General features: G+C 63.3%; 39 protein-coding genes (2 of these 39 cut by a window edge). 11 read left to right on the forward strand and 28 right to left on the reverse strand.

The features are described from left to right. The 23 genes from ACQ4W0_RS25565 to ACQ4W0_RS25675 all read right to left on the reverse strand — a co-directional run. Nucleotides 1–159 carry the 5' end (the start) of an STAS domain-containing protein gene (locus ACQ4W0_RS25565; protein ID WP_436579301.1) on the reverse strand. The gene continues 189 nt to the left of window position 1, outside the view, so 159 of the gene's 348 nt are visible here — the first part of the coding sequence; its start codon is at nucleotides 157–159; its stop codon lies off the left edge, out of view. A 52-nt stretch (nucleotides 160–211) separates the two neighbouring features. Beyond that, the gene (locus tag ACQ4W0_RS25570) at nucleotides 212–847 is read right to left on the reverse strand and encodes an MlaC/ttg2D family ABC transporter substrate-binding protein (protein WP_436579302.1); all 636 of its coding nucleotides are present in this window, start codon (nucleotides 845–847) and stop codon (nucleotides 212–214) included. A 72-nt stretch (nucleotides 848–919) separates the two neighbouring features. Beyond that, entirely contained in the window at nucleotides 920–1,804 is an 885-nt protein-coding gene (locus ACQ4W0_RS25575; RefSeq protein WP_436579303.1) for an MlaA family lipoprotein, read from the reverse strand. Continuing rightward, nucleotides 1,801–2,271 (reverse strand): outer membrane lipid asymmetry maintenance protein MlaD, encoded by a 471-nt coding sequence (gene mlaD, locus ACQ4W0_RS25580; protein WP_101483233.1) that lies wholly within the window; start codon nucleotides 2,269–2,271, stop codon nucleotides 1,801–1,803. Before mlaD ends, ACQ4W0_RS25575 begins: the two co-directional genes overlap by 4 nt. Before the next feature lie 80 nt (nucleotides 2,272–2,351). After that, nucleotides 2,352–3,137 carry a lipid asymmetry maintenance ABC transporter permease subunit MlaE gene (gene mlaE, locus ACQ4W0_RS25585; protein WP_101483234.1) on the reverse strand — a complete coding sequence of 262 codons (786 nt, stop codon included), beginning with the start codon at nucleotides 3,135–3,137 and terminating at the stop codon, nucleotides 2,352–2,354. Further along, on the reverse strand, nucleotides 3,134–3,943 hold the full coding sequence (locus ACQ4W0_RS25590; protein WP_436579304.1) for an ABC transporter ATP-binding protein: 810 nt from the start codon (nucleotides 3,941–3,943) through the stop codon (nucleotides 3,134–3,136). The genes mlaE and ACQ4W0_RS25590 overlap by 4 nt, the downstream gene beginning before the upstream one ends. 259 nt (nucleotides 3,944–4,202) lie before the next feature. Next, on the reverse strand, nucleotides 4,203–5,666 hold the full coding sequence (locus ACQ4W0_RS25595; protein WP_436579305.1) for a glutamate synthase subunit beta: 1,464 nt from the start codon (nucleotides 5,664–5,666) through the stop codon (nucleotides 4,203–4,205). A 69-nt stretch (nucleotides 5,667–5,735) separates the two neighbouring features. Continuing rightward, the gene (locus ACQ4W0_RS25600; RefSeq protein WP_436579306.1) at nucleotides 5,736–10,436 is read right to left on the reverse strand and encodes a glutamate synthase-related protein; all 4,701 of its coding nucleotides are present in this window, start codon (nucleotides 10,434–10,436) and stop codon (nucleotides 5,736–5,738) included. A 195-nt stretch (nucleotides 10,437–10,631) separates the two neighbouring features. Next, nucleotides 10,632–11,339 (reverse strand): transposase, encoded by a 708-nt coding sequence (locus ACQ4W0_RS25605; protein ID WP_436579307.1) that lies wholly within the window; start codon nucleotides 11,337–11,339, stop codon nucleotides 10,632–10,634. 154 nt (nucleotides 11,340–11,493) lie between these two features. Further along, the gene (locus ACQ4W0_RS25610; protein WP_436579308.1) at nucleotides 11,494–12,174 is read right to left on the reverse strand and encodes a response regulator transcription factor; all 681 of its coding nucleotides are present in this window, start codon (nucleotides 12,172–12,174) and stop codon (nucleotides 11,494–11,496) included. Between the two features lie 83 nt (nucleotides 12,175–12,257). Next, a complete protein-coding gene (locus tag ACQ4W0_RS25615; RefSeq protein ID WP_436579309.1) occupies nucleotides 12,258–13,448 on the reverse strand; it encodes a PAS domain-containing sensor histidine kinase in 1,191 nt (396 codons plus the stop codon). A gap of 50 nt (nucleotides 13,449–13,498) precedes the next feature. Next, nucleotides 13,499–16,603, reverse strand: coding sequence for a DEAD/DEAH box helicase (locus ACQ4W0_RS25620; protein WP_436579310.1), 3,105 nt, complete (start codon nucleotides 16,601–16,603; stop codon nucleotides 13,499–13,501). A gap of 209 nt (nucleotides 16,604–16,812) precedes the next feature. Then, the gene (locus tag ACQ4W0_RS25625) at nucleotides 16,813–17,304 is read right to left on the reverse strand and encodes a YbjN domain-containing protein (protein WP_436579311.1); all 492 of its coding nucleotides are present in this window, start codon (nucleotides 17,302–17,304) and stop codon (nucleotides 16,813–16,815) included. Nucleotides 17,305–17,334: 30 nt separating this feature from the next. Then, the gene (locus ACQ4W0_RS25630; RefSeq protein ID WP_436579312.1) at nucleotides 17,335–18,033 is read right to left on the reverse strand and encodes a hypothetical protein; all 699 of its coding nucleotides are present in this window, start codon (nucleotides 18,031–18,033) and stop codon (nucleotides 17,335–17,337) included. A 6-nt stretch (nucleotides 18,034–18,039) separates the two neighbouring features. Continuing rightward, nucleotides 18,040–19,749 (reverse strand): putative porin, encoded by a 1,710-nt coding sequence (locus ACQ4W0_RS25635; protein WP_436579313.1) that lies wholly within the window; start codon nucleotides 19,747–19,749, stop codon nucleotides 18,040–18,042. 66 nt (nucleotides 19,750–19,815) lie between these two features. Beyond that, a complete protein-coding gene (locus tag ACQ4W0_RS25640) occupies nucleotides 19,816–20,532 on the reverse strand; it encodes an energy transducer TonB family protein (protein WP_436579314.1) in 717 nt (238 codons plus the stop codon). 10 nt (nucleotides 20,533–20,542) lie between these two features. Then, nucleotides 20,543–20,953 (reverse strand): ExbD/TolR family protein, encoded by a 411-nt coding sequence (locus ACQ4W0_RS25645; protein WP_436475989.1) that lies wholly within the window; start codon nucleotides 20,951–20,953, stop codon nucleotides 20,543–20,545. Between the two features lie 13 nt (nucleotides 20,954–20,966). Continuing rightward, nucleotides 20,967–22,748, reverse strand: coding sequence for a DUF2341 domain-containing protein (locus ACQ4W0_RS25650; RefSeq protein WP_436579315.1), 1,782 nt, complete (start codon nucleotides 22,746–22,748; stop codon nucleotides 20,967–20,969). 56 nt (nucleotides 22,749–22,804) lie between these two features. Further along, nucleotides 22,805–24,436: a ShlB/FhaC/HecB family hemolysin secretion/activation protein gene (locus ACQ4W0_RS25655; RefSeq protein WP_436579316.1), complete on the reverse strand. Its 1,632-nt coding sequence runs from the start codon at nucleotides 24,434–24,436 to the stop codon at nucleotides 22,805–22,807. A gap of 153 nt (nucleotides 24,437–24,589) precedes the next feature. After that, nucleotides 24,590–38,251 (reverse strand): filamentous hemagglutinin family protein, encoded by a 13,662-nt coding sequence (locus ACQ4W0_RS25660; RefSeq protein WP_436579317.1) that lies wholly within the window; start codon nucleotides 38,249–38,251, stop codon nucleotides 24,590–24,592. Nucleotides 38,252–38,437: 186 nt separating this feature from the next. Beyond that, the gene (locus ACQ4W0_RS25665; protein WP_436579318.1) at nucleotides 38,438–39,385 is read right to left on the reverse strand and encodes a FecR family protein; all 948 of its coding nucleotides are present in this window, start codon (nucleotides 39,383–39,385) and stop codon (nucleotides 38,438–38,440) included. After that, complete coding sequence (locus ACQ4W0_RS25670; protein ID WP_436579319.1) at nucleotides 39,378–39,974, reverse strand: RNA polymerase sigma factor; 597 nt, start codon at nucleotides 39,972–39,974, stop codon at nucleotides 39,378–39,380. Before ACQ4W0_RS25670 ends, ACQ4W0_RS25665 begins: the two co-directional genes overlap by 8 nt. Continuing rightward, a complete protein-coding gene (locus ACQ4W0_RS25675) occupies nucleotides 39,938–40,603 on the reverse strand; it encodes a secretin and TonB N-terminal domain-containing protein (RefSeq protein ID WP_436579320.1) in 666 nt (221 codons plus the stop codon). Before ACQ4W0_RS25675 ends, ACQ4W0_RS25670 begins: the two co-directional genes overlap by 37 nt. Before the next feature lie 257 nt (nucleotides 40,604–40,860). On the opposite strand from ACQ4W0_RS25675, the gene ACQ4W0_RS25680 reads away from it, so the two are divergent. The 5 genes from ACQ4W0_RS25680 (at nucleotide 40,861) to ACQ4W0_RS25700 (ending at nucleotide 45,183) form a co-directional block, all read left to right on the forward strand. Then, nucleotides 40,861–41,226, forward strand: a complete 366-nt coding sequence (locus ACQ4W0_RS25680) for a hypothetical protein (protein WP_436579321.1) — start codon at nucleotides 40,861–40,863, stop codon at nucleotides 41,224–41,226. Nucleotides 41,227–41,320: 94 nt separating this feature from the next. Continuing rightward, nucleotides 41,321–43,669 carry a Tex family protein gene (locus tag ACQ4W0_RS25685; protein ID WP_436579322.1) on the forward strand — a complete coding sequence of 783 codons (2,349 nt, stop codon included), beginning with the start codon at nucleotides 41,321–41,323 and terminating at the stop codon, nucleotides 43,667–43,669. Between the two features lie 18 nt (nucleotides 43,670–43,687). After that, nucleotides 43,688–44,191 (forward strand): GNAT family N-acetyltransferase, encoded by a 504-nt coding sequence (locus ACQ4W0_RS25690; protein ID WP_436579323.1) that lies wholly within the window; start codon nucleotides 43,688–43,690, stop codon nucleotides 44,189–44,191. A gap of 73 nt (nucleotides 44,192–44,264) precedes the next feature. After that, complete coding sequence (gene grxD / locus ACQ4W0_RS25695) at nucleotides 44,265–44,576, forward strand: Grx4 family monothiol glutaredoxin (RefSeq protein WP_116742780.1); 312 nt, start codon at nucleotides 44,265–44,267, stop codon at nucleotides 44,574–44,576. Next, nucleotides 44,569–45,183 carry a UbiX family flavin prenyltransferase gene (locus tag ACQ4W0_RS25700; protein WP_436579324.1) on the forward strand — a complete coding sequence of 205 codons (615 nt, stop codon included), beginning with the start codon at nucleotides 44,569–44,571 and terminating at the stop codon, nucleotides 45,181–45,183. Before grxD ends, ACQ4W0_RS25700 begins: the two co-directional genes overlap by 8 nt. Before the next feature lie 155 nt (nucleotides 45,184–45,338). On the opposite strand, the gene ACQ4W0_RS25705 is transcribed toward ACQ4W0_RS25700, so the two are convergent. Together ACQ4W0_RS25705 and ACQ4W0_RS25710 are read right to left on the reverse strand one after the other, a co-directional pair. Next, complete coding sequence (locus ACQ4W0_RS25705) at nucleotides 45,339–45,665, reverse strand: hypothetical protein (protein ID WP_436579344.1); 327 nt, start codon at nucleotides 45,663–45,665, stop codon at nucleotides 45,339–45,341. Nucleotides 45,666–45,754: 89 nt separating this feature from the next. Next, nucleotides 45,755–46,162 carry a hypothetical protein gene (locus ACQ4W0_RS25710; RefSeq protein ID WP_034753756.1) on the reverse strand — a complete coding sequence of 136 codons (408 nt, stop codon included), beginning with the start codon at nucleotides 46,160–46,162 and terminating at the stop codon, nucleotides 45,755–45,757. A gap of 712 nt (nucleotides 46,163–46,874) precedes the next feature. Here ACQ4W0_RS25710 and ACQ4W0_RS25715 point away from each other — a divergent pair. The 6 genes from ACQ4W0_RS25715 to ACQ4W0_RS25740 all read left to right on the forward strand — a co-directional run bounded on the left by ACQ4W0_RS25715 (nucleotide 46,875) and on the right by ACQ4W0_RS25740 (nucleotide 53,558). Beyond that, nucleotides 46,875–47,279: a MerR family transcriptional regulator gene (locus tag ACQ4W0_RS25715; RefSeq protein ID WP_436579341.1), complete on the forward strand. Its 405-nt coding sequence runs from the start codon at nucleotides 46,875–46,877 to the stop codon at nucleotides 47,277–47,279. Nucleotides 47,280–47,416: 137 nt separating this feature from the next. Further along, complete coding sequence (locus ACQ4W0_RS25720; RefSeq protein WP_436579325.1) at nucleotides 47,417–48,601, forward strand: isovaleryl-CoA dehydrogenase; 1,185 nt, start codon at nucleotides 47,417–47,419, stop codon at nucleotides 48,599–48,601. Nucleotides 48,602–48,654: 53 nt separating this feature from the next. Continuing rightward, the gene (gene aceK, locus ACQ4W0_RS25725; protein WP_436579326.1) at nucleotides 48,655–50,457 is read left to right on the forward strand and encodes a bifunctional isocitrate dehydrogenase kinase/phosphatase; all 1,803 of its coding nucleotides are present in this window, start codon (nucleotides 48,655–48,657) and stop codon (nucleotides 50,455–50,457) included. Further along, nucleotides 50,450–51,646, forward strand: coding sequence for an acetyl-CoA C-acyltransferase (locus ACQ4W0_RS25730; protein ID WP_436579327.1), 1,197 nt, complete (start codon nucleotides 50,450–50,452; stop codon nucleotides 51,644–51,646). Before aceK ends, ACQ4W0_RS25730 begins: the two co-directional genes overlap by 8 nt. Nucleotides 51,647–51,722: 76 nt before the next feature. Continuing rightward, nucleotides 51,723–52,391: an SDR family oxidoreductase gene (locus ACQ4W0_RS25735; RefSeq protein WP_436579328.1), complete on the forward strand. Its 669-nt coding sequence runs from the start codon at nucleotides 51,723–51,725 to the stop codon at nucleotides 52,389–52,391. Between the two features lie 39 nt (nucleotides 52,392–52,430). Further along, on the forward strand, nucleotides 52,431–53,558 hold the full coding sequence (locus tag ACQ4W0_RS25740; protein WP_436579329.1) for an acyl-CoA dehydrogenase family protein: 1,128 nt from the start codon (nucleotides 52,431–52,433) through the stop codon (nucleotides 53,556–53,558). 389 nt (nucleotides 53,559–53,947) lie between these two features. Here the strand turns inward: ACQ4W0_RS25740 and ACQ4W0_RS25745 are convergent, their stop codons facing one another. From ACQ4W0_RS25745 to ACQ4W0_RS25755, 3 genes are all read right to left on the reverse strand, one after another. Next, nucleotides 53,948–54,841, reverse strand: coding sequence for a YihY/virulence factor BrkB family protein (locus ACQ4W0_RS25745; RefSeq protein WP_436579330.1), 894 nt, complete (start codon nucleotides 54,839–54,841; stop codon nucleotides 53,948–53,950). Nucleotides 54,842–54,927: 86 nt separating this feature from the next. Beyond that, nucleotides 54,928–56,007: a S66 peptidase family protein gene (locus ACQ4W0_RS25750; protein WP_436579331.1), complete on the reverse strand. Its 1,080-nt coding sequence runs from the start codon at nucleotides 56,005–56,007 to the stop codon at nucleotides 54,928–54,930. Between the two features lie 89 nt (nucleotides 56,008–56,096). Further along, nucleotides 56,097–57,671 carry the 3' portion of a TonB-dependent receptor gene (locus ACQ4W0_RS25755; RefSeq protein ID WP_436579332.1) on the reverse strand. The gene runs 1,179 nt beyond the window's last position, so the window shows 1,575 of its 2,754 coding nt (coding positions 1,180–2,754); its start codon lies beyond the right edge, outside the window — the gene reads right to left on this strand; it ends in the stop codon at nucleotides 56,097–56,099.

Consider the following 57,671-nt stretch of genomic DNA (forward strand, 5'->3'; position numbering starts at 1 on the left):
CATGACGGAAACGGCGGCCGAATCGACGGCCTTGACGTTGCGCAAGTCGAACTTGGTCTGACCCGAGCGGATGGCGTCCAGACCTTGCTCCAATGCCACAGTGGCATTGTGCACGGTCAGGGAAGTCAGGGACTGCAAAGTGTCGAGAGAGTCGGGCATGGCGTCGGGCTGCGCTGGTCTGGAGCTGGTTCAGGAGCTATATGATAGCCGATTATTTGGCTTTGACAGCAGGACGGCTGGCCAGGGCCTTGTTTTTTGCCTGCAAGGTCTTGATCAGGCCATCGATGCCGCCCTTGCTGATCTCGCTGGCGAAGCTGCTTTTATACGTTTCCACCAACCACGCGCCCAGCACGTTGATGTCATAGATCTTCCAGCCGGACGGGGTTTTCGCCACGCGGTAGTTCAGGGGCACGGGTTCGCCGCGCGCCACGTTGACCTGCGAGCGCACTTCCACTTCCGTATCGGCCGGATCGGCGCGCATCGGCTTGAATTCCACAGTTTCGTTCTTGATCTGCGACAGGGCGCCCGAATACGTGTAGATCAGCAAGGTGCGAAATTCCGCGGACAGCTGCCTTTGCTGGTCCGGCGTGGCGTCGCGCCAGAAGCGGCCGGCGGCCAGGGCCGTCATGCGCTGGAAATCCACGTACGGCAAGACCTTGCTTTCCACCAATTCGGTGACACGCTTGATATCGCCAGCCTGGATGGCCTTGTCGTTCTTGGCCGTGTCGATCACGTCCTGGCTGATGCGCTTGACCAATACGTCCGGCGCTTCCATAGCGGGGGCGGCCTGGGCGGCGGTGGCAAAGGCGATGGTCGCCATCGCCAGCAGTTGTTTCATCAATTTCATGGTTCTACCTTTCATGGTGTTGCTATGCACCGGCTGGCGTTGATCGCAGCCGTGGTGTTTCTGTACCCCAGTTTACTCCTGGCGCTTGGTCTCGGCTGCAACGGCATTGCTACCAGATGTTACGAGGTCCGCGGGCGCCACCACAGCGGCGGCGGCCGTGGCCGCAGGCGCTACACTGTCCGCGGGCGGTTTTGCCTCGTACTCCGGCTCATAATCGCTGGTGTCGTTTTTTGGCACTTTTCGGTCGCGGCGGTCCGTATCGCCATCAAAAACCTTGCTTTCGCGCGCCTGCAGGAAGCCGTCGCGGATGAATTCATAGCGGTCCAGCGCGGCCGCTTCCATCAGGTTCGTCGCGTCGAGCAGCGCGGCGCGCTTGTCGACTACGCGCGTCACCGTGCCGATATTGCGCACCGAGACAGGGTCCTTGTAGCGCCATGGGTCGCCCGTGATATCGAGCGGCAGGGCCACCGTGTCGCGCACGGTCGATGGGCCCAGCAGCGGCAGCATCACGTACGGACCGGGCTGGACGCCATACCAGCCCAGGGTCTGGCCAAAGTCTTCGTTATGCTTCGGAATACCCGCCTGCGAGGCGATGTCGATCAGGCCGAAGAGTCCGAAAGTCGAGTTCATGCTGACGCGCACGACGTCCTGCAAGCCCGCTTCACCCTTGCCTTGCAGCAAGTTGTTCACGGCGCTCCACACATCGGACAAGTTGCCGAAGAAGTTGCCCACGCCCGTTTGCACGAACGACGGCGTGACCGTCTTGTAGGCCGTGGCGACCGGTTTCAGGGCCACCTGGTCGACGGTGTCGTTGAACTTGAACATGGCGCGGTTATACCCCTCGAGCGGGTCGCGCGGATTGCTGCCGGTGGCGCAAGCGCTTACGCTGGCGGCGATGGCCAGGGCCAGGCCGATACGCGCCAGGCTGCCTTGGGGTTGCTTGATCGACTCGCTCATTTGCTGTCCTTTCCTTCCGCTGCCTTGCTGTAGATGAACTGATTGATCAGGTCTTCCAGCACTGTGGCCGATTGAGTACGGGCGATCTTGTCGCCCTCTGCCAGGTTCGCCAGATCGCCGCCTGCTTCCAGGCCGATATATTGCTCACCCAGCAAACCGGCCGTCAAAATCTTGGCCGAGCTGTCTTTCGGAAATTTGTAACCATCTTCGATGTCGAGTTTCACCAGCGCCTGGTAAGTCTTGTCGTCAAACCGGATCTCCGCCACGCGCCCCACCACCACGCCAGCGCCCTTGACGGGCGCCTGCGGCTTGAGACCGCCAATATTGTCGAACTTGGCGCTAATGGTATACGTCTTGCTGAAAGACAGCGAGCTCATATTGCCGGCCTTGAGCGCCAAAAACATCAATGCCGCCACACCCAGCAAGACGAACAAGCCGACCCAGACATCCATAGATTTACGTTGCATAAACAATCCTAAATTATTTTTACTTGCTGCCGCCTGCGCAACATCCTGCCCAGGCCCGCTGTTTGTTCGCTGATCGGCAATTACTTGCTAAACATCAACGCCGTCATCATGAAATCGAGCCACCACACCATCAACGACGAAATCACCACCGTGCGCGTGGTCGCGCCGGAGACGTCTTCCGGCGTCGGCTGTGCCTGGTAACCCTGGAACAGCGCGATGAACGTCACCGCAATGCCGAAGACCATGCTTTTGACATAGGTACCGTTGGCGATATCTTTCCAGACATTCACACCGCCCTGCATCTGCGACCAGAACGAGCCTTCATCGACGCCGATCAGCACCACGCCCACCAGGTAGCTGCCGATGACGCCGACGGCCGTGAAGATGCCGCCCAGAATCGGCATGGCGATCACGCCGGCCCAGAAACGGGGCGCCAGCACGCGCTGGATCGGATTCACGGCCATCATTTCCATGGCCGACAACTGCTCGCCCGCCTTCATCAGGCCGATTTCCGCCGTCAGCGAGGTGCCGGCGCGGCCCGCGAACAGCAGCGCCGTGACGACCGGACCCAGTTCACGCATCAAGGACAGCGCCACCAACTGCCCCAGCGACTGCGTCGCGCCAAAGGTGCTCAGTGTGTAATAGCCTTGCAATCCCAACACCATGCCGACGAACAGGCCAGACACGGCGATAATCAGCACCGACCGGCTGCCGATGTAAAACAATTGCTCGATGAGCAAGTGTGGACGACGCCACAAGCCACCTGAGGAGGCGATAATGAGAAAGAAGGAACGTACGGCAAAGCCAAGGTCTTGTACTGAATTACGCAACCATGCACCGATTGCCGCCAGGAAACGCGCGATCATCGGCCCGCTCCTGCATGCAGGCCAAGGTCGTCGGCCAGCGACTTGCCCGGATAGTGGAACGGCACGGGGCCATCGGCCTCGGCATTGACGAACTGCTTGACGTACGGATGCGTCGACGCGGCCATCTCGGCCGGCGTGCCGTGCGCCACGATCTTGCCCGATGACAGAAAATAGACATAATCAGCGATGGCGAAACACTCCTTCACGTCGTGCGATACCAGGATAGACGTGGAACCCAGCGCATCGTTCAGATTGCGGATCAAATTGGCCGTCACGCCCATGGAAATCGGGTCCAGGCCGGCGAACGGCTCGTCGTACATGATCAGTTCGGGGTCGAGCGCGATGGCACGCGCCAGCGCGACGCGCCGGCCCATGCCGCCCGAGATCTCGGCCGGCTTCAATTGCGCCGCGTTGCGCAGTCCCACTGCGTGCAGCTTCATCAGCACCAGGGTGCGGATCAGCTCTTCATTCAGGTCCGTGTGTTCGCGCAGGGGAAACGCCACGTTTTCGAACGCCGTCAAGTCTGTAAACAAGGCGCCGTGCTGGAACAGCATGCCCATCTTGCGGCGCAACTGATATAACTCGTCGGTCTTGAGCGTATGCACGATCTGGCCGTCGATATTCACGGAGCCAGAACTGGGGCGCAATTGCCCGCCGATCAGGCGCAATACGGTCGTCTTGCCACTGCCGGAGCCACCCATGACGGCCACAACTTTTCCACGTGGGAAATCCATTTGAAGGCCCGATAAAATCGAACGTTCTCCATAGGCAAAGTGTAAATCACGGATCTCAACAAGATTTGGCACGACGAAGCTCACTATTTTAATGGCGTATTGTAGTGCAGAAACGCCAACCTCTGCTGAGACACCCCTAGAGACAGCCCCGTAAAGGGGAAGAATACAACACTAATGAATTGAAAGTCAGATATTGTAGTGGAAATTTGACCTGCGCATCGCGTCCCCATCCGATAGCGTTCACGGCTGTCGACTTGATCAGTAAAAATGACAAAGGCCACGTCGCAATCCGCGTCGTGACCCTGTCAAAAAACGAACAATTGCTCGTTAATTAGCGTGGCAGCAGCGATGCCCCCATCAGGAACTCATCGACGGCGCGCGCGCACTGGCGCCCTTCGCGGATCGCCCAGACCACCAGCGACTGGCCACGGCGCATGTCGCCGGCCGCAAACACCTTGGCCACCGAAGTCTGGTAGCAACCCTGGCCCTCCGTGCTGGCCTTGACGTTGCCGCGTGCATCCGTATCGACGCCAAACGCTTCCAGCACTTGTTGCACAGGGGAAACAAAACCCATGGCCAGGAAGACCAGGTCGGCCTTCATCTCGAATTCCGAGTTCGGCACTTCGCTCATCTTGCCGTCTTTCCATTCCACGCGGCAGGCGATCAGCTTTTCCACTTTGCCGCCCTTGCCTTCGAAACGCTTGGTCGCCACGGCCCAGTCGCGTTCGCAGCCTTCCTCGTGCGAGGACGAGGTGCGCAGCTTGGTCGGCCAGTACGGCCAGACCAGCGGCTTGTTTTCCTGTTCCGGCGGCTGCGGCATCAGTTCGAACTGGGCCACCGAGGCGGCGCCATGGCGGTTCGAGGTACCCACGCAGTCGGACCCCGTGTCGCCGCCGCCGATCACCACCACGTGCTTGCCCGTCGCCTTGATCTGGTCCTTGAGCTTGTCGCCCGCGTTGACCTTGTTTTGCAGCGGCAGGAAATCCATGGCGAAATGCACGCCTTTCAGCTCGCGGCCCGGCACGGGCAAGTCGCGCGGCTGCTCGGCGCCGCCGGCCATGATGACGGCGTCAAATTCTTTTTCCAGGTCTTCCGGGAAAATGGTTTCCTTGGCCCAGTTGTTGACGTGGGCAGGGAAATCCTTGCCGACCAGCACGCTGGTGCGGAAGACCACGCCTTCGGCTTGCATCTGTTTCACGCGCAAGTCGATGTGCGACTTTTCCATCTTGAAGTCAGGGATGCCATAACGCAACAAACCACCGACCCGGTCGCTCTTTTCAAACACGGTGACGGCATGGCCGGCGCGCGCCAGTTGCTGCGCCGCCGCCAGGCCGGCAGGGCCGGAGCCGACGATGGCCACTTTCTTGCCCGTGCTGAAAGGGGCCGGCTGCGGCGTGACCCAGCCGTGCTCCCAGCCCATGTCGATGATTTTATGTTCGATCGACTTGATGCCGACCGGATCTTCATGGATACCCAGGGTGCAGGCCGATTCGCACGGTGCCGGGCAGATGCGGCCCGTAAATTCCGGGAAGTTGTTGGTCGAATGCAAGATGTCGAGCGCTTCGCGGTAAGCGCCGCGGTACACCAGGTCATTCCAGTCGGGAATGATGTTATTCACGGGACAACCCGTGGTGCAGAAGGGAATGCCGCAATCCATGCAGCGCGCGCCCTGCACGGTGGCTTGCGCATCCGACAGGTGCAGCACGAATTCCTTGTAGTTCTTCAGGCGCGCGGCAGGCTCCAGATAGTGTTCGTCCTGGCGCTTGAATTCCATGAAGCCGGTAATTTTACCCACGATTATTCCTTTGTATTTTTAGCTGGCGGGAGCGGCGCGGCCGCTCCCTTCACATTCATCTCGGCTGGCTCAGGCGGCGACGGCTTGTACTTCCATGGCGGCATCGGCAGCCATCTCAATCAGTGCGCGCTTGTATTCGTTCGGGAAGACTTTCACGAACTTGCCGCGCGCCGCAGCCCAGTCATCGAGCAAGACGCGGGCGCGCGTGCTGCCCGTGTGCTTGAAGTGTCGCTCGATCAGGCGCTTGAGGATGACCTCGTCGGCTTCCGGCACGCCTTCGCGGTGCTGCGTATGCCAGGCATCGCGGTCGAGATGCTGTTCCACTGCGGACACGACCTTGTCCAGGCTGACCATGGCCGTGTTGCACCTGCTGGCAAAGTCGCCAGCCGGGTCATACACATAGGCGATGCCGCCCGACATGCCGGCCGCAAAGTTGCGTCCCGTGGCGCCCAGCACCACCACCGTACCGCCCGTCATGTATTCACAGCCATGGTCGCCCAGGCCCTCGACCACCGTGGTGGCGCCCGAGTTGCGCACGGCAAAGCGTTCACCGGCCACGCCATTGAAGAAGGCTTCGCCGGCAATCGCGCCGTACAGCACCGTGTTGCCGATGATGATGTTGTCCACCGCCCAGCCGCGGAATTCCGTATTCGGCCGCACGATGATGCGCCCGCCCGACAAGCCCTTGCCCACGTAATCATTGCCCTCGCCCACCAGGTCGATGGTGATGCCATGCGCCAGGAAGGCACAGGCCGACTGGCCCGCCGTGCCTTGCAATTGAATGTGGATGGTGTCGTCCGGCAAGCCGGCGTGGCCATATTTCTTCGCCACTTCGCCGGACAGCATGGTGCCCACCGTTCGGTTCAGGTTGCGCACGGGCGAAATGAAGGAGACGCGCTCGCCCTTTTCCAGCGCCGCGCGCGCTTGCGCGATCAGCTTGTGATCCAGTGCTTTCTCCAGCGCATGGTCCTGGAACTCCACGTGGCGGCAGGCTAGTCCATCCGGCGTTTCCGGCTTGTAGAAGATGGCCGAGAAGTCCAGGCCTTGCGCCTTCCAGTGCGAAATCGCCTTGGATTTGTCCAGCAAGTCGACGCGGCCGATCAGTTCGTCGTAGGTGCGGATGCCCAGCTGCGCCATCAATTGACGGGCTTCCTCGGCAACGAAGAAGAAGTAATTGACAACGTATTCCGGTTTGCCGGAGAACTTGGCGCGCAGCACGGGGTCTTGCGTAGCCACGCCCACGGGGCAGGTGTTCAGATGGCATTTGCGCATCATGATGCAGCCTTCGACCACCAGCGGCGCCGTGGCGAAACCGATTTCGTCGGCGCCCAACAGGGCGGCGATGACCACGTCGCGGCCCGTCTTCATCTGGCCATCGGCCTGTACGCGGATGCGGCTGCGCAAGCCATTCAAGACCAGCGTTTGTTGGGTTTCTGCGAGACCCAGCTCCCACGGCGTACCCGCATGTTTCACGGATGACAATGGCGAGGCGCCCGTGCCGCCATCGTGGCCAGCGACGACCACGTGGTCGGCCTTGGCCTTGGTGACGCCGGCGGCCACCGTGCCGATGCCTACTTCCGACACCAGTTTCACGGAGATCGAGGCACGCGGATTGGCGTTCTTCAAGTCATGGATCAGCTGCGCCAGATCTTCGATCGAATAGATATCGTGGTGCGGCGGCGGCGAAATCAAGCCCACGCCCGGCACGGAGAAGCGCAGGCTGGCGATGTATTCGGAGACCTTATGGCCCGGCAACTGGCCGCCTTCGCCCGGTTTCGCACCCTGCGCCATCTTGATCTGGATCTGGTCGGCCGAATTGAGGTAGGCGGCCGTCACGCCGAAACGTCCCGACGCCACCTGCTTGATGCGCGAGCGCATGGAATCGCCTTCCTGCAAGGCAATATCGACGACGATCTGCTCGGCGCCCACGATGGAAGCCATGGTGTCGCCCTGGCGGATCGGAATGCCCTTCAATTCCTGCGTGTAGCGGTTCGGATCTTCACCGCCCTCGCCCGTGTTCGACTTGCCGCCGATGCGGTTCATGGCGACCGCCAGGGTGGCGTGCGCTTCCGTGCTGATGGAACCGAGCGACATGGCGCCCGTGGCGAAACGCTTGACGATTTCCTTGGCCGGTTCCACTTCGTCGAGCGGGATCGCCTTGGTCGGGTCGAGCTTGAATTCGAACAGGCCGCGCAGGGTCAGGTGGCGACGGCTCTGGTCATTGATGATTTGCGCGTACTCCTTATAGCTGGAGAAATTGTTGCTGCGCGTGGAGTGTTGCAATTTCGCAATCGCATCCGGCGTCCACATATGGTCTTCGCCGCGCACGCGGAACGCATATTCGCCGCCCGCGTCGAGCTTGTCGGCCAGCACGGGATCGTTGCCGAAGGCCAGCGCATGCAGGCGCAGTGCTTCTTCCGCCACTTCAAACACGCCGATGCCTTCCACGTTCGAAGCCGTGCCCTTGAAGTATTTGTCCACCAGCGACTTGTTCAGGCCGATGGCTTCGAAGATTTGCGCGCCGCAGTACGACATATACGTCGAAATGCCCATCTTCGACATGACTTTCATCAAGCCTTTGCCCACGGCCTTGGTGTAGTTGTAGATGGCCTTGTCGGCTGACAAATCGCCGGGCAAGCCATGCGCCATCTCGGCCAGGGTTTCCATGGCGAGGTAGGGATGGACGGCTTCCGCGCCATAGCCCGCGAGCAGGGCAAAATGGTGCGTTTCGCGAGCCGAGCCCGTTTCCACGACGAGGCCCGTGGACGCGCGCAAGCCCTTGCTCACCAGGTGCTGATGCACGGTCGAGGTGGCCAGCAGCGCGGGGATCGCCACCTGGTCGGCGCAGATGGCGCGGTCCGAGACGATCAAGATGTTGTGGCCGGATTTGACGGCATCGACGGCTTCCGCGCACAGCGAGGCCAGGCAGGCTTCCACGCCTTCCTTGCCCCAGGCCAGCGGGTAGCAGATGTCCAGTTCGTACGACTTGAACTTGCCACCCGTGTGGGCGCTGATGTTGCGCAGACGGGCCATGTCGTCAAAGCCCAGCACGGGTTGCGCCACTTCCAGGCGCATCGGCGGGTTGACGTTGTTGGTATCGAGCAAGTTCGGTTTCGGGCCGATGAAGGACACCAGCGACATCACCATCGCTTCGCGGATCGGGTCGATCGGCGGGTTCGTCACTTGCGCAAACAGCTGCTTGAAGTAGTTATACAGCGGCTTCAATTTGTTCGACATGACGGCCAGCGGCGAGTCATTGCCCATCGAGCCCGTTGCCTCTTCGCCGGCCACGGCCATCGGCGCCATGAGGAATTTCAAGTCTTCCTGCGTGTAGCCGAACGCCTGCTGGCGGTCCAGCAGCGATGGCTGCTCTTTTTCGCCCTGCGCGCGGTCTTGCTTGGCTTGTCCTTCGGCCATCTTGATCTCGTCGAGCTTGATGCGCACCGAGTTGATCCACGCTTTATACGGCTTGGCGTTGGCGTAGGTGTTTTTGAGTTCCTGGTCGTCGATGATGCGGCCCGCTTCCAGGTCGATCAGGAACATCTTGCCAGGCTGCAAGCGCCATTTCTGGATGATTTTCGACTCGGGAATCGGCAGCACGCCCGATTCCGACGCCATCACCACCAGGTCGTCGTCCGTGACGATGTAGCGGGCCGGACGCAAACCGTTGCGGTCCAGGGTGCCGCCGATGTGGCGGCCATCCGTAAACGCCATGGCGGCGGGGCCGTCCCACGGTTCCATCATGGCCGCGTGATACTCATAGAAGGCGCGGCGGTTGTCATCCATGGTCGTGTGGTTTTCCCACGCTTCCGGAATCATCATCATCATCGCCTGGGCGATCGGGTAGCCGGCCATCAACAGCAATTCCAGCGCATTGTCGAAGCACGCCGTGTCGGACTGGCCTTCGTAGATCAGCGGAAAGAGTTTCTGCAGGTCGTCGCCCAGCACGGCCGACTTCATCACGCCTTCGCGCGCGCGCATCCAGTTGAAGTTGCCTTTGACGGTGTTGATCTCGCCATTGTGCGCGATCAAGCGGTAGGGGTGGGCCAGCGGCCATTCGGGGAAGGTATTCGTCGAGAAACGCTGGTGCACCAGGGCCAGGGCCGAGATGCAGCGCGCGTCCTGCAAGTCCTTGTAGTACACGCCCACCTGGTCGGCCAGCAGCAAGCCCTTGTAGACGATGGTGCGCGCCGACATCGACGGCACGAAGAATTCCTTGCCGTGCAGCAGCTTCAAGGCCTGGATGGCGTGGCCCGACGATTTGCGGATCACATACAGTTTGCGCTCGAGCGCGTCGGTGACCATGATATCCGGTCCGCGGCCGATGAAGATCTGGCGGATGACCGGTTCCTTGGCGCGCACGGTGGGCGACATCGGCATGTCCGTATCGATGGGCACGTTGCGCCAGCCCAGCACGACCTGGCCTTCGATGCGCACGGCGCGTTCGATTTCCTGCTCGCAAGCGATGCGCGACGCATGTTCCTTCGGCAGGAAGACCATGCCCACGCCGTATTCGCCAGGTGGCGGCAATTCCACGCCCTGCTTGGCCATTTCTTCGCGATAGTACTGATCGGGAATCTGGATCAGGATGCCGGCGCCATCGCCCATCAGCGCATCGGCGCCCACGGCACCCCGGTGATCGAGGTTTTTCAGAATCAGCAAACCCTGTTCGACGATCGAATGGGTCTTGTTGCCCTTGATATGGGCGACGAAACCGACGCCGCAGGCATCGTGTTCATTGGCTGGGTCGTACAGGCCTTGCGCTTTCATGGGCTTCTCCGCTGCATATGACTATCGAAAAACTAGAGTAGTGCAACGCAACAAAAAACTCAACCACAACAATTAGGGTCGGAGTCGAATTTAATTAGTTTGCGCTTCCCTCAAAATTTAATAGGGACATAGTAAAGAGAATCTCAATAAAACATCAGGAAGTGCTGGATTTTTTGTTTTAACTGCGCATGCGTGTCAATTGATGCCTGGCTCGGCCACGATTTTACGAGGACGGCCCCGCTTGGCCGGCAGCACTTGCCGCTGCATTTTCAGTTCCAGCGCCTGCTTGAACGGCTCGGAACCCAGCGGCCAGCCCTTGAGTACAGCCTGTTCCACGGTTTTCACCTGGCTGCTGCCCAGGCCGTGCTCGAACAGGCGCAGATAGGCCGCCTCGCGGTCGAACGGCGTGTTGCCCAGCGCCCAGTACAGGGCATGGTCAGTGATCACGGGATCGGGTCGCACACCGGCATGGTGGGCATAACTGGACCATGCATGGTCCAATGCCTGGCCCACCAAGCCCGTTTGCACGGGTACGCACTCCAGATAGCGGCAGCAAGTAAGAAAGAAATTGTCGGGATCGATGACGGAGGTTTTGTAGCGTCCCTTCCACAAAGCGCCTTCACGGGCGTATTTTTGATTGAAATACGGCACGTAATAGCGCCCCAGCCACTGCATCAGCTGTCCCAGGCCCCTTGCATCGCTTGGGGTGGCGAGTAAATGTAATTGATCTGGCAACAAAACGTAGGCGTGAATGGCCACCTTGAACATTTTCGCGCCCGTTTTCAGCCAGGACAAAAATTGCGCATAGTCAGCCGCCTCCAGGAACACGGGCTGGCGGTTGCTGCCGCGCTGGATCACATAATGGGGCAATGCTGGAATGATGAGGCGGGGCAAACGGGCCATGGCAGAGTCAGTAAGATAGGCTAAGGCCTTGATTTTACACACTTGCACGTACAAGACACGACTCTGACCCTGTTTTATTGAAAATACAGGGAAAAACGATTGACTCTGTCCCTTTTATGTAGCCACCCCGCTTGCGGGTGGCTGGCATCACGTATCAGGACAGATTAAAACTGGCCGACAGACTGTAGCCCTCGCCATACGCGCTGCGCAGCGGCAAGTCCTGGCCCAGGCCCGTCTTGGCTTTCTTGCGCAGCCGGTACACGAGCATGTCGACGCGGCGGCCCGCATCGGGATCTTCACCGCCCATGCCGGCCACGATGACGTCGCGCGGCACGGGGCGGGTATTGATGGTCAACAGGTGCAGAAAGTTGAATTCTTTTTCCGTCAGGCCAATGACGGCGCCCATCAGCTCAAGTTGGCGAGCGCTTACTTTCAAGGTCCACTTGCCCGGTTCCGGCACGGGATCTTGCGGCCCGACGCGGCGGTCGAGCGCCTCGATGTGGGCGGCCAGTTCGGGGAATTTGATCGGCTTGGTCAGGTAATGGTCGGCGCCCAGGCGCAAGCCCAGAATGCGGCTGTCGAAAGCGACACGCCCCGTCAACACCAGCACGCCGATTTGCGGATACAACTGGCGCATGCGGGGGATGACGTTGAAGCCGTCCTCATCGGGCAAGCCCAGGTCCAGCACGACCACGCCGACATTGCCATGACTCAACGCCGTCCACATCCCGCCAGCGGAGCTGGTGATATGGACTTCGTGTTCGAGCTCAACGAGAAACTCCGCCATGTCTTCTGCGTAGTCCAGATTGTCTTCGACGATCAATATTTTCGTCATTGCTACGCCATTCTTCCGTTAGTGAGCTACCGTGGGCAAACCATGCCATTCACTTCTGCACCATGATGGACGGCACAATAGGTTTACGTCAAGGAATTATCACGGTTGCCTTTAGCGGAAGCAAGGCTTTTCCTTGCCTGGACAGGAAGCGGCAGCCAAATGCGGAAAATGGCCCCGCCTTCGGGCAGATTATGCCCCTGCAAACTCCCCCCGTGCACCTCGACGACGGCGCGTGCCATGTACAGGCCCAGGCCCGCACCGGGATGCGTCGCATAGCTTCCACGGCTTCCTTTTTCAAACAATTGCGCCAGTTCTTCTTCCCGCAAGCCGGGCCCCGCATCGCGCACGCACAACGCCACGCCGCCCTCGGGCACCAGCTTGCCCGACAGGATGATGGCACTGCCCGGCGGACTGAACTTGACCGCGTTATCGAGCAGGATTTTCAGGCACAAGGCCATGCCCGGCACGTCGCAGCGCAGCCTGGCCGGCAAGTCCTCGTCGAGTTCCAGCTGCACGCAGTGGCTGGCCGGCACGGTGGCGGCTGCCTGCTGCAGCAAGGCCAGCGGCGCGATGCCGTCAGCAGCCCGCTCGCGGCCGATGGCCGCCATGCGTTCAGGTGAGAGATAGTCGTCGATCATGGACAACAAACGGTCAACGGCCGTCTGGATTTTCACGTAGCGCTTGCGCGTGGCCTCGTCGGCATCTTTCGATGTCGAGACGAGGCGCTGGATGGCGCCATCGATGGTCGCCAGCGGCGTGCGGAATTCATGCGACAACATCGAGGCGAAGCGCTTCTGCTCCTTTTCCCGCTCCGCTTCCTGCGCTTGGGCCTCGCTGACGTCGCGCACCGTGCCCACCAGCGTCATGCTGCGCCCCGCTGCGGCGGGCACGATGGTCGAGCTGATTTCCAGCGCCAACGGATGCCCGTCGGCATGCGGCAGTTCCACTTCGCGCAACAGGGTCAAACGGCCGGCATCGCCATCGCGCCAGCGCTGCAGCCGGGCCGGAACGTCCGCCGCCAGGCGCGCCGCGTGCGCGCGCAAGGCGGGCAAGTCATGGCCCGTCAGGCGCTGCGCTGCAGGGCTGATGTAGAGCAATTCGAGGGTAGCGGCGTCGAGCAGGAAGGCCGTGTCGCGGCCGTGTTCGACGAGCAGGCGGAACTGCGTTTCGCCCGCCCGCGCGCGCAGCAGGGCGCGGCGCAACTGGACGAGACGCAGCGCCATGAGGATGACGCCGGCAAGCAGCAAGAGAAGGAAAGGCAGGAAGGGCAGCATGCTTTATACCTGGCAAGAAAGAATCGCCAAGTATAGGGCCAGCGGCCCCCTTAATCTTCCAGTGGAGCGAAAATCTGCTGCAAGTCTTCTTGCGTGAGCGCCATCTTCTGCGCTTCGCCTTCGGCCAGGATCGATTGCGCCAATTCCGATTTCTTTTGCTGCAGAAGCTGGATTTTTTCTTCCAAGGTGCCCTTGGCGATCAGCTTGTACACGAACACGGGTTTGTCCTGGCCGATGCGCCAGGCGCGGTCCGTGGCCTGGTTTTCTGCCGCCGGATTCCACCACGGATCGTAGTGGATCACCGTGTCGGCCGCCGTCAGGTTCAAGCCCACGCCACCCGCCTTCAGGCTGATCAGGAAGATGGGCACGGCCCCCTGCTGGAAGGCCGCCACTTGCGCGCCCCGGTCCTTCGTTTCGCCCGTCAGCAAGGCGTAGGGAATGTCGCGCGATTCCAGCTCTTCCTCGATCAATTCCAGCATGCTGGTAAATTGCGAGAAGACGAGAATCTTGCGCCCTTCGTCGAGCAAGTCTTCCACCATCTGCATCAGGTCGAGCAGCTTGGCAGAACCGGCCGACTGCTTCTTCGCCGGCAAGGATTTCACCAGGCGCGGATCACAGCAGACCTGGCGCAGTTTCAACAGCGCTTCGAGGATGACGATCTGGCTGCGCGCCACGCCCTTCTTGTCGATTTCTTCGCGTACTTTTTGATCCATCGCAAGACGCACGGTTTCATACAGGTCGCGCTGCGGTCCCGTCAATTCCACCTTGCGCACCATTTCCGTTTTCGGCGGGAGCTCTTTGGCTACATTGTCCTTCGTGCGGCGCAGCAGGAAGGGCTTGATGCGGCGGTTCAGGAGCATGCGGCGCAGCGGGTCGTCCTGGCGCTCGATCGGATGGCGGAACTGCGTGTTGAAGGCCTTCTCGTCGCCCAGCAAGCCCGGCAGCAGGAAGTGGAATTGCGACCACAATTCACCCAGGTGGTTTTCCAGCGGCGTGCCGGACAAACACAGGCGGTGGCGCGCGCGCAGCAGGCCCGCGCTTTGCGCCGCCTTGCTGCGCGTATTCTTGATGTAATGCGATTCGTCGAGGATGACCAGGTGGAAATCGTGCTCGCGCAGGGTTTCCTCGTCGCGCGGCAACAGGGCGTAGGTGGTCAGCACCAGGTCGCATTGATCGATCTGGTCGAATTGCTGGGCGCGGTCCTTGCCTTGCAACAGCAACACTTTCAGGCTGGGTGCAAATTTTGCCGCCTCGTCCTGCCAGTTGCCCATCAGGCTGGTCGGTGCGATGACCAGCGCCGGATGCGTCAAACGGCCCGCTTCCTTTTCCACCAGGATATGCGCCAGCGTCTGCACGGTTTTTCCCAAGCCCATGTCATCGGCCAGGATGCCGGCCAAGTCATGGTCGCGCAGGAATTGCATCCACGCCAGGCCATCGGCCTGGTAGTCGCGCAGGGTCGCTTGCAAACCGGCTGGCGCCGCCACTTTTTGCACGGAACCGAACTGGCTCAGCTTGCGACCCATGGCGCGCAGCTGCTCGCCGCCCGTCCAGCGCAGTTCCAGGCCCCGCGCCAGTTCTTCCAGGCGCGCCGCGTCCAGGGTCGACATGCGCACCGCATGTTTGATCTTGTCGCTGAAATACAGTTCCCCCAGGGTGTTCAAGATGGGGCGCACTCTGCCCCACGGCAGGGCCACGCGCGTGCCGTCCGGCAAGGTTGCCAGCATCTGGTCATCATCGGCATGCGCCTCGATGACTTTCGGATTGAAATCGTTGGGTGCGTTGCGGATCAGCTGCACCAGCACGGGCAGCAACGGCACTCGTTCCTGGTTGACGACGATGCCCAGTTCCAGCTCGAACCAGGCGTTGCCGCTATCCGGGTCCTGGTCGTCGATCTCCGCATACCAGTCACCGGCTTCGCTCACGTCGTAGCGGTACTTGGCCGTCTTTTCCACGATCCAGCCCTGCTCCAGCAAGGCCTCAATGCCATACTCGGCAAAACGCAGCCATTCCGCCTGGGACGGCAGCAGCAAGGCGCCCTTCAAGCCGCTCAAGGGGGCGGAGCCCGGCTTCTTGAATTGCAGCTCGGCCAGGGTGGCCAGAGCGCGCGCTTCATCGAGCGTATTTCTCTGGATAATTTCCGTCACCTCGCCCACTTGCCGCACCACGCGCTGCGACGGGTCGAACGCGACGCGCTCGCCATCGTAGTCGTAGGACAGCACGGCGAAATCGCTCCAGCGCTGCGCGCTGCCATCGGCCAGCATGGCGCTGTCGAGCAGCAGGACCGGTTGCGCGGGCACATCCTTGCGCAAGCGCTGCGGCAACGGTTGCGGCAGCGGCATCAAATGCTGCAAGCCCTGCGCCAGCAGCAGTTGCGACACGCGCACCTTGTCGTTCGCGTTCAGGGGCGGCGCCTGCGCCACCAGCGCCTGCAAATCGGCCAGGGAAATGTCGGAGCCGCCCTGGTTCAGTTCCAGCACGCCGCACGACAGGTTGTCGATGTACCACGGCGGATCGGTGGGCAGCATGTAGTCGATCTGGTCGGCGCCATGGTGTTTCGCGCCTTCCGGCGGGTCCACTTGCCAGCCCAGGCGCATGGTCTTGCCTTCGTCGCGCCAGAACAGGCGCGCCGGACGCACGGGACCTTCCTTCAACGGGTACACGAGGCCATTGCCCACATCGGCCCAGGAATTGGCCCACAACAGTTTATCTTGCTCGGCCAGCATTTTCAGCAGGGCCGCACCCACCTTGCCCTTCGGCTCCGTGGCGCTGCCCGTCTGCGAATTCTGTCCGCTGCGCATGGCCACGAAGAAACGCACGAGGTCTTCGTCCGCCGGCGTCAAAAAGGTGGGCGGCGCCGACAGCAGGGAAAAGATTTCGCTGATGGGACTCGCCGCTGCCACGTCGCCATTCGGCCGCAGCCGCGCCTTGTACAGGCACAGGGCCACGTGGCGGCCACCGCTGGTGGGCGCCAGCACGTAAATCAATCGATGCTGGTTGAGTTTGGGGTCCGGTTCGGCAATGCTCAGCACAGCCTTCGGATGGGCTGCAGCCTCCACCCGCTGCAGCCAGGTGGCGACGGCATACGGCAAAGGCGCTCCCGGCGCGCTGGCCGGGGCAACTGGGGTTTCACTGGTTTCGTCGCGGGTAAAATCCATGGGGCGCATTTTTGTGTAAAGGTCGTATCCAAATCGGCAACAGGCAATATTATCCGCCATACAGGCGTTGCTGGCTTGATTCACACACGCTCTTTGAACAGTTTTAATGCGCGATGCCTAAAAAATAAGTATTTAATACGACACTTGGGACCCGCAGGCGGCAAAAAAGGCCCGCCACGGGCCTTTTTTCACCGCCTTTGGCCAGCTTGTCAGGCCGGCACAGTTTCTTCTTCTGCCACGCTGGCGGCCTCGACTACCGGTGCAGTGCTCGTATCGGCCGGCGTAAAGTTGCGCAAAAACAAGAAGAACTGGCCCATCATCTGTGTCCACAGTTGCAGATTGATATTCAGGTACTCCTTGCTGACGCCGCCGGCGACCAGTACATCCATTTCGAGCACGACAAAATCGCCATGCTGGGCCACGCGGGCAAAACGCTTGCTGCGGTGCCATTCGGCCAGCAAGCCGGCCGGCAAGTCGCCGCCCTGCACGCGCAGCGGGCAGCTCAGGGTCAGGTCCGCGTACTGGCCAGGCGATGCTTCGTTACCCCACAGCACTTGAAAGCCGATGCCATGGCTGGCGCTGTGCAGGCGCACCACGCCGTCGTGTTCAATGCTCGTCACGGCGCAGCCGGCCGCCTTGATGGCGTCGGCCATTTGTTCCGCATTCAGGGTGCTCAGCAAGTTGGTGTTGGTGTGTTCCATCGTCATTCCATTCATTTCAAAAAAATAAAATTATTGGGCTGCGGCTGCGGGCGCGGCCGGCGTGTCACTTGTTTGACGCGCATCAAAGCGGCCCTGGTACAACTGGTCGCCATACTGCTGGGCGATTTGCTCGAGCTTGACGCGGCTTTGTGCGGCGAACGGCTGGCGCGCTTTCATGACGTCCAGCACATGGAGGCCCTCATACGCTTGCAGGATTTCTTGCCCGGCCGCATACAGCTGAGCATTCTTGCTTACACAGCGCGCCAGGGCACCGCGCTGCGCCGTCACTTCACCGTCGAGGCGCGCACGCTCCACTTCGATCTGCTTGCCCGTGGCAGCCAGTTGCTCGCTGGCCTGGCGCAATTGCGCCAGGTGGGCGGCCGCCTCTTGCGCGGCGGCGGTGCCGCGCTGTTGCTGCTCGTCCAGTTTTTCCCGCTGCGCGCGCTCCTGCGCCAGCTGCGACTGGCTGCGGGCCAGCTCCTTTTTCAAGCCATCGCTGGCGGGTGCGGCGGCAGCAGCGGGCGCAGCCTTGGCGGCAGGCGCGCCCTTGGCTTTGAGCACGTCCAGCTCGCCGCGCGTCTGCTGCAATTGCGCCGTGACATTGCGCAACTCGGCCCGCAGGCGCTCTTCCATGCTTTGCCCCTTCTGTCCCTGCGCCTGGGCGGCGCCACCGGCCAGCAGCATCAGCAGCAAAACCGGCAAGCGCGTTTTGTTGAATATCAACATCATGGCTCCTTAAAAACGCGCGTTCAGTTCGATTTGCAGGGTGTCGATCGACAGCGCCGAACCGAACACTTCGCGGCTCGACGTCCAGCGGCCGTTCAACCAGGTATTCTTGTCGAGCGCATACGCGCCGCCCAGGTAGTAGCCGCGCGCATTCGTGCCGCCCAGGTGGAAGGTGGAATCGTTGTAAGCGTCAGGCAAGGCATCCGGTTCGATGCGCTTGTAGCCGAGCAGCACGTTCCAGTCGCCGCGCGCCGCCGGGCTGGCCTTGCCCAGGGTCGCCTGCAGCATGTAGGCATTGCCGCCGCTCTTGAAATCGGCTTGCGAGACACCGCCCGTACCGCCGAAGTTGTTCATGATGCCGCCCTTGGCGCGCGCCCACATGGCATTCTTGTCGTAGGCCATGTTGCGCACATAATCGCCTTCAATGCGCAAGTCCGTGCCGCCGGCCACCTTGCTATCCCAGCGCGCATTCAGATTGGCCAGGCGGAACTTCGACGCCAGGCCGACGAATTGCGGCTGCGGCGTATTCGCCGGGTCGAGCGGGTTCAGCGCAATATTGCGCAGCAGCATCAAACTATTGCCCTTTTGCATGCTCGATGGACGCGACCAGTCCGTGCTGCAGCCATCGGCGCCCGCGTACAGCGCGCACGGCTGCGAGTACTCGCCGCTGATGTTGCGGAAGTTGTAGTAGGCCAGCGCACCGCGCAATTGATGGTCGCTATTGATCTTCCACGAGGCGCCCACTTGCGCACCGAGCAGCCATTTGTTTTCGCTGGACATTTTTGCCTGGCTGCGGCTAGGCGCATTGTCGGACGAATACTCGAGCGGAATCAGGCCCAGGGCACCGAACACGGTGACGTCCTTGCTGTCGCCGACCGCTTGCTGCACCTTGGCGGCGATGCCGTCAAAATTGAGTTCGCTGGAAAACAGTTCGTCGCCCGACACAAACGGGTTATCGAAGCGGCCCGCCGTCAGTTTCAGCCACGAAGCGGGCTGGTAGGACAGCCAGGCCTGGTCCAGCCAGATGTTTTTCTTGCCCAGGCCACCGCCCAAGGTTTGCGTGGTGGACACCGGGCTGTCATCGTTGCCGCTGGCCAGGCGAATGCCCGCTTGCGTGCTGTCGGAAATGTCGGCCAGGATGCCCAGGCGGGCACGCGCGCGCAGCAAGTGCTTGCGGTCTTCACGCGTGTTGAGCAGCGCCGGCAGGGCCAGGTTGGTGTTCGAATTGACGTCGTAGCCGCTGCCGCTGTTGAGGGAGCGCCAGTCGATCTCGATATTGCTGTTGGCCATGTCGTAATAGCGCGATTCGTAGCGCGCGCGCACATCGCCTTCCACGCGGATGCGCTTGGTCCAGGCCGGCGTTTCATTTGGCGCCGCCCAGCCACCCGCCTTCGCTTCGGCCAGCACTTGTCCCTTGATCTCGTCGCGGATCTGCTCGCGCACGGTTTGCGAAATATACGGCACGCGCACGTCGCCCGGCTGTACCTGTGCCAGGGTGGCCGGTGCGGCCGTCGGACGGGCTTGCGTTGCAGCCAGCACTTCGCTCTGCGCCTGGGCCAGCAAGGCTTCGCCGGCATCCTTGTTCAGGGCGCCGCTCTGGATCAGGCCACGGATCAGTTTGACCATGGTGCTGTCGGCCGGTGCTTGCGCCTGGGCTTGCACGGCGCCTGCCGCCACACTCAGGGCGAAGGCAGCCAGCGCCAGCGGAAGGCGGCGCATACGCTGTGAGGGGAAAAATATGGAATTCATTGTTTCTTTCGGTAAAAATTAAAATGAATGTGTGCACTACGGCCGGCGGCCCTTGATCGAGACCCGGGCAGGGAAACGCAAGGAAGCCGGCGGCCGCTCATCGGCCCGGAAGTCGCGCACCATGGCCAGCACCTGCTCATCCGTCTGCGCGTTGCCCGTGCCTTGCACAAGGTGAACCTTCGACGTCCGGCCTTCCGTATCGAGCCACAGGTCGACGCGGATGTCGGCAAACGCCAGCTGGCGCGTGCGCGGGTCGCGGGCGAACGCCATCTGCAAGGCATTGGCCACATAGCGGCCATACGATCCCGCACCGAGGCCGCCGCCACCGCCGCCGCCCGTCATGCCGCCGCCGCGTCCGGCCTGGATGCCGAAGGCGTCGCTGCCGGCCTGCGCCGCGCCATCGATGGTGACGGGGTCACCCTTGTCCGGCGACGGACTTTCCGGCGCGTCATCCATGGGCTTGTCGGCCGGCGTCGGTTCCGGCTCCGACACTTCCGGCACCACCTTGTCGGGCGTCGGTTCCGGCAGTTTTTCCGGTTCCGGCGGCGGCGGTGGCGGCGGTGGCAGCATCAGCATCGGCGGGGCCGCCACTTCGCGCCTGGTGGCCGCCGTGTCGGATAGCAAATACCAGACCAGCGCGGCCAGCGCAGCGGCCAGCAGCGCGCCACCGGCCACGCCGCCCCAGCGGCGCCACCACTGCGCCGCGCCCGACGGTTCCGAGGCGGCCGTCTTCATCATGTCGTCACGCTTCACCTTGCGCTCCTCATGCCGGCTTGCCGGTCACCAGGCCCACCTGGTTCAGGTCGATGCGGCGCAGCAAGTCGAGCACTTCGACCACTTTCGCGTATTGCACGGCGGCATCGCCGCGCACGATCACGGGAAAGTCGGGCGTCAAGGCCTTCTCCGTGCGCAAGCGCTCTTCCAGCTCGGGCAGTGTGACGGGATAAGCATCGAGGAAGACCTGGCCCCCGTTGTCGATGGTGATGGCCTTGGTCTTCGGCTTTTCCAGCGCCATGGCCGAGCTGGCCTTGGGCAGGTCGACCTTAATGCCGGGAATGCTGGCGTTGCTGGTCAAGATGAAGATCACCAGCACCACCAGCAGCACGTCGACGAAGGGCGTGATGTTGATGCCGCCGCTACGCTTGCGGGGGGTAAACTTGGCGGAGGTAGCCATGGTTATGCGCCCCTCACGCCTGTTGCAGCACGGGACGCATCTGGCGTCCGTCGCCCTGCTCTTCAGCCAGACGCGTGGCAAATTCATCGACGAAGACAGCCATATCGGCGACGATGGCGTCCGAACGCGAGGACAGCCAGTTGTAGCCGAACAGGGCGGGAATCGCCACGCCCAGGCCCGCAGCCGTACACAACAGCGCAGCCGCCATGCCCGGCGCCACCGAGTTGATGTCCACGGCGCCCGCCATGGCGGCCACGACGAACACCAGCATGATGCCGATCACGGTGCCGAACAGGCCCACGTACGGCGCGCCTTCGATGGTGGTCGAGAGCCAGATCATGCGTTTCGACATGCGTTCGCTTTCGCGCACCATCACGCCATCCATGGCCGCGCGGATGGCGCCGATGGTCGCGTTCGAAACGGCGTTCAAGTCGTAGCCGCGGTCATGCCGGCGGCGCATCTCGTCGATGGCCACGTCATACAAACGCCACAGCGAGGAATCCGTCTTCACTGAAGTGCTCAGCTTGCCGTTGCGCGCCAGGTGGTCCAGCGGCGCGCCGGCCGCTTCGTGGAACGACTGCATGAATTGCGCATTCGCGCGCGCGATGGCGCCATAGCTGCGGCCCTTGCCGATCATGATGATCCACGACAAGACCATCATCAGGCCCAGCAAGCCCACGACGATCCAGGCGTCGAGCGGCATGGCAGCGATGATGAAGCCGAAATGGCTTTTACCGGCCTGCTGTTCATCTGGGCCAAACACGGCCAGGCGCGATTCGGAACCTTGCGAGACGGCATCAGCCAGCAGCAGCGCATCGGGACGGGCCGTGCGCGACAGGCGCAGCTCGTCGATGGCACCCGTGAAGTTGGTCAGGGTCTCGGCGCCGGAGGCGACCGGCGACGCATCGGCGCCCACCGATGCCGCCGTGGTGAAGGCAGGCAGGGCGGTGGCCAGCGACACGGCCGGACGGCCGCCCACATACAGGGCCACATTGTTTTTATCGGCTTTCACGGCCAGGTGCGACCATTGCGCGGCCTGGATCGGTTGGCCGGGCTTGCTGCGCTGGCCATTCACCTGCACGAACGGCACGCCCTGGTCGATACCGATCAGCAATTCATTGGCGCCGTCGCGGCGTGCATACAGCACTTGTCGCGCGCCCAGGCTGTCCGGGCGTACCCAGGCGGAAAAGGTGAACGGCGCAGCGGCGGCCAGCGCCAGCGAAGGCGAGGCGGGCAGCATCAATGGCGTGGTGCCCAGCCGGGCGCCGGTGCCGATGACGGAACCATCGAGCGCCGGCACGGCCGTCTGGGCATGGTTGCCGTAGGCGGTGCTGTCGCGTGAAGGCACGCCCGGTTCGCTGAAGTGGTACACCAGGCTGTAGTCGGGGTCAAAAGTACGCTGGCCATTGCCGGACGCGGGCGCCTTCGGATTGCCGTAGTACATCCACAATTTTTGCGGCGTGCCCGCGCTCAGGGCCGGCACGTCGACCCAGATCAGGGCGATGCCCAGCAGCGGGTTGAATTGCTCGATCTGGTGGTTCAGCACCGTTTTATCGTCGCCTGCCACGAAGCGCAGGTCGGCGCCGTTGTCGCTGACGCCTTCAAAGTTGAAATTACCCGAATGCAAGCGCAGCAGCACGGGAATGCGGCCGGGATCGCCGCCCACGGCACCGGCCTTCGGGCCGGCATCGACGGTGACGGGTTTGCGGTAAGCCCAGTCGGGCTGCCACCAGGCATGCGCCAGGCCGGGAACGAGCGTGCCCAGGATCGTGAGCAGAAAAAGAAAACGTTGCATGACAGTGATTCTCCGAAGAAAAGTCTAAAAAAGTGCAGTGCTGGTGAGCTGGCCCGTCAGTAGCTGGCCGACAGGTTGAAATTGATGCGGCGCACGTGTTTGTGCGTGCGCGGGCCATCGCGCAGCGGGTAGGCAAAATCGATGCGGCCATTCAGGTAGCGCAGGAACTGGAAGCTGCTGCCCACGCCCACGGACGCCAGGCCGAACAGGTCTTTCTGTTCCGGCAGCGGGTCACGCAAGCGCAGGCGCGCGCCATCGGCAAAGGCAAACAAACGCCAGTTTTCCAGGCGGCTGAAATACGTCAGCTGAGGCGTACGCCATTCGACGCTGCCCGAGACGCCGTAGTCGCCCGTCGCTTCGGCCGACAGATAGCCGCGCACGGAATTGGCGCCGCCGGCGGCCATCTGCTCACCCGACACCAGCGCCGCATCGGCCAGCTGGCCCGCCAGCTTGCCGTACAGCTGCGCGCCGCTGCCCAGGGTGCTGGTCACGTTGGCATCGCCCTTGAGGACCAGGAAGCTGGGCGAGGCCTTGTAGCGCTTGTTGTCGTAGGCGGCGCTGTCGCTGCCATAGCCGAACCCGGCGCGCGTGCCGGCCACCAGCGACAGGCCCAGGCCGTAGGTCGCCGTCTCCGTCTGCGCAAAGCCGTTGTAGGCCACGCTGAGCGGCACGTACTTCAGGGGTACGCTGGAGCCGGCGCCATTCAGTTGCAGCGCTTCCTGGTTATCCTTGAAATCGATACCGGCAGAAATGCTGTGCCACCAGATACCGCTGTTGGGCACCGTGTAGTTGAGCTTCATGCCCAGCGCATGGCCCTTGCCCAGCACGCTGGTGCCGCCCGCGCTGGCCACGTTGCTGTTCGACTGGTAGCCGGTCGCCTCCACGCTCCAGCCCTGCGTACCGATGGGCGCCACGTACGAGGCGGACCACACGCGGGTCTGGTTCAGGTCGCCCGGCGTGCCGAAAAAGCTGATCGTGGCGCTATGCCCGAGCTGCCACAGATTGTCGTGGCCGACCGACATGCTGCTGCGCAACTTTTTCGTGTCGGCGCTGTAATCGTTGTTCAAGCCCACGCTGGCGCGCCACGGGCTGCTGTCTTCCACTTTCAAGTCCACGTCCATGGTGCCGGGCAGGCTGCCCGGCTTGACCAGCGGCATCACCTGGCGCTTGGGGCCGCGGTTCAGGGCCGTCAGTTCCACTTGCGCCTGCGTAAAGTCGGGCACCTTGCCCTCCGTCAGTGCCGGCACTTGCTGGCGCACGTCGAGCGGCGAGTTGTATTGCGCACCGACCACGCGCAAGCGTCCCACCTTGGTTTCGCTCACCTGCAACACCACCACGCCCTGCTCCACCTGCTGCTCCGGCAAGTCCACGTAGACGGACTGGTAGCCCCGGGCTTGATATGCCGCAACGAGGGCGTCGCGCGCCCCTTCCACGTCCTTCAGGCTGCGGCCCGGCCCCAGGAAGGGCGTCACCGCCTCTTCGATGGCACGCGCATCGAGCACGGTATTGCCGCGCACCAGGTATTCCTCGATCGTCACTTGCCGTTCCGGCACGGCCGGCGCGGCGACAACTGTTTCCTGAGCGCAGCTCATGCCGGGCAGCGCCAGCATGGCCAGGCACAGCATCGTCAAGGCGGTCGCGGGTGCCGCTGGTGCTGCCCCCTTGCCCTGTTTTTTCATCTCACGCATCTTCCATTCACCTTAAAATCAAACGGTTGCCCTGTGTTGCGGCGCTGGGCCGGCGTTTTTTACTGCGGATGTGGTCCACCGAAGCTTGTCTACTGATGCCTAGACAGCCGCCGCGCGCGGCGACTGCCGAATGTCATCAAATGTTCATAAAACTCACGGTTGCAGGCCGCGCCGCTCGTTCGGCGTGAGCGCCTGCAGCTGCGGCGCCGTCAAAGGCCCCGCGCCCAGCACCTGCACCACGCCGGCCGGCTGGTAGCTGGACGCTTGCGGCTCGCCCCCCTGGTGCTTGCCGGCACCGCCCTCGTCCGCCTGTTCGTTGCCAAAGCCCAACACTTTCACCGTGAACAGCGATGGCAGCGCCTGGCGCGTGGCCGCCCGTTCGCGCTGCAGCACGTCCTGTGCCGCAGTGACGGCTTGCGTAGCGGCCGCGCTGGCATTGCTGAGCGCACCCACGTTCACCGCGGCGATGACAGGCATGCCCGTCGACTTGCCCTGCACCTGGATGTTTTCCGCGTTCACCACTTGCAACGCGGCCAGGTTGACGTTGCCCGAGACGCGGATGCCCGCCTCGCCCGCGTCGATGCTGCCCAGCGGGGCGATCAGGTCGATGTCGCCAGGCGGCACCTCCGGGATCGGGTTCAGCGTGGCTATGCCGGCGCCAGTACTTGGCGTGCTGGGTGAGAGGCTGACCAGGCCGATGCTGTCGTAGCTGCGGCGCTGCGGCGTGTAGACGACGGTGGACTTGGTGCCACGGCCCGCGTTGATGTCGCCCGTGGCCGACCAGGCCAGGATGTTGCCGCCGAAGGTGGTGAAAATGCGGCTCTGGCCCAGCAGGATGCTGTCTTTCGCATACATCTGGATCTCGCCCGCCCCCTGCGTCAGCACACCCGAGCCTTCACCCGGCGCATAGCCGCCATCAACGCCGATCAGGGCCCGCCCGCCCGGCACCGTGATGCCGATATCGCCGCCGAAATCGGTGTGGATGCCGGCATCGTTGACGATCACGTGCGGCACGTTGACCGTCGGACGCCCCGCCTCGGTCCACTCTTGCGGGCTCAGGTAGCGCACGCCCGCCAGCGGCCGCTTGGTGTAAATGCCCGCGTAATCATCGACGGTATAGAGAGCGCTGCTGAACATCGTCAGGTCGCCCTTGTACTCGATCGTCTTGCCCGCCTTGTCCTGCGATGGGAACAGGGTGGCGATCGCTTCGCGGCCGCGCAGGTAGCTGCCGCGGCGCATGCCGTCCGGATCGTTGTATTCGCGCCCGGCCGCCTTCAGCTCGGCAAAGTAGACATTGCTCAGGTACACCTGCTGCTGTTCCTTCGGCAAGGCGGCAAAGAAGCTGCGCGCATCGGTGGCCGGGTCGTAGCGGATGCCCAGGCCGCTGTCGCCGCCAAAGCGCGTCGTCAGCCAGTTCACCAGGTGCAGCTGGCTCACCAATGCATATTCGCGCGCCAGGTCGCGCCGCACGCCGCCCGTTTGCTGGCCGGCCTTTTCCAGTTCCGCCTGTTTCGTGCCCAGGAAGGCGGACGCGCCCGCCTCGTCGCCTTTGTAGCCAAACTGGCCGCGCAGCCAGTCGGCCAGCGTCAGCTTGCCGCCGTAGACGTACACGGCACTGCCGGCCTGGTCGGCCAGCGGCCGGCCCGGGTCGGCCAGCTTGGCCGGGTCCAGGTAGCGCGCCGCGAAGGCCGCATAGTCGGGACCATTGCGGCCCACGCCGGCGGCCACGCTGATGCCGGCGCCATTGCCGCGTTCGCCGGGGCCGGCGCTGACGATGGAACCGATACTGCGCAATTCCGCCTTGTCGGCCAGGTACAGGTCACGCCCGGCGCTCACGTTCAGCTGGCCCGGTCCCGCCACATAGAAGGTGCTGTAGCGGATATCGCGCCCGGCGCTGACGACGGAAACGTCGGCGGCATTGCGGTGCACGAACAGGTTGCCGCGCGCGGAAGAACTGCCGGTGACGACCGGCTTGTCCGGATAATCGGGCCGGCCGGCAAAGCCCTGGCTGGTCCATCCCGCCGCGCCTTCCGGCACGCCCTCGACGCTGCCAAGCGGCGTACCGGAATTGACGATGTCGCGTCCGGCGCGCACGGCCACGGCGCCACCGCCCTCGTACCACACGCCCAGCGGACCCGTTTCACCTTTCAGTGTCCCCCGGTACACGATGCCGCCCGTGCGCAAGCCAACGATGTCGCCGCTGTTGGCATAGAAATGCGCGGGCAGCTGGCCCAGCGGCACATAGTCCGACACCGTCGGCGCTGTCATGCTGAATAAGGGATACAGCTGCTGCGTTGCGTCGCTGGCGCCATTCGGCGTCGCACCAAACCATTTCAATGCACCGGGCGCCAGCGCATTCGCACTGACGTTATGCAGCGGCAGCAAACCGTACCAGACCTTGTCCAGTGCCCCGACGAAGCCGGGATTGAACGGATTCGGCAACAGGCGCGGATCGGCGCCCGACGGCGTGATCGGATAGCCGGCCGCATGGATGGAGTCCGCCGCCAGCATTTCCAGCTGGCCCGTGCCCGTCCTGACAAATTGCGGCGCCACCGGCGACGGCGCCAGGATCACGCCGTTTTGCGGCATCTCAACCTTGCTGCCCTCGCCCAACCTGCCCAGGCTGGCATTGCCGTAATACAGGCTACCGCTGGCGGCCACGGCGCGCAGCACGGACGGCATGATGAAGCGCCCATCCGTTGGCGCGTGGTTGTCGCCCGGCGCCGCATTGATCCAGGCCGAAGTCGGCGTCAGATTGCCGCCGGCGCTGAACAGATCGATGGCGGTGGCCGGGGTCCACAGCGAGAACCAGCTCCAGCCCTCGCCCTTGCGCTCCACGCCCTGGTAGTTGAACGGCGAGCCGTTGGCCAACTGCTTCACGCGGCCCGCATCGGCCGTGCCGCCCAGCACCAGGTCGCCACGCGCATCAATGCGCACGCCGCTGTCGCCGGGCACCAGGATAGGTCCGCCGCTGGCAATCGCCGTGCCCGCCGTATAGGTTTCATATGGCCGCGATTCCTTCGGGTCGGCGCGGTCGAAACGCAGCTCGACGCCGCCCACGGCGCCCGCCTCCATGCGCAGCGCGCCGCGCAGATTGGTAAGGGTGCTGTTGAGCGTCGGATACTGGCGCTCGAAGCGCGTATCGGCATTCGGGACGTCGCTGTTGGCATCGAAGCTGCGCACCGCGGCGACAGGGTTGAGGCCGCCGCCGATGCGGATGTCGAGGTCGCCGCCACCCGTCAGCAGCAGCTTGCCGTCCGGCGTCACCCTGCCCGTGCTGCCCACGGCCACGTTCAGGCCCTGGCTGCGTGGCGCATACTCTCCACCCGGATCGGCGCGCGAGGTCAGCATGCCGGCGTCGCCGCCCGCCTGCAGCAGCACATTGCCGCCACCGAGGGTGCCGATGCCCGTAAAGCCCGACACGATAGGCTGGCCGGCAAACAGGTCGCCGCCTTCGGGGCGCGCGACATAGGTGCCGAAGTTGATCCACCATGCCGTCGGCACGCCCGCGCCCGTGCTGCCGCTGCCCTGACGCCACAGCCAGGTACCGATGTCGCTGGTGTCCTGCTGCGCGTTCAGGGTGCCGATGGCATCCTCGCGGCGGGTGAGTGCGGTGCCCACGGTGTCGCCCTTGACGTCGCCCTGGGCGCGCAACAGCAGGTTGCCGCCGTGCTCGGGATACCAGGCGCGGTACAGGCTCTCGCTGCCACCGTCGACGAAGCGCGTCAGCCTGTTGTCCAGGGCACCGAGCAACTGGCCCTTGGCGTTGATGCCGCGCGGCAGGTTGAACAGATCCTTGCCATCGACCAGCGGCGAGGCCGACTGCGTGCCCGCCGTGTAGACGCCATACAGTGTACGCATGTCGAAATCGCCGGCAGCCAGCAAATCGAGGTCGCCCATGCCCGTGCGCAGCACGCTGAGCAAGGGCTGGCGCGCCGGCGCAATCACGTCCCGGTATTCGGGCGGCGTGCCATCGGCGATCTTGACCACGAGCACGCCAATACCCCAGTCGTTGTAGTCAAGAAGGTCTTGTTCATTGGGAAATTGGCTCATATCGATCGGCGTTCCCGGTTCCTGCCCAATCTGGGCGGCATCGTCGCCCCATAGGTATTGTCCGGGTAAGCCGGTGCCTGGAATTAACTCGCGGGCAGCGCCCATGCCGTAATGCGTATCGGCCAGCATCAGATGGGCATCCTTCGCATGCGGGCGCAGCGCGCGCGTATCGGCGGCGGCCGTATCGGCGCCGCCCACCAGGCGCAGCGACCACGCTTGCGAACCCTGGGCCAGCATGGGCGCCAGCGCCAGGTTGCGGCCCTGATTGCCCGTGCTGTCGCCCGCGCGCAGCGAGACCATGGTCGCGTCGCCAGGCAGCCTGACCAGCGTGCCGGCGGGCAGCACGCTGCCCTTGTCCAGCGCCAGCGCCGACGCCAGCACCACGCCGTTGACGAGATTGACACTATCGCCCGTGTCGCGCGGCTTGCCTTCCGGGAAAGGCAAGGCCACGTTCGCCGGCCATACCATGGCCGCCACCTTGGCCGCGCCAGGCAGGCGCAGGCCGGGGTCGAGCTGCATGCCGCTCGACAGGGTCAGCGCCTTCGGCAAGACGGTGCCGGCCGCGTACAGCACGCTGCCGTCGGTATTGCGCACGGCGCCGCCCAGCACGCTGCCGGCAGGCAAGTTCAGCTCATCCGTCAAGGTGGCGGGCGCCGCCAGCAAGGTGCCGCCGCGCAACTGCATCGGCTTCATCGGCACGGCGAAATTGACGCTCGTGCCCGATTTGAAATACGTGTCTTCGGCCAGGGTCACCAGGCCCGCTTGCGGCACGACGACCTCGCCGCCCCACGGCAAGCGGCCCTTCACCAGTTGCCAGCCCTGGTCGTCCGGCGTGATGGGCAAGCTGCGGGTATCGAAGCCATCCGTGATACTGCCAAAAACGCTGAGCTTGCCACCGGCGCGCAGCACCAGCGCACCGGCCTCGCCAGAGCCGTACACGCCGCTCAGGCGCGCCTGGGGATTGACGCCGTCGTAGCGTTGGCCGGACAGGTCGATGTCGCCATCGATATGCAAGTCGCCGCCCGGCGTGGCGCTGACGATCTCGACGCCGGGGCGCAGATGGAATGCGTTCGCGTCGCCGCGCAAGCCGCGCAATTTGTTGTTCATCAAGTTGCCGTTCGCCAGCGCATGGGCCATGAAGGCCTGGCTGTCCGCATGCTTGTCGTCCAGGTAAGCCTGGTTGATGCTCTGGTAGCTGCGGCCATCCGCATCCTTGCCCGTGCCGGCCGGCGCATCCTTGTATTGCCAGAAGGCATTGACGTTGATAGTGCGCGCGCCGGCGATGTTCAGCGTGCCAGCCGCATCGATATCGATATCGTCGCCCGTCGCGCCGCCCAGGCGGCGCGCGTTCAGGTCGATGCTGCCGTAGTTGCCGCCCTTGTCGCCGCTGCGCAGGTCCATCCGCGCGCCATTTTCCAGGGTCAAGCGTCCGCCAGGCGCAGCGAGTTCGATCACGGCGCGGTTCGGCGCCTCGATCACTTGCCCGTAGCTGTCCGTGCGCAGCAGCGTGCCATGCGCGTCGAGCACGGCGCCGGACTTGATGGTGACGCCGTCGCGGCCGGCCAGGCGGATGCTGCCCACCTGTTCGCCGCTGGCATCGATGCGGCCGTTCACCGTCAAGCTGCCGCCATCGACGGACACGCTCACTTCGCGCGCCTTGAGCTCGTCGCCGATGGCCAGATCGCCCTGCTTGAGCTGGAAGCTGCGGCTGCCGAATACCTTGCCCGTGTTCAGGCGCTGGTTCAGGCCGGCAAAGTCGCCGACCTTCTGGGCGCGGATCTCCACGCCGCCGGCCGCGTAGGGCACCAGAGTACCGCCCGCGTCATAGCTGCCACTGGCGCCGCCCAGCAAAGTGCCGCGCAAGTCGGCCGTGCCGGCCGCGTCGCCCGTGGCGATCACGCTCAGCTTGCCGGCGCGGTTGTTCACGGCCGACACGTCGATCACGGAAGCGGCCGCCTGGCGCACGTCGCCTACACGGCTGTCGAGGATCACGTCGCCGCCCCAGCTGTATTTGCTGGTGTCGTAGAAATCGATCTTGCGGCCTGCCAGGTCCAGCTTGGCCTTGTCGCCCAGCAATACATCGCGCTCGGCTGACAGGGTCAATTTTCCGCTCGGCAAGACCACCGACGTATCCACGCTGACGCTGTTGCCGCTGAGCGCCACTTCGGCGCCCAAGGCGCCGGCCAGCGCTACATTCGTCGGCGTGGTGGCGGCCGCGCCTGCCGGTGCGCTCACCTTCAGTTCGCCGCCCGCCGTGATGCGGTTGACGGAACCGGCCGCGCCCGTCAACAGCGGCGTGTTGATGACCACATCGCCGCCGCTGTAGCGGTAGCCGTTGATGGCCGTATCCCAGGCGCCCTGCGACTGGTAGACGGACAGGCTGCCCTTGTTGTTGGCGGTGAGCTGCTCGCTGGCATTCAGTGCCACCTGGCCGAAACCCAGTATCAAACGGTCCATGTTATGGATGGTGTCGGGACGGCTGTCCGGCGTGAAACCGAACTCGATGCGCTTGGCGTCGACCTGCAGGCGGCCACTGCCAGTGCCGGGGCCAGCCGTGACGACGGCGCCGGGCGCATTCGTCGCGCCCTGCCACACGAGGGTGTCGGTATGGATGCGCGCCAGCGCGTCCGTGCCGCCATAACCGTAAATGGCGGGCGTATTGAGCACCAGGCGCGACAGCGACGACTTGCCCGTGGCCGCGTCGATGGTCGACAGTTGCGCAGAATCATAGAAGTTGAAGGAGTTGCGCGCCGTCAAGCCCAGGCTTTCCAGCGCCGGTGCGCCCGTGCTGGTATCGCCGCGCAGCAGGCGGTCGAGCACGCCCTGGTTCAGCGCCAGGCCGTCCGGCAAGGCACCGCGGGCGCTGGCGTCGGCCAGCGAGGCTGCGCTGCCGATATTGATAGCCCCCATCGCCAGCACCAGGTTGCGCGTGCCGTAGCGCACGTTGTCGCGCAGGGTAAAGGCGCGCTCCGTCACGGCGGCGATGGTGCCTTCCGAATACAGCGAGGTCGTGCCGCCGCAGGCGACCGGCGTCTTCGCGCACGCGCCGATGTCGATGATGCCGGGACCATCCGAATCGGACGGCGTGCGCACGGCCGGCAGCATGTCCAGCCAGCCGTTCGAGACGGCCAGCATGCTGCCCATCGGCTGGTACACATAGCCGTCGCGCGAGTCCCAGGCCGCCTTGCCGCGGCCCAGCGTATTGATGCCTGAACCCTGTTCGAGGAAGATGCCATCAGTGGTTTTCGTGGTCACCAGGAATACTTCGGCCGCCTTCAGCACGGCACCGTCGCGCAGCACGATGCCACCCGCCGATTCGTTGATGGCGGCGATATTGGCGCGCTGGTTGCTGCCCGTACCGATATCGTTGTAGGTGACGCGCGGCAAGCCGCCGATGCCCAGGCGCTGGGCGCCAAAGGCGTTGATCTGCGAGGCGTGCACGGACACGCCATTGAAGTCCGCCAGCGGCGCCGTGCCATCGGCCAGCACCTCGTAGCGGGTCGATGCATGGCCGCCCGTTCCCAGCAGCAATGAGCCGCCAAAGCCGCCCTCGGCCGGCGCGTACAGGGCGCTGCCATCCATCATCAGTGGCGTGTGGTTATCCTCGACGCTGTGCAGGAACGGGACGATCAGCTGCACGCGCACGGCCTTGGCGTCGCGTTCCAGCATGGCGCGCGGCACGCCGTCGCGCGTGGCCTGCGTCACGGCAAAGGCGGCATAGCCCGTTTCATTGTATTGCGAATAGCTGCGCAGCACGTCGGCTGGCGTCAGGATGGCCTGGCTGGGCACGGCGTCGCGGATCGCCGTGCCGGCGATGCCCGTCTGCGCCGCCGTGGCATACGAACCGTTGCGCATGGCCACCGTGCCGCCCGCCTCAACGGCGCCGGCCAGGCCATTCAATTCCACGCGGAAAGCGCCCGGCAGCAAGGCGAAGTTCGAGGGCAGCAGGGTGTAGGTACCGGCCGCCAGGCCCGGCACGCCCGCGGCGATGGTGATCTGGCGCCCCACGGCGGGCTTGCCCGCACCTTGCTCGGCCGTCAAAGGCGCCACGTCCGGCTGCACGCCGGGAATGATGGCGTACACGGGGTTGGTATTCAGGCCGGGCAGGGTGAAGCCGCCGTTCGGCTTCATCTGCACCAGCGGATTGAGACGCGCATCGGTGGAGCCGCCGCGCCCGGCCAGGAAAGCCGCGCCCGTCAAGATGCCGCCGCCCGACAGGTCGAGGACGGCGCCGGCTTGCACGTCGACGGCGGCGCCCGTCAAGGCGATCTCGGGGCCGTTGCCCACGCCCTTGAGCACGACATCGTTGCCGTCATACAGGTAGCTGAGGCCATCGAGCGTGCCGCCATACGGCATCGTCAAGCCTTTTGCGCTGACCGACGTCAGGCTGCCTGGCAGCAGATTGACATGGCCCGTGTAGGCTTCATAGCCTTCCGCGCCCAGGGTGATCTGGCCCAGCGGCGCGCGCAGCACGCCACGCTGGTTGATGGTGGGCGCAACCAGGCTCAGGCTGCCAAACACGGAGTAGGGCTGGTTCGGCGTGGCGCCGTCGGCGCTGCGCTCGATATTGAGCATGCGCAGCGGATCGAGCGTGACCCGCACATTGCCGAACTCGTCGACCCGGCTACTCTGGCCCACCATGACCATGCCGCTGTCGCCCGTGGCAGGATAAATCTGCGCGGCCACCAGGGTGGCGTTGCCCGGCTGGTACAGGGCGGCGTTGTTCGACATGCGCAAGTCGCCGCGGCTGTTGAGGGTCAGTTGCTCGAAGGCATCGCGTTCGACGGCCAGCGGCTTGCCGCTGCTCTGCACGATCTCGCCCCGCGTGCCCATGTTGACCTCGCCCGCGAGATCGAGCATGCCCGCATCGATCTGCAGCAGGGAACCATCGGCCACCAGCGGCACGCCCAGCATGCCGCGCCCCTTGCCCGAATTTTTCGAGCCTTTCACGGCATTCGGCACGATGAAGTTATCCTTCTGTCCGCGCATGGCCGTACCCAGGCGCACATACGGTGCCGCCAGGTGCACCTGGCTGGCAAGGCTGCTCGCCTTGTCCTGGCCATCAGCATCCAACTGCGGCGGCTGCTGCGCCAGCCCCAGCGAACTGGCGCTCAGGCGCAGGCTCTGGCCCAACGCCAGCTTGACGTCGCCATCCATGCTGAGCATGCCGTTCACATGCATGGCCAGGTTATCGAAGCCGCCAGCCTGCACCCGGTCGACGCCCAGGCGCGCACTGCCGTAGCGCAAGGCGTCATCCCGCTGCCCCGCGCGCAAATCGGCCGGCAAGACGCTGTCGCCCTGCACTTGCGCCAGCACGAATTCGCGCGGCACCCGCACCGCATTGTCGACGGCGTCGCCTTGCAGCGTCTGGCGGTCCACCTGGCCATAGTTGGGCGTGTCCAGCGCCATTGCCAGGGTGCCGCCGGCCGCACCGGCGCCACCAGCCGCCGCGCGCAGGGTGCCATCGGCAAAGATGCCGTTATACGAACTGAGCGAAATCAAACCGCCGCTGCCGGCCACCTTGACGGCGCCCTGCTTCGGCAAGTCCAGCGTGGCTGCCGCGCCGCTAGCGTCGAGCAGTGCGCCCGGGCGCACCACGACAAAGGCATCGGCCGCATCGACGCTGGCGGCGTCGGCCTTGTAGCGCGCACCGATTTCGATACTGCCGCCCTTGTCGGCGCGGCCATAGCGCCCGCCCCGCATGTCGGTGGCGACGGTGGCGCGGCCCGCGACGTCGAGCACGGCGTGTTCGCCGATCCAGATCGAGGTGGCTTGCCCCTTGCCGTTCGGCACATCGGCATCGCTGCCCGTGCCAAACGTGCCCGGCAGGATGGCGATCTTGCCGCCCCAGGCGTCGAGCCGGCCGTCGATGCTCATCTGGCCATTGCCCGTCAGGCTGATCTGGCGACCCGGATCGACCGTGACGACGGCGCCTTGCGCCACCACCAGTGCGCCCTTCACGTTCGGACTGCCGGCCGTCAGCGTCAGGTCGGCGCCGGCCCGTTGCGTCAAGCGGCCGTTGCGCGCATCTTCCTGGTACAGCTCTGGCGTCCACACTTCCAGCGCGGCGCCAGGATCGGTGCCGCCCGCTACCGTGTGGCCGGTGGCGGGATTGAAGCGCAGCACGGGCATCCGCACATCGATCTGCGCATTGTTGAGCACCACGACGCCATCGCGGCCCGTGACGGCATAGTCGGCAAAGCCTCTCTGGAACAGGCTGGCGTCCAGCGCCAGCATGGGCTGGACGGCAACGTCGCGCCCCAGCATGGTGCCGGTCGGCAGCAGCACGCCGTGCGGCGTGCGCACGTCGTCGGCGGCGATGCTGCCGACCGCATACTGCGTCGTTATCGGCAAGATGGGCAAGCCGTTGGGAAAGGCCGCCGCCGAGACCACGAATCCCGTAGTGAGACCGTTGATGGCCGTTACCACGCTGCCGGCGGGCGCGATGGAACCGCCCTGGACATACGTCGTGCCGTTGATGAAGAAGTTCGCACCCTGCGGTACCAGCAAGTCGGCCTCCAGCACCAGCGGTTTCTGCGTCGACACATCCGCCGTCACGGGCTTGGCCAGGGTCTGGCCCGGCTTGATCAGGCTGGTGATGATGGCGAAATCAAAGGGGATCTTCTCGCCCTTGGCAATCAGGAATTCATCGGCCAGGCGCAGGCCCACGGGGGCGCTGCTTCCCGCAGGCAACACGTCGCCACCCTGCAGCTTGCCGCCGATGCTGACAGCCGTGCCGCTGTCGATCGTCAGGCGCCCGCCGCCCTTCACGCCGTGGCCGCGCAACTCGCCGTCGAGCTTGAGCAAGGCGCCCGTCGGCGTTTTTTCGCGCGGCAAGTCGACGGCCAGGGTGATGTCGCCGCCACGCCCGCCCTGCAAGCTGCCATTGCTCATCAGGGCGGCGCCGGACGAAACATCGATGACGCTGCCGCCGGCCAGTTCGATGCCGCCCGAACTTTTCAGTGTGACCTTGCCGCCATTGACATACGGCAAACCGGCGCTGGCAGCCGGGTCCAGCTCCAGATTACTCCACAGACCGCGCGCATCGAGGCGCACGCCGGGCGCCACGCGCACGCCGGCAGGGCCAGCGGGACGCCCTTCGGGCGACACGGGCGCATCGAGCCACACAGCGCCCGTGTTCGCCAGATAGCGCGACACCATGTTGCCGGCGGCGATGCTGCCACTGCGCGCGCTCACATTGGCCTTGATCGCCACGTCGGTGGCGTGCAGGGCGATGTCACCGCCATCGGCCACGCGCACGTCGGCATTGACGTCGAGCTTGTCGTAGGCGTAGATATTCAGCGCGCCCAGCTCCAGTCCGTTGAGCCAGTCCGCATCGAGCTGCAAAGTCTTGCTGCGCGCGGCTGGCAAGGCTTCGCCCAGCAACTGGCCATCGGCGACAGACGCCACCTTGCCGATTTGCACGTTCTCCAGCGCGGCTTGCGGGCTGTCGCGCAGCTGGCCCGTCTTGGCATCGAACACGGGCGTCATTTTGCCCACGATCAATTGACCGGCACGCGCCGCCGCCGTCTGCGCCTGCTTGTAGCTCTCTATGCCTTCATCGCGCTTGCGTTGCTGGCGTTCGCCCTGGAACACGGACGTATCGATGTCGCCTTCCAGCACGGCAGCGCCCGTGGAGACGATCAGGCGGCCCGCGTCGCGGCCCACCGTATAGCCGTTTTCCAGGCGTTCGCGCGGGCCGATCAAGGCATTCGCGTATGTTTCCGTCGTGTTCGCGCCCCAGCGCGCATGCGTGCTTTCGTAGCCGCGATACAGCCCCGTGTACAGGTTGTCGCCGGGCGCCGTGCTCAGCTTGGCCATCGCGCCATCGGCGCCCTTCAGCCAGGTCTGCTTGACCATGCCTGTCTGCACGTCCAGCGAGCCGCCGGCGATGTTGATGCGCGATCCGGCCTGCGTCACCACTTCGCCGCCGCCAAAGCCGACGGTGCCGCCCTGCGCTGCCCACTCGCCGATGCCGTGGCCGCTGGTGTTCAGGTAGCCGCTCACTTCCAGCAAGCCGCCGGCCGTGTACCAGCGATCCGTGGCGTAGCCGTTCGTGCCGGCCGGCACCAGCACCAGGTCGCGGCGGTCGACCCACACGTCGCTGTTGTTCAGGTATTTGGCGTCGCGGCTGCCCGGTGCGTCGCGTTGCTCGTTGCCCTGCACATTGATCAGCACATTGTTGCTGCTCATGTCGACCTTCACGCCGACGGCGCCGGAGACGTCGATAACGGCATCGCGCGCCACGTGGCTGCGGCGGGCCGCATCGACCAGCACCTGGCCACCCGTGGCCAGGGTCAGCGAATCGCCCTCGAAGGCCACATTGCCGGCGGAGACGATGCGCACCAGCGACTGGTCGCGCCGGTCCCCGATGCCTTCCGTGCCCTTGCCCGCATCTTTCAGCAAGGTATCGCGCTGCACGTCCAGCGCGGTAGCGCGATTGTCGTCGATGAGGATGGCGCTAATGCTGCCGCGCGCCAGGGTGACATTCGCGTCCGCACCTGCCGCCGCCAGATGGATGCTGCCGCGGCCATTGACGGTCGTGCTCGACAGCAGCACACCATCCTGGCGCACGCTATTGCCGCTGAGCGTGATGTCGCCCGTCGCCGCCTGGATCACGCCGTTGTTGACGACGCTGCCGGCGCCGCTGCCGGCCACGCGCAGCATCTCGACTTCATTGCCGCGCGTGCTCGAATACTGGTTCTTGTCCGTGCCCTGGCCCTGGCGTACGGCGATGGCGTCGCCGGCGGCCAGGGTCGTCTGGCCATTGGGCGTGGTGATAACGCCAGCGTTTTCGACGCTGCGGCCAGCCAGCAGCACATAGCCGCCACCCTCGGTGACCGTCTGCGGCTTGCGCGTATCGATGCGCGCGCCAGCGGCGACGACGACATCGGCGTCGGCCTTGCCATGCGTATAGGTATTCTGGCCCAGCTGCAAGTCATTCGCGAAGGTCGGCACGGCACCCGTGCCCTGCGCCTTGCCGTACAGGCCGCTCTTGAACTGGCTGTCGCTCATGCCCATGGCGGCCGCCGCCAGGTTGCGCGTATCGATCTGGCTGCTGCCCGTAAACACGATGCCGTTGCGGTTGACGATCATCACCGTGCCATCGGCCTTGATCTGGCCCTGGATCTGGCTGGGACGCGCCAGCGGATCATTGACGCGGTTCAACACGGCCCAGTTCGATTTCTGCTCGAATTGCAAGGTGGTGTTCTTGCCGACGTTAAAGCTTTCCCAGTTCAAGATCGCCTTGTCATCCGTCTGCACGACCTTCACGACGGTCTTGCCGTCGGCCTGGGTTTGCACAGGCCCCTGGGCATTGAGCCAGCCGGCCGTCAGGCTATTGCTGTCGACCTGCAAGCCGCCCTTGACCAGGCCATCGGGGGCGCCGCCCGCCGCCTGCGCCGCCTGGCGCGCAGCCGCCTGCACCGCCTGCTCGGCGGCGATGCCGCGCGCGGCCAGCAAGAGATTGTTCAGCGATTGCTGCAGCTTGCCTTCCGCCTTCTGCTGCTGGAGCAGGGGATTGTTCAGCGATGTTGCCAGCTGGCCATTCGGCAAGCGTCCCGTGGTAGCCGCCGTGCCCTGCTGCGCGCCCTTGCCGGCAAACCAGGCACCGCTGAACGGCTGCTGTGCCTGCGCACCACCCGCCTGCAACAGCATGGCGATGGCCAGCGCCAGCGGTTTCAATCGCACCGGGCGTCCAGTCCGGTTGCCCGCCATGGCGGAGGAGGATGCGTGTTTCGTGACCGACTTGCTTCGCTGCATGGCGACATTCCCTTTTCATGTTCCGTTGCTGACCGATATCGCGAAAAGGCGCGCGGCACGCACGGGGCGGGCGGCAGGCACTGAATCGCGGCTTCCAGCAGCATTGACAGGGAACAAGGTCCGGGACTGCAAAAGGTCATGAAAATGTCATAATTGGTGACCAGCCTTGGCGCGCCAAGGCGGGGCTCAGCCGAACAGCACGATGCCGCCCGGCAAACGCGTCACGCGCGCACCATACGCATCCTGGATCAGGGCGATCACATCGTCGAGGCGGTCGAGCGAAAAGCTGGCTTGCACGCGCGCGTGTTGCAGGGCGTCGCCATTGAGGATCAGCTTGCCGGGACGGTAGCGGTTCACCTCGTCCACCACCTCGGCCAGCGTGCTTTGCTTGAATACCAGCAGGCGCTGGCGCCACGCGCTGACCTCGCCCTTCGCCACCGCGCGCGCGATGCCAAAATGCTCGGGCCGGTAGCGCAGCTGCTGCCCGGCGGCCAGTTCCGCATCGTTGCCGGCCTGCACCACGCGCAGGCGGCCTGCCAGGCACGTCACGCACACTTCCTGGCCAAACAGACGGATATTGAAACGCGCGCTGCCGGCCGATACCGTGCCGTCGCCCGCCTGCACGCGCACCCTCGCCGCGCCGCGCAAGCCGGCCTGGAATTCCGCCTCGCCCGCCAGCAGCACCAGCGCCGCGGCGCCGTCCTGCAGGGGCGCCGCATCGAGGCGCGTCTGCGTATTCATCTGCACCAGCACGCCGCCATCGAGCGCCACTTCGCGCTGCTCGCCCGTGCCCGTGGCGTAGTCGGCGCCCAGGCCCGCCACGACTGGCCACAGGTCCGTGGGCGGGCGCAGCACCAGCAAGCCCAGCGAGGCGGCCACGGCGCCGCCCAGCCAGGCGCGCCGCGCCGTGTTCACGGGCTGCTGCGCCCGCTTGACGGCGCGCGCCGCCGGCGCCATGGCGCCCCACACGGCACGCGCCTCGGCAAACGCCGTCGCATGCTTGCGGCTGCGCGCGCACCAGTGGCGAAACACTTGCGCGTCGCGTTCGCTGACCTGGCCCGAGGCTAGGCGCACGACCCACGCCTGCGCTTCTTTCTGGATGACACCCATATCGTCTTCCGCTTGTTCAATCATGATGTTTAGACGTTTTTCCCGCGCCGGGACCGAAGCGCTGGATGAAATCGCGTCCCATGCGTTCGCAGCAATGTTCGAGGCCGGCGCGCAATTCTTTCTCTACCGTGCGGGCGGAAATGCCGAAACGCTCGGCGATGTCGCGGTGCGGCAATTGATCGACGCGGGCGGCAATGACGATGGCACGCCGGCGTTTCGGCAACTCCTGCAAGGCCCGTTCCAGTTCTTCCAGCTCGGCGCGCGCGCTGAAGGTGCGGGCCGGGTCGGCCAATTCATCGGCCATCTCGTACAAATCGTCGATATCGGGCAGGCTGAGCAGGCGTGCATTGTCGCGGCGTTGATCTTCCGCAATATTGATGGCGATGCGCATCAGATACGCGGACGGATAGCTGATCGCCTCGGGTGCGTTCATCCGCTCCACCCGCAAATACGTTTCATGCAGCGCGTCATTGGCCAGGTCTTCCGAACCCAGGCGGCGCTGCAAATGGCGGCGAAACTGTCCGTAGCGCTCCAGGAACAGCTTGCGCAAGGTGGTTTTCAGCAATTCCGGCATGCTCAGGGCGCCCAGGCCAGGTGCAGATAGGGCGCACAATCGGCGTCCGGATCGGGCCGCGGCGTCAAGAGGATCGTCAGCGGCTGCGGCAGGCCCACGGGTGGCGCGCCATCCATCAGCAGGCTGCGCAGGCGTTGCAGCACGGCGCGGTCGCGCTGCGCCACGCCGCTCGGTTCGAGTACGTGCACGGCGCTTACCTTGCCCCGCTCATCGACCCACAACTGGAAGGCCAGGCGGTAGCGGCCGAAGGCGTCCGGGTGCAAGCGGCACAGGGCGCGCGTGAGCGAGCGCTGCAGGATGGCCGCATAGCCTTGCATGGGCGGCGCGGCAGGCGCCGCCTCGGCCCGCATGGGCGCCGGCGCCACGGGGGCCTCGGCCAGCGCCAGCAAGGTGAATGCATTGCTGCCGCTGAAGCGCGCGCCCAGTTGCGTGCCGGCCAGCAAGCGCTGCAGCGCCTCGGCCGGCGTGTAGTCGCCGCGCACGGGCGAGGCCACACGCCCCGCCGCCAGCTGGCTACTGACCAGCACGGAATACCCGGTCACTTCGCCAAACGCCACCAGGGCCGCGTCGAGCGGCTGGGCGGGCAAGTCGAAGCGCAGGGTCGTGTGCGCGGCCGCATCAACACCGTCCGCACTGGCAGCGGGCCGCACGAATGTCATCAATGTCATCAATGTCATCAGCAAGCAGGCGGACAGGGCATTGCCTGTTGCAGCGCGGCGGTGGGTTAGTGTCATTTTCCAGGGAAATCAACGAGAGCCTGCTCATGAAGTGTCTTGACTGCAATGTTGTCTGCAGAATGGCAAGATGGTAGCTTCATAAAATGACAACTGTATGACATTGCTCATTAGCGACCGGGCTGGCGTGTCATCACTGCGACATATGACTTTGCTATGCTGAGCGCTTCTCCACCGCTCCGGGAGCCGCCATGGCGCGCCTGTTATCGCTCTTGCTGTTGGCCTGTGCCACCGTGCCCGCGCGGGCGGACGAGCACACCGTCGTCGTCAAGGCCGCCGCGCCGGAGAGGGGCTGCGTGGAGGTGGAAGTGAACGGCAAGCGCGCGCAATCCATCTCTTGCCTGAATGAAAAATTATTACCGAACAGCAACACCGTGAGCCGGCCGCCGCCCACCCTGTCCGGCGCGGAAGCGACCGTGCAGCGTCCGTCGAACCAGCTGGGCCTGTACAACCGCGCCGCCCTCGAACACCGCATGGGCAATGCCTTTGGCAAATCCGTCACGCCGCAGAGGCCGGCACCGCCGCCGCCCGCCAGCCCCCTGCTGCCACCCCGTTGACACTGTTGTCAACGCACAGTCCATTTGCGCTGTCAAGATTGCGCAATCGCGCCGATTGCGTATCATTCCAGGCTTGATCGCTCTGGAAACAACCATGCTGCCCACTATCGAACAACGCCTTGCCCTTGAACTTGCCGCCAAACCGGTGCAGGTTGCCGCCGCCATCGAACTGCTCGACGAAGGCGCCACCGTGCCCTTCATCGCCCGTTACCGCAAGGAAGCGACCGGCGGCCTCGACGATATCCAGCTGCGCCTGCTCGAAGAGCGCCTGCGCTACCTGCGCGAACTGGAAGAGCGGCGCGCCGCCATCGTGGCCTCGATCACGGAACAGAACAAGATGACGCCCCGGTTGCTCGATGCCGTCATGCACGCGGAAGACAAGACGCGCCTGGAAGATTTGTATCTGCCGTACAAGCAAAAACGCCGCACGAAGGCGCAGATCGCCATCGAAGCGGGCTTGATGCCGCTGGCAGACTGTTTGCTGGACAATCCGGAACTGACGCCGGAAATGGAAGCGGGCAAGTTCCTGCGCGACGCGTTTACTAGTGCCGACGGCAACAACCCGGGCGTGCTTGACACCAAGGCGGCCCTCGACGGCGCGCGCCAGATTCTGATGGAGCGTTTCGCCGAAGATGCGACCTTGCTGCACACCTTGCGCGAATACGTGCAGGAGCACGGCATCGTCGAATCGAAAGTGGTGGAAGGCAAGCAGGAGGAAGGCGAAAAATTCGCCGATTATTTCGACTACTCGGAAACCATTTCCACAGTCCCCTCGCACCGCGCACTGGCCCTGCTGCGCGGCCGCCGCGAAGGCATCCTCGACGTCACCCTGCGCCTGGACACGGAAGCGGAAAAACCGAAATGGGATGCGCCGCACAACCCGTGCGAAGGCCGCATCGCCGTCCGCTTCGGCATCAAGAGCCTTGGCCGCCCGGCCGACAAATGGCTGGCCGACACAGCGCGCTGGACCTGGCGCGTGAAAAGCTTCATGCACCTGGAAACGGAACTGATGGGCGCGCTGCGCGAACGCTCGGAACTCGACGCCATCAACGTCTTTGCCACCAATTTGAAGGCGCTGCTGCTGGCCGCGCCGGCCGGCCAGCGCGCCACCATGGGCCTCGATCCGGGCTTGCGCACGGGCGTGAAAGTGGCCGTGGTCGATGCCACCGGTAAAGTCGTCGACACGGCCGTGATCTACCCGCACCAGCCGAAGAACGACTGGGATGGCTCCTTGCACACCCTGGGCCGTCTTGCCGCCAAGCACAATGTATCCTTGATTTCGATTGGCAACGGCACCGCTTCGCGCGAGACCGACAAGCTGGCGCAAGACCTGATCAAGCTGCACCCGGAAGCGAAGATGACGAAGATCGTCGTCTCGGAAGCGGGCGCGTCGGTGTATTCGGCGTCCGAATTCGCCTCGAAGGAATTGCCGGATATGGATGTGTCCCTGCGCGGCGCCGTGTCGATTGCGCGCCGCCTGCAAGACCCGCTGGCCGAACTGGTCAAGATTGACCCGAAATCGATCGGCGTGGGCCAGTACCAGCATGACGTGAGCCAAAGCCAGCTGGCCCGCTCGCTCGATGCCGTGGTGGAAGATTGCGTCAACGCCGTGGGCGTGGATGTGAACACGGCGTCGGCGCCGCTGCTGGCGCGCGTCTCCGGCCTGTCGGCCAGCGTGGCGCAAAGCATCGTCAGCTACCGCGACATGAAGGGCGCATTCACCTCGCGCGCGGCCTTGAAAGCCGTGCCGCGCCTGGGCGATAAGACGTTTGAACAGGCAGCCGGCTTCTTGCGCGTGATGGGCGGCGAGAATCCGCTGGACGCCTCGGCCGTCCACCCGGAATCGTACCCGCTGGTGGAAAAGATTTTGGCCGACATCAAGAAGGACATCAAGGCCGTCATCGGCGAGACCGCCCTGCTGAAAACCCTCAGCCCGGCAAAATACGCGGATGAAACGTTTGGCGTGCCGACCATTTCCGACATCTTGAAGGAACTGGAAAAGCCGGGCCGCGACCCGCGTCCGGAATTCACCACCGCCACCTTCAAGGAAGGCGTGGAAGAAATCCGCGACTTGCGCCCGGACATGATCCTCGAGGGCGTCGTCACCAACGTGGCCGCCTTTGGCGCCTTTGTCGATATCGGCGTACACCAGGATGGCCTCGTGCACATCTCTGCCCTGTCGAACACGTTTGTGAAAGACCCGCACACGGTGGTGAAGGCGGGCCAGGTCGTGCGCGTGAAAGTGCTGGAATTCGATGAAAAGCGCAAGCGCATCGCGCTGACCATGCGCCTGACGGACAGCGCGCCGCAAGCGGGCAGCAAGCCCGAGCAAAAGGGCGACCGCAACGACCGCCGCAGCATGGCGCAGCACCAGTCGCAGTCGCGCAATGCGCCCGAGCCGGCCGGCAGCATGGCCGCCGCGTTCGCCAAGCTGCGCGGTTAAGCAGCCGCCAGGCGCAGCGTGGAAGCTATCGTCATCCTGGCGGTGGACGCCGCCAGCCTGGATGCGCAGTTGCTGCTCGACGAATTGTCGGACGTGCTGCTGCGCCTGAATGGCGACAGTGGCCGTTCCTCCTTCGATGTCGAAGCGGCAACGCCGCGCGGCGGCTTTTACCTGGCCCGCGACGGTGCTGGAAACCTGCTGGGTTGCGCGGCCCTGCGGCCGTTGGGCGAGCCGGACAGTCCCACGGCAGAACTCAAGCGCATGTATGCGCGTCCGGGCGCCGCTGGCGTTGGCGCAGCCCTGCTGGCCCATGTGGAGGCGCAGGCGCGCCAGCATGGCTACCAGGCCGTGCACCTGTCCACCCGCGTGGCAAATAGCCGTGCCGTGGCGTTTTATGCCAAACACGGCTATGTGCCCGTCGTTGCCTGGGGCAAATACGTGGGCGCGGCGCAATCGGTGTGCCTGGGCAGGCAGTTATCAGTAGCAACGAGCATCAACGTGGCTGACTTGCCCGATTTATGACTTGAGCGCATACCCGTGCCGTCGTTTTCTTATAAAATGACGGCATCTATTTATTTACCCATCAGAGGCAGCTATGAGCGACGTACAAACCTGGATCAAAGAAACCGTGACAAGCACGCCAGTCGTGCTGTTCATGAAGGGCACGGCCCAGTTCCCGCAGTGCGGCTTTTCCGGCCGCGCCATCCAGATCCTGAAAGCGTGCGGCGTGGAAAACATCGCCACCGTCAACGTGCTGGATGACCCGGAAGTGCGCCAGGGCATCAAGGATTACTCGAACTGGCCCACCATTCCGCAGTTGTATGTCAAAGGCGAGTTCATCGGTGGTTCCGATATCATGAATGAAATGTTTGAATCGGGCGAATTGAAGTCCCTGATCGATGCCTGATAGCCAGCTTGCGCGGCCGCGCCGTATCGTGGTGGCCATCACGGGCGCCACGGGCGCCGTGTATGGCTTGCGGCTGCTGCAATTGCTCGTCGCCATCCCCGGCGTCGAAACGCATCTGGTCTTGTCGGACGCGGCCATACTGACCCTGCACCAGGAAACGGGCGTAGGGCGCAAGGAAATCGAAGCGCAGGCGCACGTGGTGCACAAGCTGCGCGATATCGGCGCAAGTATTGCCAGCGGCTCGTTTCAATCGGATGGCATGGTCGTCGCGCCGTGCTCGATGAAGACCCTGGCGGCCGTGGCGCATGGCTTGTCGGACAATTTGATTACGCGGGCTGCCGATGTGGTGCTCAAGGAGCGCCGGCGCCTGATTTTGATGGTACGCGAAACGCCGTTCAACCTGGCGCACCTGCGCAATATGACAGCCGTGACCGAAATGGGCGGCATCATCTTCCCGCCACTCCCCAGCTTTTATCACCACCCGCACAGCATCGCGGAGATGGTCGACCATACGGTGGCACGCGTCATCGACCTGCTCGGCATCGAGCACAGCCTGGCGCCGCGGTGGAATGGTCTGAAAATCCCAGACCAATCAGCAACAAACTGACAAACTACGTGACAAACTACGCACGCTACGATGCCTGACAAAAGCGTAGCGAGCGGCAGTGATTTGTGGCCGAGAAGCGCAACCGTGCTCTAGCACGGTGAGCATCGCCGGCCGCAAGGCGCGACGCGCAGCAGCTTAGCTCAGGCATCCACCACTCAGCGTTTTTCGAACTGAACTGCACTGGCCTGCTTCAAATCCCTGGCTTCTTCAACCATCCTGCGGTGGGCGATCCGTTTGCGCATGACTTCCGCATGTTGCGCGGCAGTCATGGGGGGCACGGTCATCAAGTCCTTCAGCTGCGCGGTATTGCTGTAGTTACTTTTCATAAGACGGCTCAAATGCTCGGCTCCGTAGTGGATGAACTGGCTACTTCTGATGTGATTATGCGCTGGTATTGGCCGCTGCGCCGCTGCGTGCGGGATTATTGTCAAATAATTCCGCTGCAGCGCAACATGCGAGATCTTATTGTGCGGCAAAATCATGTCTCCAGTATGACGCTGCGCAAATAAAAGAACAGGAGGAGCACCGTCAGCAAAAAGCGGACGGCGCCGGCCGGGGATGGCCTGAATGCTTACTTTTGGTAGTTGACTCTGACCAGCATGCGAATAAATTCTCGCGCGATTTGACGATGATGTTCATCCAATCTTTGCAAATCGGCAATTAATTTCACATCGGCGGACTCAAAACGCGACAAAGCGCTGCCCGCTTCGCCATTCGGCGTGGCGCTTTCCGGGCCGCCAAAACGCAACCATTCCGCCGGAACGCCCAACCATTGGGCAATCATGCGCAATTTTTCTTGCGTGGGAATTGCTTCGCCTACTAACCATTTCCTAGCTGCATGCACAGTAATCGGGCGTCCGTCGAAACGGATGTTGAATTCCCGGGCCAGTCTGGTCGGGCTGTCTGGAGAGTAATGGGCGTTTTTGAGAGCCAACTGAAGTCGCTGGCTGAAGCTTTCGCGTTCGTTAGAAGAATTCATAGGTGTACTATTTCATGTTGTAACATGAAAGTCAGTTTCTTGAATGACCATACAGATTGTTACATTTGAAAATAGTATCAATTAACAATTAACACTCCGGCCGGCCTTTTCGGGTAAGAATATGGCCGAATTTTCTCTTGTGATTCTGTGTGGCTTCGGTTCAAATTCGCGGCTAGCCTTGATTTTCGCACTGCAGCACGATTCAAAGCCTCGGTTTGGCATTACAACGTACGGTATCGGATAATGCCCTTCTCTATCGAGACGCGCAATGCCCATGTCATACAATTTCTTGTAGACAAAGTTTTCAGAAGGGCTATTCAGTTTCCAATATGGAAATAATCCAAACAACGTCCTCATAGTGAAACGTTGTTTTTTGATCGTGCCTACTGGAAAGAATTTGCACTCAAAAATTTTACTGCCATCGCAGCGAAAAGAATGTCGCCGTTATGCCAGGAAAGCTCTTTTTGGTGTCATATTGGCCACCAACTCTCGATATTAATCGTGTTTGCGCAAGAAGAATCAATTTATTTTCAGCAACTGTTGTCTTATTCGCCAAATTGCCTGTCCACACCCTCTTTTTTCTTTGTTGCAGCACGGACAGGGCACGCTACAATAGTATTGACGTTGACGTAAACGGCACTTTGCCACCCGCCTGCCTCGCAGCACCCCATCTATTGACCGATCGCCCATGCAACCGACACCGCCCGCAGCAATGACGACCTATACCATTACCGAACTGGCGCGGGAATTCGACATCACGGCGCGCGCCATCCGTTTCTATGAAGACCAGGGCTTGCTCAGCCCGAAGCGCGAAGGCGCCGGCGGGCGCAGCCGCGTCTACACGCCGCGCGACCGCACCCGCCTCAAACTGACCCTGCGCGGCAAGCGCCTGGGCCTGACGCTGTCAGAGATCAAGAGCCTGGTCGACATGTACGAGTCGCCGAAGGACACGCGCGCGCAAATGGACCGTTTCCTGGGCGTGCTGGCGCAGCACCGGCAGACGCTGGAGCAGCAGCGCATTGATATCGAAATGGCACTGGCGGAAATCAGCGCGCATGAAGACGCGTGCGCGTGCATGCTGGCGGATTTGGACATGGACAAGGTGTCAACAAGCTGAGTGGCCACGCGGCAGACCTTGGCCGCGCGAGCTCGCTTTACGCGCTTCACTTTACGTTTACGTAAACGTCACAACTGAGTATCATAGCTTCACTGACCCGGCATCCATGACCGCCACACTATAACGACGAGGACGACATGCTCCATCTCCCAGGCTTGACCTTTGACCACGGCGAAGACATCGCCGCCCTAAGAGTAGCAATCCAACAATTTGCCGCCGCCGAAATCGCGCCGCGCGCGGCCGAAATCGACCGCACCGACCAGTTCCCCATGGACCTGTGGCGCAAGATGGGCGACATGGGCTTGCTCGGCATCACCGTCAGCGAAGAATACGGCGGCGCCGGCATGGGCTATTTGGCGCACATCATCGCCATGGAAGAAATCTCGCGCGCCTCGGCCTCCGTCGGCCTGTCCTACGGCGCCCACTCGAACCTGTGCGTCAACCAGATCAAGCGCAACGGCACGGCCGAGCAAAAGGCGAAGTACCTTCCGAAACTGATCACGGGCGAGCACATTGGCGCCCTGGCCATGTCGGAACCGAACGCGGGCTCGGACGTCGTCAGCATGAAGCTGCGCGCCGACTTCAAGGGCGACCGCTGGGTCTTGAACGGCACCAAGATGTGGATCACCAACGGCCCCGACGCGGACGTGCTGGTGGTGTACGCGAAAAACGACCTGGAAGCAGGCGCGCGCGGCATGACGGCTTTCCTGATCGAAAAGAATTTCAAGGGCTTTTCCATCGCGCAAAAGCTCGACAAGCTGGGCATGCGCGGCTCGCACACGGGCGAACTGGTGTTCCAGGATTGCGAAGTGCCGGCCGAAAATGTGCTCGGAGGCCTGGGCAAGGGCGTCAATGTGCTGATGTCAGGCCTCGATTTCGAACGCACCGTGCTGTCCGGCGGTCCGCTGGGCATCATGCAGGCCTGCATGGACCTGGTCGTGCCTTACGTGCATGACCGCAAGCAATTCGGCCAGGCCATCGGCGAATTTCAATTAATGCAGGGCAAACTGGCCGATATGTATTCGACCATGATGGCGTGCAAGGCCTATGTGTATGCCGTGGGCCAGGCTTGCGACCGCGCCACCACGCCGGAAGCCGTGCGCCAGTTGCGCAAGGATGCGGCCGGTGCCATTCTGTATAGTGCGGAGAAGGCGACCTGGATGGCGGGCGAAGCAATCCAGGCCCTGGGCGGCAACGGCTACATCAACGAGTATCCGGCCGGCCGCCTGTGGCGCGATGCCAAGCTATATGAAATCGGCGCCGGAACCAGCGAAATCCGCCGCATGCTGATAGGCCGCGAACTGTTTGCGGAAACCAAGTAAGCACGGGCGCGCGGTTATCGACTGGGTGATGAGCTATTCATGCGAGCACAGATATGACGCAAATTGCCTTCCCAAAATTGCTTTCCTCCCAGATTGCATTCGATATCGCGCGCACCATCCGCGACGGCTTTGACAAGCATTACCGTTTGTTCCGCGCCACCAGCCAGCACGCCAAGCAGTATTTCGAGCAAGGCGCCTGGAGCGCGGCACAGACGGCGGCCCGCGAACGCATCGACTTTTATGACAAACGCGTGCAGGAATGCGTGCAGATGCTCGAAGATGAGTACGAAGAGTCGGAGTTGAGCGACGAAGTGTGGCGCGAACTCAAGCTGCACTACATCGGCATGCTGACCGAGCACAAGCAGCCGGAACTGGCGGAAACCTTCTTCAATTCCGTCTGCTGCAACATCCTGCACCGCACGTATTTCAATAACGACTATATTTTCGTGCGTCCCGTCGTTTCCACGGAATACATCGAAACGCAAGACCCGGCGCCCACCTACCGCGTGTATTACCCCGGCAAGGATGGCTTGCGCCCCACCCTGACGCACATGCTGAGCAACTTCCAGCTGGACTGCGCATTTGCCAACCTGGAGCGTGATGTGGCCCAGGTGGAAGCGCGTTTGCAGCAGCTGTTCGGCGGCGACCGGCTGGAGCCGAACCACCAGCTCCAGGTCTTGACCAGTTTGTTCTACCGCAACAAGGGCGCCTACCTGGTCGGCAAAGGCATCAACGGCAACCGCGAATACCCGTTTGTCGTGCCCATCCTGCACAACCGTCATGGCAAGCTGGTGCTCGACACGGTGCTGTTCGAGCAGCAACAGATTGCCGTGCTGTTTTCATTTACGCGCGCCTATTTTCTGGTCGATATGGAAGTGCCGTCAGCTTACGTGCAATTCCTGCGCAGCTTGCTGCCGCGCAAACCGCGCAGCGAAATCTATACGATCTTGGGCCTGCAAAAACAGGGCAAGACGCTGTTTTACCGCGACTACCTGCAGCATCTGAAACACTCGTCGGACCACTTTGAAAGCGCGCCCGGCATCCGTGGCCTGGTGATGCTGGTGTTTGCCCTGCCGTCGTTTCCCTATGTCTTCAAGGTCATCAAGGATTTTTTCCCGCCGCCCAAGGAAACCACGCGCGCGCAAGTCCAGCAAAAGTATTTGCTGGTGAAGCACCACGACCGCGTGGGCCGCATGGCCGACACGCTTGAGTATTCCAACGTGGCCTTTCCCCGCGCCCGTTTTGCCGCAGAACTGCTGGCCGAGCTGAAGCAGTTCGCCCCCTCGCTGATCGAAGAAGACCAGGAGCAGATCATCATCCGCCACCTGTACATCGAGCGGCGCATGGTGCCGCTGAACATGTGGCTGAGCAATGCCGAAAAGGAAGGCCGCGATGATCTGGTCGAACACGCCATCGTCGAGTACGGCAACGCTATCAAGGAGCTGGTCGCGGCGAATATTTTCCCCGGCGACATGCTGTATAAAAACTTTGGCGTGACCCGTCATCAACGTGTCGTTTTTTACGATTACGATGAAATCGAGTACATCACTGATTGCCAGTTCCGCGTCATCCCCCAGGCGCGTACGGAGGAGGAGGAAATGTCGGCCGAACCGTGGTATCCCATCGGCAAGCACGATGTGTTTCCCGAACAATTTGGCACTTTCCTGCTGGGCAATCCCCGCATCCGCCACTATTTCATGCAGCACCATGCCGACCTGCTGACAGCGCAATACTGGCAGGCGCGCAAGCAGCGCATCGAAGACGGCCATATCGAGGACGTCTTCCCGTATCCGCAGCATCTGCGTTTTTGTAAGCAAGCACCTTCCCACCCCCAACCGGAGATCCAACATGAATGATCCAGTCGTAATCGTCGGTGCCGCGCGCACCCCCATGGGCGCCTTCCAGGGCGACTTTGCCAACGTCACCGCCAGCGACCTGGGCGCCGTGGCCATCCGCGCCGCCGTCGAACGGGCCGGCGTGGCGACGGATGCCGTCGAGCACGTGTTTTTCGGCAATTGCCTGATGGCCGGCCAGGGCCAGGCGCCCGCGCGCCAAGCCTTGCGCAAGGCTGGCTTGCCGGACTCCACGGGCGCCGTGACGCTGTCGAAAATGTGCGGCTCGGCCATGCAGACGACCATGTTCGCGCATGACACCTTGCTCGCCGGCAGCGCCGACGTGGTGGTGGCGGGCGGCATGGAATCGATGACCAACGCCCCCTACCTGGTGCCGAAGGCGCGCGGCGGCTACCGCATCGGCCATGGCATGATCTATGACCACATGATGATGGATGGCCTGGAAGACGCCTACGCCCGCGATGAAAAGGGCAATGCCCGCTCGATGGGCACGTTTGCCGAAGAGTGCGCCAGCCAGTACGGCTTCACGCGCGAAGCGCAGGATGCGTTTGCCATCGAATCGGTGAAACGCGCGCAGGCGGCCACGAAGGATGGCAGTTTCGAATGGGAAATCGTGCCCGTGACCGTCTCCGGCCGCAGCGGCGACACCATCGTCAGCATCGATGAAGGCCCGCAAAAGGCCCGCCTGGAAAAAATCCCGACCTTGAAAGCGGCGTTCAAGAAGGACGGCACCATCACGGCCGCCTCGTCTTCGTCCATCAACGATGGCGCGGCAGCCCTGGTGCTGATGCGCGAATCGACGGCGAAAAAACTCGGCTGCACCGTCATCGCAACAATCCACGGCCACGCCACGCACGCGCAGGCGCCGAACGAGTTCACCACGGCCCCCATCGGCGCCATCAAGAAGCTGTACGCCAAAACGGGCTGGAGCAGCAGCAAGGTGGACTTGTTCGAGATCAATGAAGCGTTCGCCGCCGTGCCGATGGCCGCCATGCACGACCTTGACATTCCGCACAGCAAGATCAACATCCACGGCGGCGCGTGCGCGCTGGGCCACCCGATCGGCGCCTCGGGCGCGCGCATCATCGTCACCCTGCTGGGCGCCTTGAAGAAAACCGGCGGCAAACGCGGCGTGGCGGCCCTGTGCATCGGCGGCGGCGAAGCGACGGCGATGGCGATCGAACTGGCATAAGCTGCACTGAAGCACGGGCGCGCACGGCCAGCATGGCCAGGCGCGCGCCCTTTCATTCATTCCAGGGAGAAAACACATGCCTACCGCATTGATCATCGGCGCCTCGCGCGGCATCGGCCACGAAATCGTCCGTCAATACCGTCACGATGGCTGGAAAGTGATCGCCACGGCGCGCACGCCCGATGCTTGCGATGCCCTCAGGCAACTGGGAGCGGAAGCGCACCAGCTCGACGTGACGGATGTGGAAGGCTGTGCCGCCCTGGGCTGGAAACTCGACGATGAAAGGCTCGACGTGGCCATCCTTAACGCGGGCGTGTATGGCCCCCGCCACGACGGCTCCCCTACGCAAGAAGATTTCGATGCCGTCATGCACACGAATGTGCTGGCGGCCATGCGGCTGCTGCCCATGTTGGCGCCGCTGGTCGGCAATGCCAAAGGGAAACTCGCCGTGCTGTCTTCGCACATGGGCTCCTTGAGCGAGCGCGGCAACCCCAGCGGTTCGCTGTATCGCGCCAGCAAAGCCGCCTTGAATTCCGTGCTGATCGACACAGCCCTCGTGCATGGCCCGCAAGGCGTCAGCTGCGTGGCCTTCCACCCGGGCTGGGTACGCACGGACATGGGCGGCGCCGGCGCCGATATTTCGCCCGAGCAAAGCGCTGCCGGCATCCGCGCCACCCTGGGCAGCCTGCCGGCCACGGACAAGGCCGTGTTCCGCAACTACGATGGCAAGCCCATCGCCTGGTAGTTCCCGCATCCACCATAAAAACAAACGAGACGACGTCCCATGATACTCAATGAAGAACAGACAATGATCCAGGAAGCGCTGCGCAGTTTTTCGCGCGAGCGCCTGGCGCCCAATGCGGCCCGCTGGGACAAGGAACATCATTTCCCCAAGGAAGAATTGCAGGAACTGGCCGCGCTGGGCGCCTTTGGCGTGGCCGTGCCGGAAGCGCTCGGTGGCGCCGGCCTCGACTACGTGTCGCTGGCCCTGGTGCTGGAAGAAATCGCCGCCGGCGATGGCGGCACCTCGACCATCATTTCCGTGAATAACTGCCCCGTGTGCAGCATCGGCATGATGTACGCCAACGATGCACAGAAAGAACAGTGGCTGCGTCCGCTGGCGCAAGGCGCCATGCTGGGGGCATTTTGCCTGACGGAACCGCACACGGGCAGCGATGCGTCCGCCCTGCGCACCACGGCCACGCGCGACGGCAATGAATACGTCATCAACGGCACGAAACAATTCATTACCAGCGGCAAGTATGCGGACGTGGCCATCGTCATGGCCGTCACCGACAAGGCGGCCGGCAAGCGCGGCATCAGCGCCTTCTGGGTGCCGACGAACACCCCGGGCTACATCGTGGCGGGACTGGAGCAGAAGATGGGCCAGCATTCGTCGGACACGGCGCAAATCCTGTTCGAGAACTGCCGCATTCCGGCGGAAAATCTGATTGGCGAAGAAGGACAAGGCTACAAGATCGCCCTGTCCGGCCTGGAAGGCGGACGCATCGGCATCGCTTCGCAAGCCGTGGGCATGGCGCGCGCCGCGTACGAAGCGGCCCTGAGCTATGCGCGCGAACGCGAAAGTTTCGGTAAACCCATCTATGAACACCAGGCCGTGCAATTCCGCCTGGCCGACATGGCCACGCAGATCGAAGCGGCGCGCCAGCTGATACGCCACGCGGCAGCCATGAAGGATGCGGGCCTGCCGTGCCTGAAGGAAGCGGCCATGGCCAAGCTGTTTGCGTCGGAAATGGCGGAAAAAGTGTGCTCGGACGCCATCCAGGTGCACGGCGGCTATGGTTATGTGTCCGATTTCCCCGTCGAACGCATCTACCGCGACGTGCGCGTGTGCCAGATTTACGAGGGGACCAGCGATATTCAGAAGATTTTGATTGCGCGGGCGTTGTAACCCCAACGGCAAATGCTGGGGTCAGACCCGCCGGGTCTGACCCCGAGCGACTGCCAACTATGGACGAAAAAAAAGCCCGCTAGCGCGGGCTTCGTTCCAATGTATTACCAATGCTTTAATCGTGTCATGGACGCCAGTGCTATCTGCAAAGTGCCTCCTGATTTTCGGACTCCCATGCTATCTGCATGGTGACTCCAAGGTGTAAATCGACCATCGTATCCGGAATTACAAAATCCACTCTTCGCTCTGTCACGCCATCGACACTACACCTGTCGGTCGCCGCGCTGAAACTGGATGGTGAGATGATTTGCTGCCAAATCTCAATCACTGAACGGAGTATAGCACAGCTTTTTGTGCGGTGCAATAACGAATTGAAACCATACTTTAAATCAAGTCCTTAGCGCCAGCGGCTTGTCCTCTTCGCCGCCACGGACCACTCTTTCGTATTCGGAAATCACTTGCGCGCCCAACAGCAGCAGGGTGGCGCCGATTTCCAGGCTGAACATGACGACGATGGCCGTCGTCATCGAGCCATACACGACGTTGACCTGCGACAAGGTGGAAAAATACCAGACCAGCACATGGCGGGCGATTTCCCACAGCAGGGCCGCCGTCACGCCGCCGATCAGCGCATGCGTGATCGACAGGCGCCCGACGGGCATGACCAGGTAAATCGAGCTGAGCACGAGAATTTCGCCCGCCAGCCCCAGCAAATACAGCAGCACGCCGGACACGCCTTCCAGGCCCCAGTCGTGGCGCAAAAAGCGCACGCTTTCCTCGCCCATCACCTGCAGGCCGCCCGCCACCAGGGTAATGAGCAGGATGCCCGCGCCCAGGCACAGGATGTAGCAGTACGGCAGCACGGCGGAAATGAGGAAATGGCGGCGGCGGATGGCCACGCGATGAATGAAAATCACGCTCATGGCGTTCTCCAGCACGGTAAACGCCAGCGAGCTGAAAAACAGCATGGTCAGCAGCAGCAGCCAGCCGATCACGCCCCTGTTGTTGAGAAAATGCGCGACTTCGGCCACGATGGCTTTCGATTGCCCTGGCACCAGCCATTCCAGGTAATGGCCGATGGTCCGCAACAGCTCATCTTCTGCAATCACGTGCGACAGGGCCACCACCACCAGCATCAACAGGGGCACGATGGAGAGCAGCGAGTAATACGCGACGGCGCCCGCCAGCAGCAAGCCCTGGTTGGCGCGGAAAGCCTTCAGCACCTGCAGCACGAAGGCCAGCGGATGGCTGAGGATGTAGGTACTGGCGTGGCGGTTGATCATGTCGGGGCGGTGAAGAAGGCGGCGCAGCCTGATGCCACGCCTGCAATCACACTAGCATACTGACAATCGCCCTGCTGTACCGTGCGCTAGCAGACGGCCGGCTCCAACAAGGTCAAGGTTTGCCGGTCCGCATCCAGCCTGGCCAGGATGCCCATTGGGAGCGTGAACTGGTGGCGGATATGGCCAAACGAGTAGCCGCTGACGGCCGGCACCTTCAATGGCTGCAGATGCTGGTCCAGGGTGGCATCCAGGGTCAGCGCCGTGTCGCCCTCGGCCGCCTCGCAATGCTCGAAAATGCCCAGCATCAGCGCCGCCGTCTTGTTGAACCCCACGGACAGGTCCAGCTGGCACAACATCCTGTCGATGCGGTACGGCACTTCATTGATTTCTTCGAGGAACAAAATATGCTCGCGGAAATCGGCCGCATACGGCGTGCCAGCCAAGGCGCTGACCATGCACAGGTTGCCGCCCGTCAAGCGTCCCGTCGCCTGGCCGCCATGCACGGTGCGGATGGCGAAGTTCGGCTGCGTCTGCGCGCGGCGGTGGTTATCCAGCGCCATCGGGATGGTGTAACTGTCTTGCGGCGTCATCAGCACATTGCGCAGCTGCGTCACCGTGTAGTCGGAAAACGTGGATGAGGCCACGGGGCCGTGGAAAGTCACCAGGCCCGTCTGGCTGCCGATGGCCAGGTGCAGGGCCGTGATGTCGGAATAGCCGATCAGCACTTTCGGGTTGGAGCGGATCAAGGCATAGTCGAGCAGCGCCAGCAGCGAAATGCAGCCTGAACCGCCACGGATGGCCCAGATCGCCTTGACTTCCGGGTCGCGGAACGCCGCGTGCAAGTCGTCCAGGCGCTGCTGCACCGTGCCCGCATAGTTGCCGTGCACGGCGCGGATGTTGGCGCCCAGGCTGGCGCGCAGTCCCAGCGATTCGATATTACGCTGGGCCTTGGCGATGGCGTCCTCATCCGTAAAACCGCCCGGTGCGACGATGGCCACCAGGTCGCCGTCGCGCAGGCGCGCCGGTTTGATCAATGCGTGTTGCTGTTGCATGCGTTTGCCCTTCCCTTGCGCGGCCGCCGCCCACGCCGGTGTGCCTGCCGCCCCCAACGTGGCGGCCAGCAAGCCGCCGAAGCGGCGCCGGCTGAGATTGCTCTGACTGGACATGCGGCCCTTTCCTGGAATAAAAAACGGCGACGCCAGGCGCCGCCGCACGAGGTTAGCATGCCGGCAGGATCACCGCCGGCATGGCTGCCTTACAGGAACTTGTACTTCAGCTGGAACGACAGCGAACGGCCACGCGGGTCGGCCACGCGCGGGTCCCAGCCGGCGCCCACCACTTCATCCACGTTGTGCGCGGTGAATGGCGGATCGCGGTCGAACAAGTTCTGGATGCCCACGGTGATGGTGGTATTTTTGAAGCCCGTGTACGTGCCCGACAAGTTATACGTGGTGTAGCTGGACACGTCCGGCTTGAAGCCTGGCGGCGGCGACCCCTTGCCGCCATTCGGCACCTGGTCCTTGTAGCCCGACGAAAAACTCTGGATCAGCAAGCCGCTCCAGTCGCCGCGCGATACGCCGAAGCTGGCATTGTGTTTCCAGCGCAGGTACAGGTCGCGCGTATAAAACTTGCCGACCAGCTCCTGGTATTCCTGGCCTTGATATTCCGCAAACTTGAAGCTGTCCATATACGTGCCGTCCAGGGTCGCCGTCCATTTCGCGTCCTGGATCTTGCCTTCGCCACGCAAGCCCACATCGAGGCCGCGCACGCGGCTGCCTGCCGCATTGATCCAGCCCGCCTGCACGTACTCGATGGTGCCGTCCGGATTGCGGTGGATGTACTGGTTCAGCGCCTGGTAGTTGGCCAGCACGATTTGCGGCGTGCGGTTCAGGATGCGGTCCTTGGTATTGATGGCCCAGTAGTCGAACGAGGCCGAATATCCCTTGAATGGCTCGATGACGAAACCGACGCTGCCCTGCTTCGACGTTTCCGGCTTCAGGTTCGTATTGCCGCCCGTCTTGTAGTCGAGGCGGTCGATGGAGCAGTACTCGGGCACGCCCGGATGCTTGGCGCAGCCTTCCTGGTCGATCACGCCGTTCGGCAATTCCTGGCTCAGCGAACCCGAATACAGCTGCTGGAAGCTTGGTGCGAGGAAACCTTTGCTGGCCGAACCGCGGAACAGCAGGAAGTCGGTCGGCTGGTAGCGGAAGGCCACTTTCGGATTCGTCGTCGCGCCCACCAGGCTGTAATCGTCGCGGCGGATGGCCAGCTGCATTTCCAGGTCCTTCGTGACCGGCACCAGCAACTCGGCATACACGGCCTTGACGGTACGGCTGGCATCTTTCAATGCAGCATTGCCCGGCGCCAGCAGGATCTGGATGGCGTCAACGTCTTGCCCGAAACTGTAACCTTCGCGGCGCAAGTCAAAACCGGCCGCCATGGCCAGCGCACCGGCCGGCAACTGGAACAGCTCACCCGAAACGGAACCGTCGATCTGCGTCAGGGTCGTCTTGCCATGCTGGAAGTCGCCACGGAACTTGGTCGATTCGATCAATTGCTTGGCCGCTTCCGTCTGGCTCTGGCCCGCGCCCACCCACGGATTGATGATGCCGCTGGCCAGTGCCGCGTACAGTTTGTCCGTGTAGGAATAGCCATCCGTCAGCTTGGTCTTGGTGCTGCTTTCGGCGCGCGAAATGCCAGCCTTGTAATCCCACTTGCCAAAGTTACCCTCGAAGCCCACCAGCACGCGGGCATTGTCGGTGGTGTTTTCCTGCGTGCGGTTGCCCACGTCATTGGCGCGCCATTTATAGGAAATCGGCTTGGTCTTGTC

This window comes from Janthinobacterium breve (assembly GCF_051380895.1).
GTDB lineage: Bacteria > Pseudomonadota > Gammaproteobacteria > Burkholderiales > Burkholderiaceae_D > Janthinobacterium.

What these genes read in the sequence shown, in the direction of transcription:
- ACQ4W0_RS25570 (WP_436579302.1), bottom strand. Translation starts at nt 847, where the DNA reads ATGAAATTGATGAAACAACTGCTGGCGATGGCGACCATCGCCTTTGCC.
- ACQ4W0_RS25575 (WP_436579303.1), bottom strand. Translation starts at nt 1,804, where the DNA reads ATGAGCGAGTCGATCAAGCAACCCCAAGGCAGCCTGGCGCGTATCGGC.
- mlaD (WP_101483233.1), bottom strand. Translation starts at nt 2,271, where the DNA reads ATGCAACGTAAATCTATGGATGTCTGGGTCGGCTTGTTCGTCTTGCTG.
- mlaE (WP_101483234.1), bottom strand. Translation starts at nt 3,137, where the DNA reads ATGATCGCGCGTTTCCTGGCGGCAATCGGTGCATGGTTGCGTAATTCA.
- ACQ4W0_RS25600 (WP_436579306.1), bottom strand. Translation starts at nt 10,436, where the DNA reads ATGAAAGCGCAAGGCCTGTACGACCCAGCCAATGAACACGATGCCTGC.
- ACQ4W0_RS25605 (WP_436579307.1), bottom strand. Translation starts at nt 11,339, where the DNA reads ATGGCCCGTTTGCCCCGCCTCATCATTCCAGCATTGCCCCATTATGTG.
- ACQ4W0_RS25610 (WP_436579308.1), bottom strand. Translation starts at nt 12,174, where the DNA reads ATGACGAAAATATTGATCGTCGAAGACAATCTGGACTACGCAGAAGAC.
- ACQ4W0_RS25615 (WP_436579309.1), bottom strand. Translation starts at nt 13,448, where the DNA reads ATGCTGCCCTTCCTGCCTTTCCTTCTCTTGCTGCTTGCCGGCGTCATC.
- ACQ4W0_RS25620 (WP_436579310.1), bottom strand. Translation starts at nt 16,603, where the DNA reads ATGGATTTTACCCGCGACGAAACCAGTGAAACCCCAGTTGCCCCGGCC.
- ACQ4W0_RS25625 (WP_436579311.1), bottom strand. Translation starts at nt 17,304, where the DNA reads ATGGAACACACCAACACCAACTTGCTGAGCACCCTGAATGCGGAACAA.
- ACQ4W0_RS25630 (WP_436579312.1), bottom strand. Translation starts at nt 18,033, where the DNA reads ATGATGTTGATATTCAACAAAACGCGCTTGCCGGTTTTGCTGCTGATG.
- ACQ4W0_RS25635 (WP_436579313.1), bottom strand. Translation starts at nt 19,749, where the DNA reads ATGCGCCGCCTTCCGCTGGCGCTGGCTGCCTTCGCCCTGAGTGTGGCG.
- ACQ4W0_RS25645 (WP_436475989.1), bottom strand. Translation starts at nt 20,953, where the DNA reads ATGGCTACCTCCGCCAAGTTTACCCCCCGCAAGCGTAGCGGCGGCATC.
- ACQ4W0_RS25650 (WP_436579315.1), bottom strand. Translation starts at nt 22,748, where the DNA reads ATGCAACGTTTTCTTTTTCTGCTCACGATCCTGGGCACGCTCGTTCCC.
- ACQ4W0_RS25655 (WP_436579316.1), bottom strand. Translation starts at nt 24,436, where the DNA reads ATGCGTGAGATGAAAAAACAGGGCAAGGGGGCAGCACCAGCGGCACCC.
- ACQ4W0_RS25660 (WP_436579317.1), bottom strand. Translation starts at nt 38,251, where the DNA reads ATGCAGCGAAGCAAGTCGGTCACGAAACACGCATCCTCCTCCGCCATG.
- ACQ4W0_RS25665 (WP_436579318.1), bottom strand. Translation starts at nt 39,385, where the DNA reads ATGATTGAACAAGCGGAAGACGATATGGGTGTCATCCAGAAAGAAGCG.
- ACQ4W0_RS25675 (WP_436579320.1), bottom strand. Translation starts at nt 40,603, where the DNA reads ATGACATTGATGACATTCGTGCGGCCCGCTGCCAGTGCGGACGGTGTT.
- ACQ4W0_RS25680 (WP_436579321.1), top strand. Translation starts at nt 40,861, where the DNA reads ATGGCGCGCCTGTTATCGCTCTTGCTGTTGGCCTGTGCCACCGTGCCC.
- ACQ4W0_RS25685 (WP_436579322.1), top strand. Translation starts at nt 41,321, where the DNA reads ATGCTGCCCACTATCGAACAACGCCTTGCCCTTGAACTTGCCGCCAAA.
- grxD (WP_116742780.1), top strand. Translation starts at nt 44,265, where the DNA reads ATGAGCGACGTACAAACCTGGATCAAAGAAACCGTGACAAGCACGCCA.
- ACQ4W0_RS25700 (WP_436579324.1), top strand. Translation starts at nt 44,569, where the DNA reads ATGCCTGATAGCCAGCTTGCGCGGCCGCGCCGTATCGTGGTGGCCATC.
- ACQ4W0_RS25705 (WP_436579344.1), bottom strand. Translation starts at nt 45,665, where the DNA reads ATGATTTTGCCGCACAATAAGATCTCGCATGTTGCGCTGCAGCGGAAT.
- ACQ4W0_RS25710 (WP_034753756.1), bottom strand. Translation starts at nt 46,162, where the DNA reads ATGAATTCTTCTAACGAACGCGAAAGCTTCAGCCAGCGACTTCAGTTG.
- ACQ4W0_RS25715 (WP_436579341.1), top strand. Translation starts at nt 46,875, where the DNA reads ATGACGACCTATACCATTACCGAACTGGCGCGGGAATTCGACATCACG.
- ACQ4W0_RS25720 (WP_436579325.1), top strand. Translation starts at nt 47,417, where the DNA reads ATGCTCCATCTCCCAGGCTTGACCTTTGACCACGGCGAAGACATCGCC.
- aceK (WP_436579326.1), top strand. Translation starts at nt 48,655, where the DNA reads ATGACGCAAATTGCCTTCCCAAAATTGCTTTCCTCCCAGATTGCATTC.
- ACQ4W0_RS25730 (WP_436579327.1), top strand. Translation starts at nt 50,450, where the DNA reads ATGAATGATCCAGTCGTAATCGTCGGTGCCGCGCGCACCCCCATGGGC.
- ACQ4W0_RS25735 (WP_436579328.1), top strand. Translation starts at nt 51,723, where the DNA reads ATGCCTACCGCATTGATCATCGGCGCCTCGCGCGGCATCGGCCACGAA.
- ACQ4W0_RS25740 (WP_436579329.1), top strand. Translation starts at nt 52,431, where the DNA reads ATGATACTCAATGAAGAACAGACAATGATCCAGGAAGCGCTGCGCAGT.
- ACQ4W0_RS25745 (WP_436579330.1), bottom strand. Translation starts at nt 54,841, where the DNA reads ATGATCAACCGCCACGCCAGTACCTACATCCTCAGCCATCCGCTGGCC.
- ACQ4W0_RS25750 (WP_436579331.1), bottom strand. Translation starts at nt 56,007, where the DNA reads ATGTCCAGTCAGAGCAATCTCAGCCGGCGCCGCTTCGGCGGCTTGCTG.